This window comes from Bacillus sp. FSL W7-1034, assembly GCF_038593365.1.
GTDB lineage: Bacteria > Bacillota > Bacilli > Bacillales > Bacillaceae > Bacillus > Bacillus altitudinis.
Genome location: NZ_CP151989.1, coordinates 3,225,423 through 3,283,093 on the forward strand (window position 1 = coordinate 3,225,423; position 57,671 = coordinate 3,283,093).

48 protein-coding genes and 1 pseudogene (2 of these 49 cut by a window edge) are annotated in these 57,671 nt (G+C 40.4%); 10 read left to right on the forward strand and 39 right to left on the reverse strand.

Features of this window, described 5'->3' with window-relative positions; translation table 11 throughout:
- Positions 1-261: the 3' portion of an LCP family protein gene (locus tag NST73_RS16690; protein WP_024719244.1), read on the forward strand. The gene continues 837 nt to the left of window position 1, outside the view; only the last 261 of its 1,098 coding nucleotides appear in the window; its start codon lies off the left edge, out of view; the stop codon is at positions 259-261.
- Positions 262-299: 38 nt separating this feature from the next.
- On the opposite strand, the gene NST73_RS16695 is transcribed toward NST73_RS16690, so the two are convergent.
- The 15 genes from NST73_RS16695 to NST73_RS16765 form a co-directional block, all read right to left on the reverse strand.
- Entirely contained in the window at positions 300-1,367 is a 1,068-nt protein-coding gene (locus NST73_RS16695) for an MraY family glycosyltransferase (protein WP_024719245.1), read from the reverse strand.
- Positions 1,368-1,501: 134 nt separating this feature from the next.
- Entirely contained in the window at positions 1,502-2,698 is a 1,197-nt protein-coding gene (locus tag NST73_RS16700) for a glycosyltransferase (RefSeq protein ID WP_342499563.1), read from the reverse strand.
- 19 nt (positions 2,699-2,717) lie between these two features.
- Complete coding sequence (locus NST73_RS16705) at positions 2,718-3,473, reverse strand: glycosyltransferase family 2 protein (protein ID WP_008348281.1); 756 nt, start codon at positions 3,471-3,473, stop codon at positions 2,718-2,720.
- Positions 3,474-3,497: 24 nt separating this feature from the next.
- Positions 3,498-4,175, reverse strand: a complete 678-nt coding sequence (locus NST73_RS16710) for a hypothetical protein (protein WP_024719248.1) — start codon at positions 4,173-4,175, stop codon at positions 3,498-3,500.
- A gap of 61 nt (positions 4,176-4,236) precedes the next feature.
- Positions 4,237-5,703: an O-antigen ligase family protein gene (locus tag NST73_RS16715; protein ID WP_144679133.1), complete on the reverse strand. Its 1,467-nt coding sequence runs from the start codon at positions 5,701-5,703 to the stop codon at positions 4,237-4,239.
- Between the two features lie 39 nt (positions 5,704-5,742).
- Positions 5,743-6,672: an NAD-dependent epimerase/dehydratase family protein gene (locus NST73_RS16720; protein WP_144679132.1), complete on the reverse strand. Its 930-nt coding sequence runs from the start codon at positions 6,670-6,672 to the stop codon at positions 5,743-5,745.
- A gap of 14 nt (positions 6,673-6,686) precedes the next feature.
- A complete protein-coding gene (locus tag NST73_RS16725; RefSeq protein WP_342499231.1) occupies positions 6,687-8,024 on the reverse strand; it encodes a UDP-glucose/GDP-mannose dehydrogenase family protein in 1,338 nt (445 codons plus the stop codon).
- 75 nt (positions 8,025-8,099) lie between these two features.
- Positions 8,100-9,284, reverse strand: a complete 1,185-nt coding sequence (locus NST73_RS16730) for a glycosyltransferase (RefSeq protein ID WP_342499232.1) — start codon at positions 9,282-9,284, stop codon at positions 8,100-8,102.
- A complete protein-coding gene (locus NST73_RS16735; protein ID WP_342499233.1) occupies positions 9,281-10,732 on the reverse strand; it encodes an MOP flippase family protein in 1,452 nt (483 codons plus the stop codon). Before NST73_RS16735 ends, NST73_RS16730 begins: the two co-directional genes overlap by 4 nt.
- A gap of 18 nt (positions 10,733-10,750) precedes the next feature.
- Positions 10,751-11,410 (reverse strand): exopolysaccharide biosynthesis polyprenyl glycosylphosphotransferase, encoded by a 660-nt coding sequence (locus tag NST73_RS16740; RefSeq protein ID WP_008348294.1) that lies wholly within the window; start codon positions 11,408-11,410, stop codon positions 10,751-10,753.
- 199 nt (positions 11,411-11,609) lie between these two features.
- A complete protein-coding gene (locus NST73_RS16745; protein ID WP_223255607.1) occupies positions 11,610-12,188 on the reverse strand; it encodes a hypothetical protein in 579 nt (192 codons plus the stop codon).
- Positions 12,189-12,323: 135 nt separating this feature from the next.
- Positions 12,324-13,814 (reverse strand): N-acetylmuramoyl-L-alanine amidase, encoded by a 1,491-nt coding sequence (locus NST73_RS16750; RefSeq protein ID WP_342499234.1) that lies wholly within the window; start codon positions 13,812-13,814, stop codon positions 12,324-12,326.
- A 140-nt stretch (positions 13,815-13,954) separates the two neighbouring features.
- Positions 13,955-15,445 carry an N-acetylmuramoyl-L-alanine amidase gene (locus NST73_RS16755; RefSeq protein ID WP_041507847.1) on the reverse strand — a complete coding sequence of 497 codons (1,491 nt, stop codon included), beginning with the start codon at positions 15,443-15,445 and terminating at the stop codon, positions 13,955-13,957.
- A gap of 21 nt (positions 15,446-15,466) precedes the next feature.
- Positions 15,467-17,575, reverse strand: a complete 2,109-nt coding sequence (locus NST73_RS16760) for a SpoIID/LytB domain-containing protein (RefSeq protein ID WP_144679128.1) — start codon at positions 17,573-17,575, stop codon at positions 15,467-15,469.
- A gap of 25 nt (positions 17,576-17,600) precedes the next feature.
- Positions 17,601-17,924, reverse strand: coding sequence for a hypothetical protein (locus NST73_RS16765; protein ID WP_024719258.1), 324 nt, complete (start codon positions 17,922-17,924; stop codon positions 17,601-17,603).
- A gap of 182 nt (positions 17,925-18,106) precedes the next feature.
- Here NST73_RS16765 and NST73_RS16770 point away from each other — a divergent pair, with 182 nt between their 5' ends.
- Complete coding sequence (locus NST73_RS16770; RefSeq protein WP_073412884.1) at positions 18,107-19,027, forward strand: LytR family transcriptional regulator; 921 nt, start codon at positions 18,107-18,109, stop codon at positions 19,025-19,027.
- 232 nt (positions 19,028-19,259) lie between these two features.
- Here the strand turns inward: NST73_RS16770 and wecB are convergent, their stop codons facing one another.
- A complete protein-coding gene (gene wecB / locus NST73_RS16775; RefSeq protein ID WP_041507851.1) occupies positions 19,260-20,399 on the reverse strand; it encodes a UDP-N-acetylglucosamine 2-epimerase (non-hydrolyzing) in 1,140 nt (379 codons plus the stop codon).
- Positions 20,400-20,667: 268 nt separating this feature from the next.
- Between wecB and galU the strand changes: the two genes are divergently transcribed.
- Positions 20,668-21,549, forward strand: coding sequence for a UTP--glucose-1-phosphate uridylyltransferase GalU (gene galU / locus NST73_RS16780; RefSeq protein WP_008343198.1), 882 nt, complete (start codon positions 20,668-20,670; stop codon positions 21,547-21,549).
- 26 nt (positions 21,550-21,575) lie between these two features.
- On the opposite strand, the gene tagH is transcribed toward galU, so the two are convergent.
- From tagH to tagD, 10 genes and pseudogenes are all read right to left on the reverse strand, one after another.
- Entirely contained in the window at positions 21,576-23,174 is a 1,599-nt protein-coding gene (gene tagH, locus NST73_RS16785) for a teichoic acids export ABC transporter ATP-binding subunit TagH (RefSeq protein ID WP_144679127.1), read from the reverse strand.
- Positions 23,175-23,193: 19 nt separating this feature from the next.
- Positions 23,194-24,033: an ABC transporter permease gene (locus tag NST73_RS16790; protein WP_025208081.1), complete on the reverse strand. Its 840-nt coding sequence runs from the start codon at positions 24,031-24,033 to the stop codon at positions 23,194-23,196.
- A gap of 260 nt (positions 24,034-24,293) precedes the next feature.
- Positions 24,294-26,975, reverse strand: coding sequence for a glycosyltransferase (locus tag NST73_RS16795; RefSeq protein ID WP_235672189.1), 2,682 nt, complete (start codon positions 26,973-26,975; stop codon positions 24,294-24,296).
- 6 nt (positions 26,976-26,981) lie between these two features.
- Entirely contained in the window at positions 26,982-27,731 is a 750-nt protein-coding gene (locus NST73_RS16800; protein ID WP_144679126.1) for a hypothetical protein, read from the reverse strand.
- A 53-nt stretch (positions 27,732-27,784) separates the two neighbouring features.
- The gene (locus tag NST73_RS16805) at positions 27,785-29,062 is read right to left on the reverse strand and encodes a nucleotide sugar dehydrogenase (protein WP_144679125.1); all 1,278 of its coding nucleotides are present in this window, start codon (positions 29,060-29,062) and stop codon (positions 27,785-27,787) included.
- Between the two features lie 14 nt (positions 29,063-29,076).
- Positions 29,077-30,366 (reverse strand): glycosyltransferase, encoded by a 1,290-nt coding sequence (locus NST73_RS16810; RefSeq protein WP_326241903.1) that lies wholly within the window; start codon positions 30,364-30,366, stop codon positions 29,077-29,079.
- Complete coding sequence (locus NST73_RS16815; protein WP_144679123.1) at positions 30,363-31,577, reverse strand: glycosyltransferase family 4 protein; 1,215 nt, start codon at positions 31,575-31,577, stop codon at positions 30,363-30,365. Before NST73_RS16815 ends, NST73_RS16810 begins: the two co-directional genes overlap by 4 nt.
- A 286-nt stretch (positions 31,578-31,863) precedes the next feature.
- Positions 31,864-32,988: pseudogene (locus NST73_RS16820) on the reverse strand (CDP-glycerol glycerophosphotransferase family protein); the annotation flags it as partial.
- Between the two features lie 99 nt (positions 32,989-33,087).
- A complete protein-coding gene (locus NST73_RS16825; protein WP_342499235.1) occupies positions 33,088-34,557 on the reverse strand; it encodes an alpha-glucosyltransferase N-terminal domain-containing protein in 1,470 nt (489 codons plus the stop codon).
- Between the two features lie 95 nt (positions 34,558-34,652).
- On the reverse strand, positions 34,653-35,042 hold the full coding sequence (gene tagD, locus NST73_RS16830) for a glycerol-3-phosphate cytidylyltransferase (protein WP_008343212.1): 390 nt from the start codon (positions 35,040-35,042) through the stop codon (positions 34,653-34,655).
- A 370-nt stretch (positions 35,043-35,412) separates the two neighbouring features.
- Between tagD and NST73_RS16835 the strand changes: the two genes are divergently transcribed.
- Positions 35,413-36,183: a WecB/TagA/CpsF family glycosyltransferase gene (locus NST73_RS16835; protein WP_024719265.1), complete on the forward strand. Its 771-nt coding sequence runs from the start codon at positions 35,413-35,415 to the stop codon at positions 36,181-36,183.
- A gap of 11 nt (positions 36,184-36,194) precedes the next feature.
- Positions 36,195-37,382, forward strand: a complete 1,188-nt coding sequence (locus NST73_RS16840; protein WP_259253547.1) for a CDP-glycerol glycerophosphotransferase family protein — start codon at positions 36,195-36,197, stop codon at positions 37,380-37,382.
- Positions 37,383-37,399: 17 nt separating this feature from the next.
- Here the strand turns inward: NST73_RS16840 and NST73_RS16845 are convergent, their stop codons facing one another.
- The 12 genes from NST73_RS16845 to NST73_RS16900 form a co-directional block, all read right to left on the reverse strand.
- On the reverse strand, positions 37,400-40,030 hold the full coding sequence (locus tag NST73_RS16845; RefSeq protein WP_342499236.1) for a glucosaminidase domain-containing protein: 2,631 nt from the start codon (positions 40,028-40,030) through the stop codon (positions 37,400-37,402).
- A 124-nt stretch (positions 40,031-40,154) separates the two neighbouring features.
- Positions 40,155-41,105, reverse strand: coding sequence for a mannose-6-phosphate isomerase, class I (gene manA / locus NST73_RS16850; RefSeq protein WP_041507862.1), 951 nt, complete (start codon positions 41,103-41,105; stop codon positions 40,155-40,157).
- Between the two features lie 147 nt (positions 41,106-41,252).
- The gene (locus NST73_RS16855; RefSeq protein ID WP_039165373.1) at positions 41,253-42,074 is read right to left on the reverse strand and encodes a carbohydrate ABC transporter permease; all 822 of its coding nucleotides are present in this window, start codon (positions 42,072-42,074) and stop codon (positions 41,253-41,255) included.
- Positions 42,071-43,042 (reverse strand): sugar ABC transporter permease, encoded by a 972-nt coding sequence (locus tag NST73_RS16860; RefSeq protein WP_024719268.1) that lies wholly within the window; start codon positions 43,040-43,042, stop codon positions 42,071-42,073. Before NST73_RS16860 ends, NST73_RS16855 begins: the two co-directional genes overlap by 4 nt.
- Positions 43,043-43,099: 57 nt before the next feature.
- A complete protein-coding gene (locus NST73_RS16865) occupies positions 43,100-44,368 on the reverse strand; it encodes an ABC transporter substrate-binding protein (RefSeq protein WP_035389707.1) in 1,269 nt (422 codons plus the stop codon).
- A gap of 99 nt (positions 44,369-44,467) precedes the next feature.
- Positions 44,468-45,889, reverse strand: a complete 1,422-nt coding sequence (locus NST73_RS16870) for a response regulator (RefSeq protein WP_274660517.1) — start codon at positions 45,887-45,889, stop codon at positions 44,468-44,470.
- On the reverse strand, positions 45,883-47,325 hold the full coding sequence (locus tag NST73_RS16875; protein WP_073412905.1) for a sensor histidine kinase: 1,443 nt from the start codon (positions 47,323-47,325) through the stop codon (positions 45,883-45,885). The genes NST73_RS16870 and NST73_RS16875 overlap by 7 nt, the downstream gene beginning before the upstream one ends.
- The gene (locus tag NST73_RS16880; protein ID WP_342499237.1) at positions 47,322-48,323 is read right to left on the reverse strand and encodes a sugar-binding protein; all 1,002 of its coding nucleotides are present in this window, start codon (positions 48,321-48,323) and stop codon (positions 47,322-47,324) included. The genes NST73_RS16875 and NST73_RS16880 overlap by 4 nt, the downstream gene beginning before the upstream one ends.
- Positions 48,324-48,393: 70 nt before the next feature.
- On the reverse strand, positions 48,394-48,849 hold the full coding sequence (locus NST73_RS16885; RefSeq protein ID WP_342499238.1) for a GNAT family N-acetyltransferase: 456 nt from the start codon (positions 48,847-48,849) through the stop codon (positions 48,394-48,396).
- Between the two features lie 109 nt (positions 48,850-48,958).
- Complete coding sequence (locus NST73_RS16890; protein ID WP_096881944.1) at positions 48,959-49,567, reverse strand: bifunctional 4-hydroxy-2-oxoglutarate aldolase/2-dehydro-3-deoxy-phosphogluconate aldolase; 609 nt, start codon at positions 49,565-49,567, stop codon at positions 48,959-48,961.
- On the reverse strand, positions 49,539-50,555 hold the full coding sequence (locus NST73_RS16895; protein ID WP_335350810.1) for a sugar kinase: 1,017 nt from the start codon (positions 50,553-50,555) through the stop codon (positions 49,539-49,541). The genes NST73_RS16890 and NST73_RS16895 overlap by 29 nt, the downstream gene beginning before the upstream one ends.
- 86 nt (positions 50,556-50,641) lie before the next feature.
- Positions 50,642-51,652 carry a LacI family DNA-binding transcriptional regulator gene (locus tag NST73_RS16900; RefSeq protein ID WP_045033960.1) on the reverse strand — a complete coding sequence of 337 codons (1,011 nt, stop codon included), beginning with the start codon at positions 51,650-51,652 and terminating at the stop codon, positions 50,642-50,644.
- A 257-nt stretch (positions 51,653-51,909) separates the two neighbouring features.
- Here NST73_RS16900 and kduI point away from each other — a divergent pair, with 257 nt between their 5' ends.
- The 5 genes from kduI (at position 51,910) to NST73_RS16925 (ending at position 57,332) form a co-directional block, all read left to right on the forward strand.
- Positions 51,910-52,737, forward strand: a complete 828-nt coding sequence (kduI, locus tag NST73_RS16905) for a 5-dehydro-4-deoxy-D-glucuronate isomerase (protein ID WP_017368169.1) — start codon at positions 51,910-51,912, stop codon at positions 52,735-52,737.
- Positions 52,738-52,741: 4 nt separating this feature from the next.
- Positions 52,742-53,515 (forward strand): 2-dehydro-3-deoxy-D-gluconate 5-dehydrogenase KduD, encoded by a 774-nt coding sequence (gene kduD, locus NST73_RS16910; RefSeq protein WP_039165356.1) that lies wholly within the window; start codon positions 52,742-52,744, stop codon positions 53,513-53,515.
- 104 nt (positions 53,516-53,619) lie between these two features.
- Complete coding sequence (locus NST73_RS16915; RefSeq protein WP_035702242.1) at positions 53,620-55,086, forward strand: spore germination protein; 1,467 nt, start codon at positions 53,620-53,622, stop codon at positions 55,084-55,086.
- A gap of 3 nt (positions 55,087-55,089) precedes the next feature.
- Positions 55,090-56,190: a GerAB/ArcD/ProY family transporter gene (locus NST73_RS16920; RefSeq protein WP_024719278.1), complete on the forward strand. Its 1,101-nt coding sequence runs from the start codon at positions 55,090-55,092 to the stop codon at positions 56,188-56,190.
- Positions 56,187-57,332 carry a Ger(x)C family spore germination protein gene (locus tag NST73_RS16925; protein WP_116306345.1) on the forward strand — a complete coding sequence of 382 codons (1,146 nt, stop codon included), beginning with the start codon at positions 56,187-56,189 and terminating at the stop codon, positions 57,330-57,332. Before NST73_RS16920 ends, NST73_RS16925 begins: the two co-directional genes overlap by 4 nt.
- 204 nt (positions 57,333-57,536) lie before the next feature.
- Here the strand turns inward: NST73_RS16925 and NST73_RS16930 are convergent, their stop codons facing one another.
- On the reverse strand, positions 57,537-57,671 hold the 3' end of the coding sequence (locus NST73_RS16930) for a bifunctional glycosyltransferase family 2 protein/class I SAM-dependent methyltransferase (protein ID WP_096881948.1). The gene runs 1,263 nt beyond the window's last position; only the last 135 of its 1,398 coding nucleotides appear in the window; the start codon falls outside the window, past its right edge; it ends in the stop codon at positions 57,537-57,539.

Genomic DNA, 57,671 nt, shown 5'->3' on the forward strand with positions numbered 1-57,671 from the left:
ATTTACAGTGGTTTTAAAGGAGACGATACTGAAACACTATCTATTAAAGGATCAGACCTTTATTTAGGACCAAATCGAACATACTTCTTTGAGCCAGATCAAACCAACTTGGCTGAGGTGCAAAATGAGTTAAGGACACATTTAAAGCTTCCTGCTGAGTCATCGTCCTCAACTGAAACAAATACACAAACCGATTCATCTTCTGGTACAACAGGGTCAGCCGATACACAGGCCCCTTCGACCAGCACATCAGGACAATAATAGGAAAACAGCCCGTTCCTTGGAAGCGGGCTGTTTTTTTATTGTCTTTTGACCATTCGTTTGTAGAATTTCGTAAATGGTTTAAACTCTTCGTTCACCAAACCAGTGACTTCAGCGATAACTTGCATAAACATGACCAGTAAAAAGATGATGATCAATGACAGCCAAATGGTGGCACTTGTCAGCAAAATCGCGCTTAAGCTGAAGACTAAGCCAATCATGTAAATCACAATCACTGCCATTCGATGTGATAAGCCAAAGGCCATCAGTCGATGATGGATGTGTGATTTGTCAGGTGATGAGATAGGCTGTTTATTCAATATTCGTCTGATGATCGCAAAGGTCGTATCAAAAATAGGCACACCTAAAATAATTACAGGGACAACAACACTAAACAAAGTAACACTTTTGTACAATCCTAAAAGTGACAGGACCGAGATCATATAGCCTAAAAATAACGAACCTGTATCACCCATAAATATTTTTGCTGGATGGAAGTTATAAAAAAGAAAACCGATGGTACTGCCAATGACGACAAGAGATAACGAAAGAATCAGGATCTTGTCCGCAGAAAATGCCATGACGGCAATCGTGGTTAAACCGATAACCGAAATTCCGGCAGCCAGTCCATCTAATCCATCAATTAAATTGATCGCATTTGTAATCCCAACAATCCATAGTACAGTCAGGGGATACGCCATCCATCCTAACTCCAGTCGATCTGTTAAGAAAGGAACAGAGAAAAAGTCCATTTTTAAGCCCGTGCTCACGATTAAGCAAGCAACGAGAACTTGCACAAGAAATTTAAATTTTGCACTTAAATTATATTTATCATCAAATATACCTAAAATGACGATGAGTACAGCGCCAACTGATATAGCTGTAATTTTATTATGTAGAAACAGCCCGCCTGCTAGTGCTCCAGCCGCTACCCCAATAAAAATCGCCAAACCGCCCATTCGAGGCATTACTCTATCATGAACTTTTCGTTTATTCGGCTGGTCCACTGCACCAATCTTAATTGCAAACTTTTTGACGATTGGTGTCACAATTAAAACTGTAGCCAGAGAGACAAAAAACGCTAATAAGGCGCGTTCGTAATCCATAGGTCAGTCTCCTTCTAAATTGAAATCTGTATTTTGTATATTGGCCGCTCTTTCCATTATACAATTGAATATAGGATGATCACAAGCTCCCCCTAAGAAGAAGAAACAAATAAAAACGCACAATCCTGAATGAATTATGCGTTTTCTTTAATATTCGTTAATTCCACCATGTTTGTGAACAGTGCGTGCCAATCTTTTTTCTTTGCCCGGCTTTGTCTTAGATGTCTGCATGTCATGTCATCTTTTTTACTGATCACTTTCTGGCAGGCTTCTACGAAGAGAGCTGGATCTTCGCCCTCTACATATTCATACACATCATTCTCTTTTAGCCTTTCCGTTGATGGAAGATTTAAACCAACAACAGGGATTCCGGCAGCTAAAAATTCATACAGCTTGAGCGGAAAAACCGCTTGATTGTAAGGAGACTGTTTGTATGGCATCATCCCTACATCAATTAATTTCATATAAGCAGGCACTTCTTCTGGTGCGACTGCTCCAGTCCATAGGACATTGGGCAGTTTGAGTGCATGCTGAAAAGATGGATCTCCATTCGTTCCATCCGGACCGACAAATAAAAATGTCCAATCTGGCTGCATGCGAGCAGCTTGAGCGATCATGTCAAAATCGAGCTTCGGCTTGATCCCACCTATAAAGCCAAGAACCGTTCCCTCTCTTCCCTCTAGCACGTCTTCCCTGCTACGGAGGTTGCTTTTTGCAAACACATCATACTCGACGCCATTTTCCACTGTAAAGACATCTTTCGGTTCACCCATGAGCCTTTTTTTGATTTGATCATGTAAGTATTGTGAAGAGCATGTAATGCTGTGTGCATATTTAATAATGCGGTTTTCTGCTTTTACAATGACTCGCTGTCTCATATAAGAGAGAATGTTGTTTTTTCCGCTGATGGGCTCTCCCCACAGGTCACTGCAATCATACACAATATGTTTCCATTCAAATAAAGAAGATAAGAGCGGAAATCCCGGAAACGTATACCATAAACAGACGGCTATGCCCTGCTTTTCTTCTTGACGCAAATGCTCAAGAAGAGGAGATAATTTATGAAAATAAAACATATCTTGATAACGGCCAAAGCGAAAAAACTTGCTCTTGAGCACATCAGGAATGGTCATTTGCTTCATTCGATCCGTTATAGGCTGAAAGGGAGCTGAATGACGATTGGCAGATGGGCATACCCAGATGACCTCTTTCGTTTCTGGATCAGATGCAAGAAATTCCGCCAGTCGATGCCGTCTGTACCTTAGGCCATCGTGTCCCCATTCTCCCGTTGCGACAATCACATGTATGATCGACTCTGCTTTCACCTTCATCACCTTTTTTCCCTTCTGTTTATAAGCGCTTTTTGACAGCATTTGTGGCATAGTGCATAAAACACCAAGATGCTTTCACAAAATGAAGCTGCTCAATTTCTCTATAGACAAACCATGTTTTTTTCGCTGCTTTCCACTTGTTACTAGAAATCGAGTTTCCCACGATGCGATATTCACTGAGCGGCTCACTCATTCCATAGGCAGTAAATCCTTTTTTTAAAATTGAGAGCCATGTGGCTAAGTCCTGCCTTGTTCGAATGTTTGGCATTTCCACGTGTCCTACTTGTTGAAGATCGAGCATCACCGTCAAACAGCCGATAATCGTATTTTTTAAAGCTTCATTGTAGTTCAACTGAGCCGGCGCTGTGACGGTTTTTTGTAATGGCTCTCCATTCTCTGAAATGATGTCATATGCCGTGAAAGTAAAGGCATGATCATTTTCTAACATAAACTTGACCTGCTTTTCGAGCTTTGTCTGTTTCCACATATCATCGCTATCTAAAAAAGCGATAAAGCGGCCTTTCGCCTGTTTGATGGCGGTGTTTCTAGCAATAGCGGCTCCTCCGTTTTCCTCTAAATAAATGACGTTGATTCTGTCGTCCGTCTGACTTAATTCCCCTAACAACTTCCTTGTGCCATCTGTTGAGCAATCATCTGCAATGATCAGCTCCCAGTTGGAATAGGTTTGGGCAAGGACGGAATGAACTGTATCCGTTAAATAACGTTCCGCATTATACGCCGGTGTAATAATTGATACTAACGGTTGATTGTTCACCTAAGACTCATCTCCAGTTCATCATTAAGATTCTTTGAACACTTCAGGTAACACCACAAACATAAGCGAGATGCTAAGGCCAATGACAAGTCCAAGCAGTGCTCGTTTTTTCGCTGACATGCCTTTGCCTGCTTCATCAAGCACTTGGGCAGGATCGACAATCTTTGCCTGCTTCATCCCGAGCTTTGTCGATTCCAATTCATATAAAAATCGTTCTTTATCGACCTTGGAGTCATTGCTGACAGATTCATCTTCAAGAGCGGATAGTCTCCTTTCAATGACTTGCTGTCTTTTCGTAAATAAGGCTTTGTCCTGCTTTAAAAATGTATCTGACACTTGTTTCACTACCGCCAAAGCTCGAGCTTGATCAGCATCTGTAAACGACAACTGCAATTGTGTATCGGACTGGTTCGTGAGAATCAAACGATTTTTCACATCCTGCCTTTCTTCTTCCTTTACATCACGGAGTGCTTGATTCAGAAATGCATCACTTTTTAATAGAGATGTCACTTCTTCCATATTGTTATACACACCGTCGTCATATTTCCCAAGCGTCAAGGTCACAGCAGCTGTGTAACTAGACTGTTCTACTGTTCCCTTGGCAAAAAAGAAACCAAAAGCAGCCAATACAACGGGCAGCAGCACAAGCCAGACGATATATTTTTTCATTCGCTTCCCTATTCTTAACATAAAACCAGACATGCTCATTCTCCCAACATTGACGTATTTGCTTTTTCACTAGTGTAGCCATACAAACTCTGCATCACACGTTTGCCCACGGCTTGAAGCGCTGTTTATTTTTCATGATATTGACCGCTGCGATCACCAGCCCTAGAAACACCCAGTGGAAATATAAATTCGATACGGAACTAGGACTGATACTTGAGACGAGAAAGCTCAGCATGGCAGCAAATAGACCTTCAATGATCATCTTGGCTAATCTCGTGTCAGCCAATTGGTATTGTTTGTACAGTGAGAACATGAGATAGGCATACACTGAGATATAACCTAGCATGACGGCAAACCCAAAATTCGTCATCACCTCTAGCAGCCAATTGTGAACTTCTACGACCTGATCTGTATCAAAGATAGAAAAGTGAGCTAAGTAATAAGACACATTGCCCGCTCCGACTCCGAAACCGTATGAATTCGTAAAGAAATACCAAGCGTTTTTGATTAAATTCGCCCGGGCAATGTTGGACGGAAGTGGTTCGCTAAAAGAATGAGCGACCTGAGAAGCGAGAAACAAGTCATAAAAGACAGAATAGATTTTGGCTGAAAAAATGGCGATACAGATGATAACAAGCCCGCCTGCTGCCATGATGGACCACTTTTTTAAAAAGCGAGGCATCAACAGCCATACATAGATTGCCGCTCCGGCTAATATGCCAAGCAAGCTGGCGCGCGATTCTGTTAACAAAATGAGATACAGCGCTAAGATGGCTCCTAGTAATCCGAACGCTTTGATATAACCATTTTTCATTTGGCGCATGCACGCCACATATAAGAAAAAGCTAATAGATAAAAAAGTCGCAAAATCATTTTGGTTAAAGAAGACAGCTGTAGGATAGTGCTGTTTGTACGCTGGTCCAAGATACAATGAAGTATTCGGTAAATGGTTCAAGGTCAAGTGATTATAGAACCCGATTCCCATCACAAATACGGTCATGACTAGCCAAATACTATAAAAAGTCACGATCTGATCCATTCGCTGAATGTACATGACCACAAGAAAGACAAAACCCATTCCCATCGCAAGAAGAGACATATATTTCAGGCCGTCTGTGACCGAATGAGCCCAAAGCAGTGAGATGAGTCCGTAAAGAAACCATGCAGCGAAAAAACCAAGAATGCCTTTAACGCGAATTTGCTGCCACTGGGATATGTACGTTCCTTTGTCCCTCATCCGCCATATGAATAAAGCAAAGACAGCCAAGAGCATGATGCGGTAGAGAAAGAGACTAAAGAATCCGGCACTGATAGAGAAAAAAGCGTTATTGAGAAATGTTAATGCAATCAAAAGGTAAATGGCTGACATGAATATGTGCTCACCATTCATATAGAGCTTCATACATATAGCAGCCGCTATGAGCACCACAATCAAAACCGGAATGACCACCATCTTCTTTAACCCGATAGGCTGTGTAGATGCCATTTGTACAAGCCCGATACCTGCTGCTAATAAAATACATCCGATTATGATTTGCCATGCTGTTTGTTTCACACTCATACCCATGTTCCTCCTAAGCAACCCATCCGATTTGAGGGATTAAGCCTTTACTTCCTGTTCATAGTAGGAAATGGTACGAGCCAAACCTTCTTGTAAACTCACAACAGGCTCCCATGTTAAGACTTGTTTCGTTTCCTCATTTTCCAATGTACTATGCACAATATCTCCTGCACGCTGAGGCTTATAAATCGGTTCAAGATCTGATCTCGTGACTCGCTTCATCGTTTGAAACAGCTCATTCACCGTGATGGAATGACCACATGAGATATTTAAACAAACGTTTGATTGAGCTGTTAAAGCTGCAACATTCGCTGCGGCTAGATCGCCTACATAGATGAAATCTCTTGTTTGTTCCCCGTTTCCGAAGATGAAAGGTGCCTCATTTTTCGCAAACTTATCAGAGAAAATAGAGACAACACCACCTTCACCAAGTGCATCTTGGCGCGGACCATATACATTGCTGTACCGCATGATACAATAGTCCACATCATAGAGTGATTTCGCCATCTGTAAGTATCGTTCAACTGTGAGTTTCGACAAGCCATAAGGTGAACCAGGCTGCAGTGGATGAGCTGTGTCGACCGGCAGATAGACTGGGTCTCCATAGACTGCTGCCGATGAGGCAAACACCACTTTCTCCACCCCGGCTTCAGCCGCTGCTTTGATCACATGCAACGAACCTTTAATATTGACCTCTTCGTCGTAGACGAAATGTTGAACCGAAACGGCTACACTCACTTGCGCTGCAAGATGAATGATATAATCTGGTGCAATGTGTTTGATCAAATCGACCGTTTCTGATTTTGTGACATCTGCTTCAATGCATTGTACAGAAAGATGAGCGATATTTTCCTTCGATCCAGTTGAAAAGTTATCAAGAACGATGGGCTCATAACCTTTCTCTAATAAAGCCTCTACCGTATGAGATCCTATAAATCCACTTCCCCCAGTTACCAATACTTTCTTCATCCAAGTTCCCCCTATTATTGTGCCTTCGATACCAATTCTGTTTCCCATACGCCTGGGCGGCCGATGGACTGGTAAATAAATCCTCTCTCTTTCATTTCTGCTGGATCAAACAAATTCCTTCCATCAATTAAAATGGGAGAACGAAGCAGCTGCTTGATCTGATCCTTATCCATCTTCTGTACGTCATCCCATTCCGTTAAGATGAGACAAGCATCTGTATCTTTCACTGTTTCATAGAGATCATTGCTGAAGACCGCCTGCGGGCCAAGCTCTCTTTCTGCTTCTACATAAGCAATTGGATCATAGGCTTTGACAAAAGCTCCGAGCTCTCTCAGCATTGGGATAATATCTAGTGCTGGCGCTGAACGCATATCGTTTGTATTTGGTTTAAATGCGAGCCCTAAAACGGAAATCGTTTTTCCTTTAATATCACCGAACACACTCATCAGTTTGCTGACAAGATGGGCTCTTTGGTGGTTGTTAGTTTCAATGACAGATTCGATCAGCTTGAACCGGTAGCCAGCTGTTTCGGCAATTTTGAGAAGAGCCATCGTATCTTTCGGGAAACAAGAACCACCAAATCCAATGCCTGCTTTTAAAAATTTATGCCCGATACGGCTGTCTAATCCAACGCCTTCGCTGACTTTTTCCACATCAGCACCAACTCTCTCGCAAATGTTCGCAATGTCATTGATGAATGAGATTTTTGTGGCGAGCATGGCATTTGCCGCATACTTAATCATTTCTGCACTTTCTAGATTGGTCTCAACTACTTCTGTTTGAAACGGATCATGCAATTTTTTAATGATCGTGGATGCATGTGCGCTTGTAGAGCCAATGATCGCTCTCTCCATATTCATCGTATCTTGAATAGCTGAACCTTCCCGCAGAAACTCTGGATTGGAGACGACGTCAAATGGATATTTACTGCGTGAAGCCTTTTGAACAATGGCTTGAACAAGACGTCCTGTTCCAACTGGCACTGTGCTCTTATTCACGATGATTTTGTAGCCATTTAGGTGTTCCCCAACCGTTTGAGCCACAGCTTTCACGAATGTTAAATCCGCTTCCCCCTGAGGTGTCATTGGTGTTCCTACCGCAATATAAATAATCTCTGATTCTCGAATTGCAGCGGGAATATTGGTTGTAAAACACAATCTTCCTTCTTCTGTATTCTTCTCAATCAATTCCTTTAAGCCCGGTTCATAAATTGGAACGAGACCGCTTTTTAAGCTGTTGATTTTTGATTCGTCGATGTCACAACAAATGACGCGATTTCCGATATCAGCAAAACAAGTACCCGATACTAACCCGACATATCCTGTTCCAATCACAGCAATTTTCTTCAACATGTTTCATCCTCTCAGTAAAAGCATATTGGTCGTTCCAAACTGTTTATCTATCAGTCTTTGCACATTTCATCCTGTTTAAACGCTGGATGTTGATTGATTCAGCACCTTTTCATATTGCTGAATCAGGAGCTTAGAATTATGTGATGATGAATAATCTGTATGGACGATGTGGTGAAGATCGTTCTTCACTTGCTCGTTCCATCTGTTTTCATAAAGATAAGCGTGAATCGCTTCTTTTAACTGACTCGTTGAACGCGGTTCAATGAGCAGATGTTGATAGGTAGAAAATAGTGATGGGAGACCACCAACCCGTGTTGCGATGACAGGCATTTTTAAAGCGAGCGCCTCAAGAACGACAGTCGGCATTCCTTCACTGTAGGATGGAAGAGCAAACAGGTCAGCTGCCATTAAATAATGTTTGACTTGTTCATTCGGCACCTGCCCCGCGAGTATAATGGATTCTCCCGCCCGTTCGGTCAGCTCCTTTGCGAGGGGGCCTTTTCCGACAAAGACGACTTTTACATCCTCCATCCCGCTGACAGCTTCCGCTAATTCAAGCAAACCTTTCTCTTTGACTAAACGGCCGACAAAAACGACGAGCTTGTCGTGAAGCGGTAAACCAATCTGCTTTCTGATGGCTGTTTGATCCCCCAGTGTTCTAGAAAATGACTTGAGCGGAATTCCAAGCGGGAGACATTGTGCATTCACCCCTGTCATGTCATGTGTTTTCTTTGCCAGCTCTTCACTCACTGTGAGAACAGCAGACGCCTGTTTTACTGCTGCTTTAAAGGCGGCAAGCGCCCCTTGGCTATAGGTTGGATAGACGTTCACATCACTGCCGTGTAAGGTCAGAAGATAAGGGATGTTTGCTTCCTTTTTGATCACAGCTGCTGCGCCGCCAGACGGCATGGCAAAGTGCGCATGGATGAAATCCGGTGACAGTTCATAACGCTCCATTGTGCGCAGGACAGAAGCTGCGATTCGTTTACTCGGCTGAGCCCATTTTAGCTGTCCAGGCAGCGCTGTATAGGGCGGTCTGTAAACCGGCACGCCGCACCTCACTTCCTGCTGGGGAAGATCTTTTCTCTGACGATAGGAAGCTTTAAGCATCCGTAAGATGGGCGGATTGACAGGAGTAGGACAAATCACGCTCACTTCTACGCCCTGTTTGACCAGCTCCTGCACTTGCGTTTCATGGAAGACGCCTTCACTTGGATGTTTTTCACTAGGATATACACTTGTCAGCCATAGCACCTTCATGACGAACGACCTCTTCTCCATAATTTCCCTGCCATCTGCGGATACATTTTGACAAGCAGCAAGCTATATAAAACCGCACTTAAACCAATCGTCAGTAGTAATTGAAGCAGTATATCCGCTGATGTCAGCTTCATCCCTTGATGAACAGTCACTGCGCAGGCGGCCATTAACAGCGTCATGACAGCAGGCTTTACGAGTGATTTTACATACACCTTCATATCTAGCTGAATGACATAAGCCATCAGCCACCTGCCGACAATGAAGTTCAGCAGGCTGACCCCTGAGTAGACCCAAGCTACAGTCAATAGACTGCCAGTATGGACTCCTGCATATAAGGCGCATCCATATACGATGAGCATGCCTGTATCCCAATAAAATGCTAAGTCAGCTCTCCCTTTTGCAAGAAGGATGGAACCATTTGGATTCATCAGCACACGGAGTAGACCGACAATGCACAAAATATTCAAAACCGGGACCGCCACTAGCCATTTCTCTCCAAACACCACTTCTATAAAGCTATCTGATACGGCAGCAAGACCGATGAGTAGTGGAAAACTAATGAGTGCAAGCATATTCGTCATGCTGAGGAAGCCCTCACGCAGCCTAGAGTGATCACGCTGACTTTTTGCGAAAACTGGGAAAGCCACTCTCGTCACAATCGGGTTAATTTTCAGCACCGGGATTGTGACGATTTGATAAGCCAGGCTATAAATCCCTAATGCCTCTGCTCCAAGAAATCGTCCTATTAAAATCATGTCGATGTTTGAGCCTGCCCGATTGACGAGTCTTGACGCAAGCTGGAAAGCCCCGAAGGAGAAAAACTCTTTCACTTCCCCTAATGCGAAAACGGGTGCTGGGCGCCACTTCTTCCAATAAGCCGCTGCATACATGAGACCTTTTCCTGATTGAAGCAGCACTTGAGAGATCACATAGGCCACAATTGGATTGATAAAAAAGGCTAGGATAAGTAGAACAATCAGCGAAATGATCGTCGCTATCGTCTCAATCGTACTTAAGGTTTTAAAGGCTAAATCTTTCTGCATCATGTATTGGTATTGCTGACCAATTGGTGCAATGAGAAACATGATTGATAATAACTTGAGCAAGCCTTCCAGCTCAGGTCTGGCATAAAAGGCGGCAATCAAGGGACTTGCGAGGATCAATACACAAAACAAGAGAATTCCCGTCAGCAAGTTGATCCAATATAATGTAGATAATTGACGTTCCGTCGTTTGTTCCTTTTGAATGATCGCAGCACCGATGCCTAGATCAAGTAAAATCTGTGTAAATATTGTGACAGTTGTGATCATGCCAACGAGTCCAAATTCTTTCAGTGACATTACGTTTCCTAAAAAGGCGAACTGTGCAATTTGGATGATGGTAATGATCAATGCGGACAAGCTTGTCCATTTTGCTCCGCCCAGCAGGCGATTTTTCATACTTGCCATTTCTCTTCCCTACTTTACTTATCTGGCTCCGTCACCAGTCACGATGACTTTTAACGTTTTTACCATAATCTTCGTGTCGAGAGAAAATGTCAAGTTTTGAATATACTGTAAGTCGTGTGATAATTTTTCACTTGGACTCATTTCATATCCCCCATTTACTTGAGCAAGACCAGTCAGCCCCGGCTTCACTGTCAGTCTTTTTGTAAAGCCTGGAATCGTCCGATTAAATTCGGCAGTAAACATTGGTCTTTCAGGACGTGGACCTACAATACTCATTTCTCCTTTTAACACGTTGATAAATTGCGGCAGTTCATCAATTCTTGTTTTTCTGATGAATGCCCCCACTTTGGTGATACGAGGGTCATTTTTTTGCGCCCATTTCGCTCCTCCGCTTTCTGCGTTGGTTCTCATCGATCTGAGCTTCCATAATTTAAAGTAGACACCGTCTTTTCCGACCCTTTCCTGCATATAAAAGGCTGGCCCTGGTGTTTCTAGCTTAATTAAAAGGGCAAACAGTAAAATGATTGGCGTACTCAACATCAATCCGATGAACGAGAACACGACATCTATGAAACGTTTTGCAAATAAATATCGAACCATATGTTCTGTTAAAGCAAAAGAGTGGTTTCGTCTCACTTCATATTCTCTGTAAAGGTTCATCGCTTTCTCTGCGCTCACTGACCTGCACCTCACCATTCAAAGTAGTTGTTGTGTAAAGAGATGTTCTATGAAAGTCAGTTTAGCAGAGCAACATTAAGCAAATGTAAATGGGCTGTTAAGTCTTGTAAAAGTGTGTTAAGAATGTGCCCTTATATCAAGTTATGCCCTTTTAAACGTAAAAAAGACCCGCATTTCTGCGGGTCTACGTGTCTTTTTTTTATTTTGCCTTTACGGATTCGATCGTCTTCAGTCTAAGCGTTCCGTTTGCATCTTTTGTATAAGTTACTTTCACTTTTGACTCTTCTTTTAGGCTGTTCACTTGTTTAGAAAATGTATTTCCGAATTGAATGGCTACTTCTTTTCCATCAATGTTGACAGCAATTGTATGTCCATCAGCCAAACCGACATATGTGCCTTCTTTGGTGACTTCATTTTTCTTCGTTGTAGATTCTTTTTTTGTTTTAGATTCAGCTTTTGACTGATCGTTTGTCGTTTCTTCTTTTGTGATTTCCTTACTTGAGCTTTCTTTTGCATCTTCATCAGATTGACCTGCTTGGTCTTCTGTTTGAGCAGCTGTTTCTTTGCTTTCATCATCTGCTTTTTCACTTGCAGACTTGTCTTCCGTCTTTTCATCTGTTGCATTTTCTTTCTTTTGATCTGCTGCTTCAGTTGTTTCTTTTTTGCTGTTATCCGTATTGTTATCGTTTGACTGATTTGATGTGCCGCATGCTGTGAGCATTACACCTAGAAGTAAGACTAAAAACGGCATTGTGATTAATTTTTTCAAGATCGTCACCTCTTCATGATTTGTCGATTTGCTGTCATTGGAAGGCAAATACGTGAAAAATCCACCCTCTATGTTTCGATTATAACAAAAATAACCTGAAATGAAATGTATTTTTAACTTGACATATCATTCGTTCGATCTATTTTATTCAAAATATTGAGATACACCTGCAGCGATTCCTGAAGCCATCCGCTCCTTGGCAGTCGATGATTTTAATATACTGGCATCAATCGGACTGGTTACGAACCCCGTTTCAAGCAAGATGCTGGGCATTTTTGAATACTTGATCACGTAGAATCCTGCTGTCTTCACACCGCGATCTCTTGTGCCAAGGGCTTTCACCATCTGGGGCTGTACCTTTTGTGCCAGCTTTAAACTATTGGCCGAAGCATACGTCGCATCATAATACGTTTCTGTTCCATTTGCACCGCTATTATCATTTGCATTGGCATGGATGCTGATGAACACATCCGCACCAGCCTGTGATCCTTTGCTTACACGTGTTTGCAAGGAATCAAATGTATCAGATGTTCTAGACATGACCGTCAGCGCACCCGCTTGTTTGAGCCGTGCTTGCAGTTTTAACGCGACATCCAGATTAACATTTTTTTCAAACAGCCCATTTCCTACCGCTCCAGCATCCTGCGCACCATGGCCTGGATCAATAAAGATGGTTTCACCTAACACATGATTTTTCAGCTGTGTGATCACACTGGTTCGTATGGTTGATGTTCCGCCCACCACTGTAAATGTTGAAATCTTTTTAGTCCCAATGACACGACGAATCGCATCTGGCACTGATTGAGCGTCTGTAAGAAGAAGGGTTTGCCCTTGCTTGGCTGCCGTACTTGCCGCAGCTGCCGCATCGGCATATGCATAGCCGTTACTCATATACGTTTGGGTTGTCTTCATCGGGTATGTTTTCGCAATTCGGGCTGCCACTTCATACCGATTGGCTCCGCTGATTCTCACGGGTGATGGCAGCTTTTGATAGGCTGCTTGATTGACACTTGTTTCCCCGCCAATCACAATCGTCCGTTTCACCGCTTTGCTTTTTAATAGATTGGCTGTTTCCTGCCGCAGCCCTTTTGCATCGGTTAATAAAATAGGAAAGCCCTGTTTTGCAGCATATGGAGCAATCGCCACAGCATCTGCATAAGCAGAACCATTCACAATCACAGCTGTATCAACACTCTTCATTTGCTTAGCAACGTTTGCAGCCAATTCATATCGATTCTTTCCTTGTATTCGCGATACGAATAGATTCATTGCTTTTAGCTGCGCTACGACTTTTTGAGAAATGCTTGCGGTTCCACCAAGAATGATAACACGCTTCGTTTTCAACTGCTGAAGACCTGACTTAGTTGCACCTGAAAGACTGCTAGTATTCGTTAACAGCACTGGGGCTCCTTGCTGAAAGGCATACGGCACAGCACTTAGCGCATCAGCATAAGCTTCACCGCCTACTAAAACAACTGTAGGTGCTGTCGACCAGCCACGTTTTGCAGCGTTAACTGCCACCTCATATCGATTACTTCCCTCAATCTTTGATACATTGTGCTGCGCAAATGCTGATGGTGCATATAAACATAGTGAAACCACAATTAAAACAAAACATTTGATATAAGAACGCATGAAGTCAACCTCCTTGGTTTTGAACCCTTCATCATGGAACCCTGGAAACACTTCATGTACTTTTGAAAAAAGGCTGCCGAGAGTCGTTTCTCGAGCAGCCTAAGAGGTGTATCTTCGGCACCCCTCATTTGTATGTTTTCTTATCTAAAATAGCCTGAAACACCGCTTGAAATACCTGACGCCAATCGATCTTTATAAGTAGCGGATTTCAAAATATTTGAATCAACTGGACTGGAAACAAAACCAGTTTCTAAGAGAACGCTTGGCATCTTAGAATATTTAATGACGTAGAAGGCAGCTGTCTTCACACCACGGTCTCTTGTGCCTAATGCACTGACCATTTTAGGCTGAATATTTTGCGCGAGCTTCAAGCTGTTTGTTGCCGCATATGTTTTGTCATAATACGTTTCAGTTCCATTTGCACTGCTGTTATCATTTGAGTTCGCATGGACACTGATGAAGATATCTGCATTTGCTGACGCACCTTTGCTCACCCGTGTTTGAAGACTATCGAATGTGTCTGATGTTCTTGACATGGTAGTGAGTGCACCAGCACTTTTCAGTTTAGTGTTCACTCTCTTCGCTACGTCTAAGTTTAAATTTTTCTCATAAAGACCATATCCTACAGCACCAGAATCTTGAGCACCGTGGCCAGGGTCAAGGAATACTTTTTTACCTACAACCGGGTTCTTTAATTGAGATGCTACAGTATTCGTCACTGTCGTTGAATTTCCGACTACTGTGAATTTCGTTATGTTTTTACTGCCGATAATTGACCGAGTATGGACAGGCAAAGTTTTCTCATTTGTTAATAAAAGAGCTTTCTTTTCTTTCGCTGCAATGCCAGCAGCTGCTGGTGCAGAGGCATAACCAAATCCTCTCGCAACATACGTATTGCTCGTACTTAGTTTATACTTAGTCACAATCTTTGCTGCAATATCATAGCGGTTAGCACCCTTTATTCTCGTTGGCGACTTTAGCTTGTTGTATGCTGCTTTGGTAACATACGATTCGCCGCCAATCACAATTGTTTGCTTAATATTACTAGCTTTTGCGAAAGTTGAAATTTCAGAACGAAGTCCCTTTTTATCTGTATATAAAATTGGGAAACCTTTTTGTGCAGCATATGGCGCAATCGCAATCCCATGCGCATACGAATGACCTTCTACAACCACTACACCAGCTGGTTTTTTCATTTGCTTTGCAATATTCGTAGAGATTTCATATCTGTTCTTTCCCGTAATTCGTTTTGTTGAAATCCCTAGTTTTTTTACTTGATTGATGACATTATTTGAAACACTTGCCGTTGTTCCAATCGCAATCACATTTTTCGCTTTTAATGACGTTAATCCTTTCTTCGTTTCTGATGAAAGGTTTTTACTATTTGTAAAAAGAACTGGCGCATTATGTTGATACGCTAAAGGGACAGCTGCTGTTGCATCTGCGTAAGCTTTTTTCCCTACTAGCACAACGGTATTCGCTGTTCCCCAACCTTTTTTCGCCACATTGACAGATAAAGAGTAACGATTTCCCCCATCTATTCGTGATACAGAATTGTCCGCTGAAGCTGTTGGAACAATAATGAAAATGGCGATGAGGCTGAGGATGGCTGTTTTGATCATTGAGCGCATCTTCTGTGTCCTCCCTTAACTTTAATAATTTGTTAGTTTTGTACCTGGATAGTAGAACGAAAGTATAGAAGAATACGAGTTTCCAGATTCAGCTCTAGCTTTGGCGCCGTATTGACTCATCCCAATACCGTGACCATAACCTTTTCCTGAAATCGTGAAATCATTTGTATTATTCTTTACTGACGCAAACGTACTTTTCACCTTTGTTGCGCCCATGACTGTTCTAAACTCTGTCATTTTCATACTTGCCGTTGTACTTTTGTTCACTGTATACGTACCTGTTTTGTTTTTCAGATGGTAATTCAGCTTGATTGAAACGGTCTTCGCACGCTGACCTTTTGTTTTTCCTGAGAATGTCAGGCTTGAAATAGATGCAATTCTCATGTCAGATGCAGCTGTTTCTTTATTTTTCAACAGCCATGATTTTAGACCAGCAAGGTCGGCAGCATTGGCTTCTTTTGCCTTAGACCACTCAGAAGCTGCTTTACTAGCAGTCAACGTAGTGCCTAATTGCTTTTTAGACAACTTCAGTGTCCACGCATTGACAGGATCTTTTGTGTCCTGCTTAGCGACTAAGTATGGCAGTGCATTTCCCCATACTTCTTCACTCGCCTCAGTGTATCCACCATTACTAGAATAATAGGTGGCTGAAATAAGTTGATTGTTGTATTTTAGAACCTTGCCTTTTGTGGCATCAACAGCTTTTGTCGAATTTGTGTACCAGTTATATCCTCCATATACTTGGAAGGCTGTTGTATCAGGTACGACTTTTCCAATACTTTTCACTGAATACGTTCTAGCGGCAACTGCTTGTGCTTTTAATGCCTCAACATGCCAGCTTGCAGGCATTTCGTTTGGCACAACACCTTTTAGATAGTCTTCAAATGGAATATTTTCATTAGTCGGCCTGATATATCCTGATTCAATAGCAAAGTTGATGTTCCCTAAGTAAGGCTTCCCTGCGATTTGAAGGACATTTTTGGTTGAATATTTCTCAGGAACAACTCTTACTGTGTTATATGTCTTAATACCTTTTAATGAAATTTTTCCGTTAGAAATATTCAATTGGTAGTTTTGATTTTTTTTCAGATAGACTTGTTTGGCTAAAGCGTTTTTGAGCGTATCTGAAAGCACACTTGAACTGCCTGCTATATGATATGTATGTGTGCCGTTTTCTTTTAAAAGTTTCTTTAAAGAAGAAGAGAAAGAATCTTTTTTGACATAAATCATAGTACGATTGTTTTTCGCTGCTAAAAGTGACATAGGAATTGCATATTTTGAGCTAGAACCTTTAGCAAGATATACTTTATCTACATTTAACTTTAATTTCTTGATGATGTTAACAGAAAGTTCATAGCGATTTTCACCACTGATTCGTGTAACTTGTGATGTCTTTTTTAATTGTTTTTCTACTTTTTCGCTAATGCTTTTTGTACTTCCAACTACAATTACCTTACTAGGAATCTTATAAGTCGGAATTGAATTTTTCTTTGTTAATAAGATTGGATACCCATTTCTAGCTGCATAAGAGATCATGGATGTCCCATTCATAAAGGAAGCCCCGCCAGCAACAATTGCCTGCTTATAACTCCCCATCTCTTTGGCTACTTTTTGAGATATTTCAAATTTATCTTTTCCACTTATTCTTCTAATCTTCCCGTACTTTTTTAAGGTTTTCTCAGTTGTAGACGAAATACTTTTTGTATCCCCAATGATTAAGATGTTATCGGGTTTCATTTTTTTAATTTGGTTCTCAGTTGCTTTTGTTAGCTTCGCAGCACCAGAATAAAGAATTGGTGCATCTAATTTGTAAGCCAATGGAGAAACGGTCATTGCATGATCGAAAGCATCCTTATTTACGACAACGATAGTTGATGGATTCTTCCAGCCAGAATCAGCAATACTATTGGCTACTTCGTATCTATTATTTCCCTCATATCTTTTCGTCACAGCAACATTGGATCCTGACAGCTTGTATTCCCCAGTTGTTGAAATATCCATGCTTGTTTTGTTTCCTATATAATTAGACAATTTCACTGAAATTGTCGAGCTGGCCATGGCAGACTGAAAAGGTGCAATTAATAGTGTCATTGTCATGAGAACGATAAGTGTAATGCCTGTTTTCTTCAATTTTGTTCATCCCGCCCATCTTTTTTTACTTCTGTTTTTCAATCTTCTGAATTTCTTTTTGACCATTGTCATTGATAAAGTAAGAGATTTCTACTTTGTCACCTGGTTTAAATTCATTTAATACATCTTTAAAATTATCCGTAAATTCATAGCTTAAGGTCGTATTCACTTTTTTTACTTCGACTGTATGTGCATCAGCCATTCCAATAAATTCAGCTTTTTCTTCCAGCACCTGAGGAGTTGAACTGCTTGTCTTGTTTTCTCCTGAGGATTGCTCAGCCGTTCCACATGCTGTGAGCACGATACCTAGTAGTAGTATTAAGAACGGTAAAACGACGATTTTCTTCATTTTTTTCACCTCATGTCTTTGTATCGTCTTATAACTTAATATTTTAAGGTAAATTTAAGGTTTTTTGAAACCTTTTTTTTGTTACAACGTCTATATCTAGGTTCAGAATAAAAAAATAACTTGTTTATCAAGATTCGTAAACCTATAATCATGGGAGAATGAGAGAAAAGGTGAGGGACAGAATGAGAGCAGAAAGAAAAAGAAATAAGAAAAAAGCACTTTGGATTATTTTATCTATTATTGGCTTGTTTGTATTAGTAACGGGCGGCTATGCCTATCATCTTTGGAATACAGCAGCATCCACCGTCGCAGGCATTCAGGAGAACTTAAAGAAGTCAGATAAGCGTGACAAAGATGTCGATTTAAGTAAAAAAGACCCGATCTCCATTTTAGTCATGGGTGTTGATGAAAGAAAGAATGACCGCGGCCGTGCAGATACATTAATATACATGACAGTGAATCCGAAAACGAAAACAACTGAGATGGTGAGTATCCCCCGCGATACATATACAAAGATTGTCGGAAAAGGCACAATGGATAAAATCAACCACTCCTACGCTTTCGGCGGTACACAAATGGCGGCAGATACAGTAGAGGAACTGCTTGATGTACCTGTGGATTACTTTGTGAAAGTGAATATGGAAAGTTTTAAAGACATTGTCGATACACTTGGCGGGATTACGGTGAACAGCACGTTTGCTTTCAGCTATGATGGCCATTCATTTGGTACAGGAGAGATTAACCTGAACGGTGATCAAGCCCTTGCCTATACAAGAATGAGAAAGCAAGATCCTAAAGGTGACTTCGGTCGTCAGGAAAGACAGCGTCAAGTTATTGAAGGCATCATTGCAAAAGGGGCTAACATTTCATCTATTACGAAATTCGGTGATATGTTTAAAGTCGTTGAAAATAACATGAAAACGAATATGTCCTTTGACGACATGTGGACGATGATGAATGATTATCGTGATGCAAGGAAAAAAGTGAAACAGCACGAGCTAAAGGGAACAGGCACACGAATCAATAATATTTATTACTATCAGCTTGATGACAGTAGTTTAGCGAAAGTGAAGAAGGAATTGAAGGATAGTTTGGAGCAGTAAAAAAAGACTACAGGAATGTAGTCTTCTCCGATTGTTGACAAAGGGCTAAAATGAACTTGATTTTAGCCCTTTGTCTTCTTTTCAGCGTGATAGAAAGCCCTTGAAGTCTAGGAAGGACGAGAACTGGAGCGGAGCGAATTTGACATTCGTGAGCACCAGCACGCAGGACTGACAAAGAATGCGAGGGTTTGTCTACACGCTGAGAAGACTACAGGAATGTAGTCTTCTTTTTTTATGATTGAAATGGGGCTGGTTTTTCATCACTTAAACCAAAACGATGAAGGAGTTCTTGGACAATTCGTTTCGACGCTTGTCCATCACCATAAGGGTTAGAAGCCTTTGACATGTTATCGTACTCTTGCTTGTCTTCTAACAGCTCTTTTGCCATCTGATAAATGGTTTCCTCATCGGTTCCTGCAAGCTTAAGCGTACCAGCTTTCACGCCTTCAGGACGTTCTGTTGTATCACGCAACACTAATACTGGCTTTCCTAAAGAGGGAGCTTCCTCCTGCACACCGCCAGAATCCGTTAAAATAAAGTGCGACGCAGCAGCGAAGTTATGGAAATCAACCACTTCAAGCGGCTCAATTAAGTGCACACGATCAAGATCACTGAATTCTGTCTGAGCCGCATCACGAACAGCAGGATTTAAATGGACAGGGTATACGACTTGAACATCTTCAAATTCTTCGACAACACGGCGAATCGCTCTAAACATGTTCTTCATCGGCTGACCAAGATTTTCTCTGCGATGAGCCGTTAATAAGATCATTTTATCTGAACCGATCTTCTCTAGAATTGGATGTTGATAGTGTTCTGTGACTGTTGTTTGCAGGGCGTCAATGGCCGTATTCCCTGTCACACAGATGGTCTCTTCTTTTTTATTTTCTACTAAAAGATTCTGCTTCGCCTCAGCCGTAGGGGCAAAATGAATGTCAGCAATAGTGCCTGTCATTTGGCGGTTCAATTCCTCAGGGAACGGTGAGTATTTATTGTGAGTTCTTAAGCCAGCTTCGACGTGGCCGACAGAAATTTGGTGATAGAACGCAGCCAAGCTTCCTGCAAAGGTTGTCGTTGTGTCGCCATGAACAAGCACAATATCAGGTTTTTCTTCTTGGAATAATTGATCTAGTTTCAGCAATGCATTTGATGTAATTTCAGATAATGTTTGGCGTTGCTTCATGATGTTTAGATCATGGTCTGGCGTAATAGAAAATGCCTCAAGAACTTGATCTAGCATTTCTCTATGCTGAGCTGTGACAGTGACAATTGAATTTATTTGTGGATGTTTATTAAGTTCAAGGACAAGTGGAGCCATTTTGATTGCTTCAGGTCTAGTACCGAAAATAGTCATTACATTTAGTTTTTTCACTGGTCTATGCCTCTTTCCTAATATAATACTTTCAATTATACACAATTTGGAGGATAAATTTAATGATATAAAAAAGAAATTTACATTGAATTAACGTTATCATTCACCCTCCTTTACATTTAACATATAAAATGTAAACTATCTAAAAATCATTTTTAGTGAAATCATTTGTCTTTCCTATGATTTGTAAGTTACACTTTATAAAGACGACCAAGAACTAACATTGATTATTAAATCGGTTATCTATGTAAGGAAGGTGCAAAGTTCATTGAAAAAAGTACGTAAAGCCATTATACCAGCTGCAGGTCTCGGGACACGTTTCCTCCCTGCCACAAAGGCTATGCCTAAAGAAATGCTACCAATCGTTGATAAACCAACCATTCAATATATTATTGAAGAAGCTGTTGAGTCAGGAATTGAAGACATTATTATTGTCACTGGAAAAGGGAAAAGAGCCATTGAGGATCATTTTGATTTTGCGCCAGAGCTTGAGCGCAACCTTGAAGAAAAAGGAAAAAGTGAACTTTTAGAAAAAGTGAGAAAATCCTCTAATATTGCTGATATTCATTACATCCGCCAAAAGGAACCTAAAGGACTCGGACATGCCGTTTGGTGCGCACGTAACTTTATCGGTGATGAACCTTTTGCTGTTTTATTAGGTGATGATATTGTCCAAGCCGAAACACCTGGACTTCGCCAGCTGATGGATGAATATGAAAAAACCCTTTCATCTGTAATTGGTGTTCAGCAGGTAGCGGACAGCGATACGCATCGCTACGGGATTATTGATCCTCTTACCCAAGAAGGCCGCCGCTACCAAGTGAAAAACTTTGTTGAAAAGCCGCCGCAAGGAACCGCACCATCCAATTTAGCTATTTTAGGGCGCTACATTTTCACGCCAGAGATCTTTATGTACCTTGATCAACAAGAAATTGGTGCAGGCGGAGAAATTCAGCTGACAGATGCCATCCAAAAGCTCAATGACATCCAGCGTGTATTTGCCTATGATTTTGAAGGAAAACGATATGATGTCGGAGAGAAGCAAGGTTTCATTGAAACGACGCTAGAGTTTGCCCTTCAAGATGAAGAGCTAAAGAAAAAACTCATTCCATTTATGAAACAGCTACTTGAGAAAGAAGAAGTGAATTAAAAAAAGCTGCCGGCATCGGCAGCTTTTTATTTGCTCGCTGAAACAGTCAGCGTATGCTGTTCATTATCGATAACAAATAGATGATTTTCGCCTTTTACTGCGAATTTCGTTTGTTTTTCATTCATCCAGACATTTTGTTCTGTCAGCCCAAGCGTTGAAGGAGAGATGGGCATGATCTCGTGGAACACCATCGTATTTGCCTGGCCATTTTCAATCACATAATCGGTTTTCTCAGTGGTCAGCCGCTCAATGGTATCGCCTTGTTCACTTTTGACCGAGCTAAGTGTCTGCATTCTTTGCTTCAGCACAGACTCTTCTTTTCCAAGAAAAGAAAGTAAGTACTCATACGAACCTGCAGATGCAGGCGATACATAAGAATTAAACTGACCTGGTCCGATGGATAATGGCTTCAATTTATCCGTCGTCTTAAAGGCTTTCGACTCCACAAAATACGTTCCTGCTGCTGTTTTAATTTGAACGATTTTTTTATTTTCACCTACAGCCTTTACTTCTTGTCCAAACGACAACGAGACGTCTGCCTTTTCCTTCATGGCTTGGTCTTTATAGACTGTTAATGGATCTTCCACAACAATACCTTGTTGATCAACCTTTTTTAAAGACGTATCCTTCGGCTGAGAACTTGTGGACTGGGGCACTTCTGTTTTATTTAACGTAATGGCCCCAAAGGTGGCCAGCGTTCGAAGTGGGCGATCTGAAAACATCGAAAGAGCAAGTAAAATCGTCAAGATTGTAACAAAGGTCACTTGAAATGCAGGACCAAAAAATGAACGTTTCTCTCCTCTATCTTTATAACGAGTGACTTTTTCTGCCTTGTGTACTCCTTTTCGAGCTTCCTTCTGTTCCATGTGATATTCTTGTTTCTCTTTCTTAGAAAGCTTGTTAAACCAATTCACAAACCCTTTGTATTCTTCTACGACCTTATCCGTAGCATCAAACATACGAAGCTCGCCATAATGCATCCATGCAACTCGGTCGCAAATTTTTTGGATTTGGCCAATGGAGTGACTGACAAAAAAGATCGTCTTTCCTTGCTCTTTAAATTCTGTAATGCGATCCACACATTTTTGATAGAAGGTTTGATCTCCTACAGACAGTGCTTCATCAATAATGAGGATATCTGGATCAATATGTGCAGAAATAGCAAAACCAAGTCGAGATTTCATTCCACTTGAATAGCTTTTTACAGGCTGTTCAATAAAATCACCAATATCCGCAAACTCTACAATTTGTTCATAAAGATCGTCTATTTCTTTGTTCGTCAACCCCATCATTAAGCATTTCAAACGAATATTGTCTTTCCCGCTTAATTGGTTGTTCAACCCTGCTGCAATGGCAATTAACGAGGGTTGACCATCCATTTCAATTTCACCGCTTGTTGGGGGAATGATTTTTGCTAAAAGATTAGACATGGTCGATTTTCCAGACCCATTGATCCCAACAAAACCAATTGTCTCACCCTCATATACATCAAAGGAAACGTTACGAACAGCAAAGAAACCTTTATTGTTTTTATTCGGAAAAAACAGCCCTTTGATTTTATCTGACTGCTTTTTATATAGAAAATACTGCTTGGATACGTTTCGAAACGAAACCTTTAGTTTCATCGTATAATCTCCTTACTTTTTAAAGAAAATCGACAAATTTATCCCTAAATTTCAAATGAAGCAATGAACCAACTATTAAAAGAAGAAGTGTAATCAGCCAAAAATAAAGCGTATATTTGACATCTTGAAAAAACCAATCTCCTTTAATAAAACTTTTCCTAAATCCATCAATAATATAATATAAGGGATTTAATTTTAGGGTAGTCGCAATCCATTCATACTTACCCGTGAATTTATCTCCAATATCCCATAAGATAGGCAGCAAAAACATGAGTAATCTTGTCAAGGATTGCAACAGTTGTTGATAATCTCGAACAAGAACACTAATCGTTGAATTAAACAGACTGAAAGCGAACATAAACGCAATCATACAGATAAAATAATAAATATATTGAATCCAGTGGATATCAGGATAGATGCCATTTGCTATGAGCATAATCACATAAATAACCATCATTAAAAAGTAGCTGAATAAATTAGAAGTGATGACTACTGAAGGCAAAGCACTAATAGGGAAATTCATCTTAGATACTAAGTTTATGCGTTTAAAAACACTATTCGCACCCTCTGTAATCGTCGAACTAATAAAAAACCATGGAATTAAACCTGCTAACATCCAAATAAGAAAGGGTATACTTACGTGAGAACCGTCTGCCATTTCTGCGGTTCTTCCGGCCCCTCTAAGACCTAAACCGAACACAAACCAATAAGCCATAATTTGAATTAGTGGGTTCAATAATTGCCACAGAACGCCCAAATAATTCAATTGGTATTTTGATTTGGTTTCATATACAGCTAACCTTAAAATTAATGGCATTGAACCAAACTGCTCTTTTAGAATTTTATACAATGCATTCACTCTAATCTTCCTTATTTTTAATTGAATAGAATAGACTTTAAATTGATAAAAGCACCGCTCATAATTGTAACAGAAAAATTCCTTCTTTTCATCTTTGATGTATAAACAAAGTGTTCATGTCTGTATAAACAAACTTTTTCATCTCGTCTTCATTATACAGACAGCTATTAATCAGGCAGTAGAATTTATGTTTTTAGAAGATGTTCTTAACATACACTTCAAATACTAAACGCCTTATGTTAAACATAAGGCGTTTAGTATCAATCATTATCTTTCAGAAACTCTAATATCTTACGGCTTTTCCATTTCATACCTTCATACAAATTCAATATATCTCTTAATATTCTTTTTGCCGCTTCTTTATCATCAAGTTCAATATTACTCAACTTTTTCAAATACCAATTTTCTATATAATTTTCTAATTTATCTCGCTTGTAAGATGTTAATAAATTTTCCCTTTTTAACCAATCAATTCTTTCCTTTTCGAGTATGAAATACTTTTCAAAGAATTTCTTATTGATTCGATTAATCGAAGAATTTTCTACCATGGCATAATAAATATGGACGGGTGTATTGATCACCTTGAAAGATTTGGTCTTCAACAACATTTCATGAAAGAACAAAGTATCTTCACCTATTGCTCCTTCAACCATTTTGAGCTCGTGATTTAGCAATAAATCCCTTTTAACGATTAAGGCCTGAATACTCATGGCTTTAAATGAGGCTTTAATTAAAAAGTCTGAATGCGGTCCCCGTCTGTAATCAATTCCTTTATTAAGAGACATCATATTAGGATAATAAGAAGACAACCCTTTGACATCAGAAAGCCTAACCATGTCTCCAATAAACATGTCATGATCTTCTTCTAAGGAGCCATCTAACAGCTCTTTATATCCGTCTGTTATCGCTTCATTATCAGGATCTAAGTAAGTTACCCATTTTGCTGTAGCAAACTCCAAACCCTTATTTCTAGGTCTAGATGCGCTACCACTTCCACCTTCTGGATACATATACGTTTTCACATTGTCATAATGTTTATCAAGTGTATGCACTATGTGAGGTGTCATATTATCGGTTGATCCATCATCAATAATGATTATTTCCATTTTTTCAAAAACAGAGCTTCTTTGTAAGCTTCTGAAACATTTGTAAAGCAGATGTCGTCCATTATTATATACAGGGATAATGACCGACAAATCATATTCACGTACTTGCTGATTTTCCTCTATCCCATATGAAGTTGTTGATAGCTCTAATGGATCGATACTGTATCCATTAGGAATAGACGTATTTGAAATCTCCTTAATATCTTCCCATTGAAACGAGTCTCTCCAAAACACTGTTCTAAAACGATCTTCTATTTTCTCGATATAATTATGTTCTACACCATTTGTAAACTCACCGTTATGCTCATAAGCATCTTTTGTGACATAGTCACAATTCGTGTACTTGAATGCGTTGATCATATCTTCTAAATAAAATTGACCATATTCATATTTACTGCTAAAAAAAGCTACGATATCAAAACTTCTGTACAGATCATCTGTCATTTCATCTTGAGAGACAAGTTTTTTATCAGGGTAGGATTGTTTATTAAACATGTTGATTGTATGGTCGTCTAATTTTTCCGCAATTACAAGAACATCTCGTTTCTGAAGATTATTCTGACGATCACTAACTACTTGTATCAATTCTTGTACCCTATGAAAAGCAGTTTCTGACCTTAAAACTGTTCGCACACCTTCCATTTGCGTTTGATACCTTTCTTTATCTGACAATTTCTGCAGATAAACTTTTAGCTCTTTACTCGTATTAGCTAAAAACACATTAGGGAATTTACTATTGATACCAACACTGTAGTTCGAAATGACAATTGTCCCTGTTGCTTGAAGTTCATATACTCGATTGGCAAACATTGTATTGCTATCTTTTACAGAGTTAAGGTTTAAAGTAAAGTCATATAATTTGTGTATCTTTTGTAGAGTTTCGTGATCCGTTGACTCTACAATATAAGGCACATATTCCTTAGGATAAAAATGACGGTCTGATCCTAATTCGAAGTTTCTGTCTACAATAGTCAAATCTTTACCTGCATTTATGACGCCTTCAAATAATTCTCGTGTATCTTCTTGCCTCGTAGGATACTTTTGATACCAAGAACCTGCAAATAAAATATCTTCTCTTCTATTTATTCTAGTCCCGATTGGATTATGATAAAGCGGGTTTACTGCAAATTCTAGTACATTATATGTTTTAGCATTCGGACAATCTTTTTTGTAATCATTTAACACTTCACTACAAGTTGTAAAGATATGATCAGCTTGCTTCGCTAAGTCAACATAATATTCATAGTTAACGGGGTCTTCTTTAGAATAGAATGCAACAGGAATATTTTTACTTTTGAAAAATTGAATAATTGCTTTAATTTCGTTCCTTACCTTTTTAATTTTTGGATTGCCGAGTCCTTTCCATTTCCCATCCAATCCTTTCCAAGCAGTGGACAATAAAAACAAATCAATTTTATCAGCTTCTTTTTTATAATTATCCTGATTAATATAAATGAAATTCGCTGCATCTTTTAAACTTTTATATAAAAATTCATCTGCGATAATCCCAATTGAAGCATTATTTTTTTGAAAGTATTTTGTACCATTACTTGAAGGTAAGTTGGCAATTTGGGCTTTGACGGAATCATAAAAGCCCTTTTTGTAATTTTTTTTCAGATATTGTACATATTCTTTTCTCTTGTCTTCTAAAATCTTCACATCATTTGAGAGTTGTGAAGATTTGAAATCAGGCGTTTTTTCCAATAAACTTTCTAACTCTTTAAAGTCTTTATTTTGATTAAAAACTTTTAACATTTCTTTATAATATGCGAGCTCCTGATTTGCACTTGATTTTTTCTTTTTATTTAGCATTAAATGGTTCTGGTAATTCCCCACACAAATTCACCTATTCTTTCTTTTTTGAGATTTATATCTCCAGTAAGCTAGTGTCAATCTACCTAATTTGGATGAGGATAGAGCTTTGTAACGTTTTTTTATTAGGTTTAGTTCTTTTTCCATCTTATTAGCTTGTTCTAATATTTTTCTCTCGTTATTCACCAAATTTAACTTCTCTTCCTTTGACTCTACTAATCTTTTTAGAAGTTTTGATGTTAATTCAGTGTTTTGATTTTGACTTTCATTTTGACTATTATCTTCTACCTGCTTTATTCGAGATAGTATACTCAATAGATTTTCCGCAAAGTCTATCTCACTAGAACTTATAGGAATCGCAATAAATCCTGTCCATGAAGACCTGATGACTTGTTCAATACGAAAATTCTTTTTATGCATGTAAAGTATTAAAGAAACTATTGACTTTACTTGCAATGAATTTTGATTATGGTTAATCCAAAATAACAGCACACCATCATCTTTTAAAAATGGTAATGCATCATCAACTAATCGATCAACATCTGACATAAATTCAGTTGCATTTCCTAACACAAACGTATCTATTTTCTCTGACTGATTGGACAAAGAGCCTTGTTCAATCACTTCTTTGCCAATATAGGATAGATAATTTCTTTCTGCTTCTTCTAAATCAAATTGAAAAAAAACTCTTTTTCCCCTAGTGTTTGTTAATAACCATTTTTCTGGTTGGTCAGCATTTTCTTTAAATGTCTTAATAATTTCTGTTGAAGGTATATCCATTGCTACTCCTTTCTACTAAAACCGAGCTTTACATTCACCAAGGAAAAGCAGATTTAAACCAAGGCTTCTTCTTTTTTTATTTCAGAAGAGAGATTTCCAAAATTAATATAAGTGAAATGTTCATGTCGGTTTTGCAGAACATTTTTTGTGTCAAAAATCATTTTATTTTTCATGCCATCAAGTCTATCAAAATCAAATTCTTTAAACTCTTGATGATCGGTTAGAATCAAAATTAAATCAGATTGTTGAACAGCTTCTTCTAAGTTTTTAATGACAAACTCCTCATCCACATGCGGATCATATGCATCGATTTCATATTTATTCTGATTTTTTAATAAATGATAGATTTCCATTGCTGGGCTTTCTCGAATATCATCGACGTTTCCTTTGTACGTAAGTCCAAAAATAGTCACCTTATTTCCTTCTACTTTTTGCATAAGTTTCTCAACATTTTCGACGACATAGTATGGCATAGATGTATTAATAGAGCGTGATAAGTTAATCATTTTCGCTGTTTCAGGAGCCTTCGCTACAATAAAATACGGGTCTACTGCTAAACAATGTCCGCCGACACCAGGTCCAGGTGTATGCAGGTTAACACGTGGATGCTTATTCGCCATTTCAATGACATCTAGCGCATTAATGTCTAGATCATTACATACTTTGGTAAGTTCATTTGCCAGTGCTATGTTAACATCTCTAAATGTATTTTCCATTAGTTTAGACATTTCAGCGGTTTTGGCATTTGTTCTAATAATTTCACCTTGAACAAACGTTTCGTATACTTTTGCTCCCGCCTCTGTACAAGCTTCTGTAATCCCGCCAACGATCCGGTTATTAAAGATTAGTTCATGAAGAATCTGACCCGGCAGAACTCTTTCCGGACAATGTACTAGATATAGATCTTCACCAATAACGTAACCCTTTTCTTCGAATAATGGTTTAATCACGTCATCCATGCTTCTTGGACCAATAGTAGATTCGATAATTACAACATTCCCTTTTTTCAGGAATGGAATTACTTTCTCAACAGCGCTCTCTACGTACGTTAAATCACATGATTTATACATGTCATCACGGTTCGGTGTAGGAACAGCGATGATAAAGACATCTGCTTCCTCTGGTGTTAAAGAAGCTTTAAATTTTTCAAGTTTAATAACTTCAGTCAAAGCGTCTTGGAGACCTGGCTCCTCTATGTGAATCGTTCCACTATTTAAAGAGTCTATCACACTCGGTTTCACATCTACTCCTACGACCTTAACACCATGTTTCGCAAACATAATTGAAGTTGGCAGACCAATATACCCCAAACCTACTGTACAAAGTTTCATTATTTTTACTCTCCTTATGATTGAATTTGTCCATAAACATTTAAAAGTGATTTTTTTTCTTGTTCCCAATTGTATTTAAGCCTTGCCTGCTGACAATTCTGACTGTACTGACGACGCAATTCAGGATTTAAAACTAACTTGTTTACACCCGCTGCAATTGAAATCGGATCGTGAGAGTCAACGACTACTCCAATATTTTCACTGGAAACAACTTTCTTAATTTCTGGAAAGTCACATGAAATGACAGGCACACCCGCCATAATATATTCAAATAGTTTATTTGAAGAGGCTGAATAATGGTTGAAGCACACATTATTCAATACCTGAAAACCTAAATAAGCATTTTTTGTATACCTAGGGAGATCTTCCAAAGGCACCTTTGGTAAAAATTTCACTCGATCAGTGAGCTTCATGTCTTCCGTTAATTGCATGAGGCTTTCTTTAATTCGGCCATCTCCAATAAAGACGAGGATGCCTTCTTCAAAATTAGGTGCTGCCTTAACTAAATTTTCTAAACCTCTACCAGTTTGAATTCCACCTTGATACAACAGGATCTTTTCATCCTTGGAAATGTTTAAAATCTCATGCAAATCTATTTTCTCTATCTCTTTTTTTTGATCGAACGGATAGTTATGGACAACTTTTGGGTAAAAACCATAGAGGTCTTCGTTGTATTTGGCTCTCGTGTGATTTTCGACTATCATTTGATCAACAAACTTTAAAAGGAAAGATTCCATCTTCCCATATAGTTTGCTATCATACCCAGTCCTGCTTGTTTGAACTTCATGTGAATCATAGATGAGTTTTTTTCTGTTAAAAAGTTTAAACTTTGCACAAATAACACCCTGTGGTAAAGTATTTAAATCATTAGAATGATAGATATCATAATTTTTATTCCATCCTTTTACAATCATTCTTAAAAAGATACTAGATCTAATGATTAATGTTCTTACCTTTTTAAGAAGTAAGGATGAAAATAGGATTGTGAAGGCGATCGTTATAATTGGTAAATAAAAAACACCCGCAGCCCACACTAATAATAGAAGAAGTAGAAGATACTTTTTCTTCTTTAGCAAAGGCAGCATAGACTGAAATAAAACTAACCATCGAGGGTACCTTTTAACTCGGTGGACACGAAATCTTTCATTGATTTCCTCATATGTCTTTAATCCAGGCATTGATGGATCGTGTATACAAATTAGGTCGACATCAGATCCGTCTTCTGACAATGCTGTACATTCTCTCAAAACTCTGGCATCGTTGGTAAAGTGGTTCCATACAAACATACATATATTTTTTTTCATGCTTCATTAACCTTTTTTATAGTATTTTTTATTACATTATCTAAAATCATAATATTATTATCCCATAAAAAATTCTTTTCAATAAAGTTCTCGCAATTTGTTTTCATTTCTTGAACCAACTCCGGATGATGATACAAGCGTAAAATAAGAGAAACCATTTCGTCACTCGTTTTTGTTTTAGCTACTAAACCTACATTTTCTTGCTCAATTAAATTTTTTGAATATCCAGAAAGTGAAGCCACTACAGGTAACTGGCAGCTCAAGTAATCTATAATACGTCCTGGCAAAACCGTTTCAAAGATGACTGAACGATTAAGCGTTGCTATACCAATATCACAATTTGCCATCATTTTGAGACACTCTTTTCTTGATAATGGATCAATAAATTCAACGTGTTTCAATTCTTTTTCAATGATATATCTCTCTAATTCTTTCTTATTGACTCCATAACCTAGGATCATAAATCTGATATGATAATCCTTTAAACTCGTAACAATATCACGAAAGACATGCACATCTTGAGCAAGACCTAAATTTCCTGCGAACACTACTTTAAACTCTTTCCTCGTGTTTTTTACTGAAATTTCTGGCAGTTCTTCACGCCTTGCAGAGTTTGGTATGAACGTTAATTTAGCTTCTTGCTCCTGTAAATGCTTTTGAAAACCTTGGCTGTTAATGATAATATGATCTGATTTTGAATAGACAAATTTTTCTGCAAGTTTAAAAAAACCGATGATCATGGGATTTTTGAATATCCCCACTCCTTTTAAAGAGTCTGGCCACAAGTCTCTTATGTCTAAAATCATTTTTGTCTTATATCTAAATTTAGCAATAATTCCAGCAAAGGCAACAAAAATCGGGGGAGTTGTAACATAAATTAGATCATATTTATTTTTATCCTTAAAAATAAATATGATCATCCTAAGCATTATTTCTAGATAATAGAAAAGTCTATTCAAAAAGTTAAAAGCATATTTTTTGTTTTTTACTTTCACTCTTATAAATCTTTCATTCTGACTATTTAATTCTTCTTCGTCCCAAAGGTCATGAGAATCATAGAAATTTTTTTCTGGATAAGTTGGATCCGTTGTTAAAACTTTCACATCGTATCCTTTTCTGTGCAGCATCAAAAATATATTCTTGAGTCTATTACCAGCGCTACCTATTTCAGGGTAGAAATTTTGAGAAATTAATAAAATCCTTTTTGACAATCAAATCCCCTGCACTTTCAATTGACAATCGATATTGGTAAACACAACATATTTAAACAATTTTTTAACTATAACAACAATTATAGGTTTATGCTTCCTTAAAAACAACATCTTTTTGATTCTAAAGACTTTAAATCTTTTAATTTTCAACAAATTTCGCTAAAAAAGTTTTATTTTTTTAGAGAGATTTTGTCATTTACAGGCTTAAAGATCTAAAACTAAAGTTATAAAAAGGGCATAAATCCGGTAAACATACATTGAAAGTATGTTACCTGATTTATGCCCTTCATCTTTTTTCCTTATTCAGAATGGTCTCTACGACTCGCTTAGATGACTCCCCGTTCTCTAAGTAACAGAATTTCTCATAAAACGGTTCAAATGACGGTGGTAATGTAAAGGTCGATTTCTCTGTCTCTCTTATCCAGTCAATTACACTTACTGTTTCTTTCACAAGCGGACCAGGTGCTTCTTGTTCAAAGTCAAAATAGAACCCTCTTAGTTTGTCGCGATACGTTTCGATGTCTGGAACATAGAACAGCATTGGACGCCTAAGGTTTGCATAATCAAAGAACACGGAAGAGTAATCTGTCAAGAGTAGGTCAGAAATCATATAAAGGTCTCGAATGTCTTCGTAATGGGAGAAGTCATAAGCAAAGCCTTCATATGGTCCGAGATCAAAGTTTTCCGCTACTAAATAGTGCATACGAAGGATGATGATATATTCTTCTCCGATAGATGACCTCAACTCATGCAGATCAAGATCCAATTCAAATTTGTACTTTCCAATTGTATAATATTGATCGTCTCTCCAAGTCGGTGCATAGAGGATGATTTTTTTATCAAGAGGCAGGTTCATCTTTTGCTTCAGCGCTCTTATCGTTCCTTCATTATTCTGATTGTACAGAAAATCATTTCTTGGATACCCTGATTCAATCATGGTCTGTTGAAATTGGAACGCACGTGTAAAGATCTCAGTCGAGTATGCATTAGGAGATATAAGACAATCCCATTTCGATGCTTCTTTCGTGAAATTCTTTTTATATTTCTTCGTGTTTGCTCCAGGAATATGAACTTCGTCCATATCCACAGCCAGTCGTTTTAAAGGCGTCCCGTGCCATGTTTGCAAGTAAGTTGTGTGGCCTGGTTTTGGAATCCATAGCGGCAAACGGCTGTTTACAACCCAATACTCGGCTCTTGCCATTGCAAGAATCCATTTAAACGACAGACGATGAATATAATAGATGCCCTTTTCTTTAAACGGTGCTTCATACCCTTTTTTTACGCTCCAAATCAACGTATAGTCAGGGTGATTTTCTTTCATATACTCAAAAATAGCACGCGGGTTACAGCTGAATTGTTTTCCATTAAAGCTTTCAAAAATAACCGTTTTCTTTTTTGGCTGCAGTTTACTGACACCCAAAAACAAGAGTTTAAAAACGATGATATATAAAATTGTAACGATTTTTTTCATTTTCATTCACATGCTTTCACAAAGAATACAGTTCGTTCTTTAATTGATCTTCCAAGAATAGTAACCATTTTTCGTTTGGTAAGACCACCCATCTATTGACGAAGGTTTGTTGGTGAGCAGTTCTTCTTCCACTTCTAAACGCTGTAGTACCTCTTGACGATGTGTTTTTGACTTGCTTCGGATGTAAAAATCGACATGTTTCGTTTGATTGAGTTCGATCTGTTTCTTTGTTTGAAAATGACCAATCGGGAAAATCACTTGTTGATTTTCGTTGATGGTTTGAGAAATAATTTCAGCACCATTGACTCGATCAAATCCTGCAAAATCTATTTCTACCTGATCCGCGATGTTCATTTCGCCTTCCATCTCAAGCTGCAGATGAAGGACATGATGCTCAGAGCTTACATCACGCAACATCCATCTTGTATGTTCCACAACACTTCTTAGTTCTTCTTTAAGTACTCGATTATCAAGCATATTCTGAAGAGCTGCTCCCCAAGAAGTACCATCATCCTGTGGCAATAGATAAAAGGAAGGTTGTTCCCCTAAAATGTTTTCGACATCTTCCTTATGTTTCGGATGACAAAAGAAAATAGCATCTACTTGCTGCTTCCTGATTTGTTTAAATAGCTCTTCATAATGAGTGTGCAATTGACGGGGATTTTCCTCGTAGTGTGCGTCATGCACAAAAGCAGCATAAAATACTGAATCGGATTTTTCCATTTTAAACAGATCGTGATCTATCTCTCGATCTTCTGCAATCATCAATTTCATGCGTTCATTTTTTGTTTGAATATCAGATAGCCATTGCTGTACGATATCGGATTTTTTCACAAATGTGGTGATGCCTGTCTTCTTGTACCAATTAATATGCCTTACTGTATTCTTCTTGGCACTCCCAGAATATATGGTTTCCATGTAGATACTTCTATCATCTCTAATGAATTCTTCCAGAAAAGGGACACCCTTATGCGGAACATAGTGAAGTACTCTTCGTAAAGCGCCATGTATATCGTATTCTTCCCGTTTCATCAATTGCTGTTCTTCATTAAATTGATCTATATACAGAATGGGGGAAGAAGGTAGTTCGTATCTTGTCACTTGAACGGTTGAGTTGTCCTCAGATATAACGACTTCATTAATCGATTCCGATACGGAACCTGTAATAAACTCCGAATAAACCCTTTTACTCCCGCTCTCCGGTAAAATATAGTGTTCAAAAACATTCAAGATGGAAATTTGAGGGTGGACATTCTCCTCCAGGCTTCGAATATGCCCCTTTACATTTACATCAAAATTCAAAGTTAAGATGGTAGCTCGTTTATTCTTCTCAGCCAATGATTTTAATCTTAAGTTTAATGAATCCGTTAAGGTGTTGTCCTGTTTTGGCACATCCCCCATAATAAAGTAGTAGTCCATGTCAGGAATTTCAACCGATTTCATTGTTTCATTTCGTTTAGGTTGATCCAATGTGTGTTCACCTTTTTTCTTCATCCAATTTTGAAACACAGGAAGCTCTCCTTATAAAAATGATCACTTGCTATTGTATTTTACATGAAAAAGCACTTCTCACCAAAAGATAAGAAGTACTTTTTTTCAATCTATTATAGTCCAGCAATTTCTTCCTTAATTTGTGTTGTCGAAATACCTTCTGTTCTCTTCAAGTAAACGACTTCGCAATGCTCTTTCAAGAAATCAAATTTACCTTCCCAGTCATCCCCCATAACAAACACATCAATGTCATGTTCTTGTACGTCTCGGACTTTTTGATCCCAGCTGTTCTCTGGAATGACTTCATCTACATAACGAATGGTTTCTAAAATCAGCTTGCGATGCTCGTAGCTATGATAAGCCTTTTTTGATTTTTGTAAATTAAACTCATCTGTAGAGATGGCCACTACTAAGTAATCTCCAAGCTGTTTTGCACGCTCTAGCAGCTTGATATGCCCCCAGTGTAATAAATCAAATGTACCGTAAGTAATAACTTTCTTCATTGCAAACATAAACTCCTTTCTTCATCCTTATTCGACTGCTTCAAGCAGTAATGTTTATCCGTAATCCTATTCTCATCGGTCATGTTTTTTCGCTCTTCGGAACCTCATTATATCATAATGCCTAAAAAACGTTAAGAAAATGTAAAGACAAACTATTTCCAATTTAATGGATGAAATAGTGAAACTGCGTCAATACAGCATTTCAACGTTTTTAGAGACTAGTTGTTTATTAAAATGTCATGAAATTAAAAGGATTGTAAAGTTATTGTTAATATTTCATGGAGCAACTGTGATAAAATGATGAGTAGGCGAAGAATGAATTTACAATGAACGTTTCATAGATAACAAAATGAAAAAGGAGGTCTGAACAATGCAAACAGAAGTGGTCTCTAACCTTTCTTATGTAAATGGTGACTTAGATGAATTTATTAGCTATATCAACCAGCATCATATTTCCCAGAGAAGAGGCGCCATGATTGCGACAGTGAACCCAGAGATCGGCTATGCTGTCATGAAGGATGATGCATATCATCAAGTGGTTTCTTCTGCGGATTATGTACTGCCGGATGGTGTAGGCGTTGTGTTGATGTCACGCATGACGCAAAGTCCATTGAAATCAAGAATTGCAGGTTTTGATGTGTTCATGTCTATGCTTGATCTCGCAAACAAGCAATCTAAAAGTATTTTTTTATATGGTGCGAAAAAAGAAGTGCTTGAGGCTGTCAAACAGCGAATTGATACGGAATATCCGAATGTGGTGATTGCAGGCAGCTGTGATGGTTATCAAGCGGATAAACGGTTTGTGGCAAAACAAATTGCTCGTTCAAAGGCAGATATGGTGTTTGTTGCTTTAGGTTATCCGAACCAAGAGAACTTTATTTATGAATACCGTCATTTGTTCCCGCAAGCTGTTTGCATCGGTTTAGGCGGAAGCTTTGATGTATTTAGTGGAACGGTAAAGCGTGCACCACGCTGGATGATTAAAACAAATACGGAATGGCTGTACAGACTCATTGTCAATCCGTGGAGATGGAAACGAATGCTGAATATCCCAAAGTACGCTTTTGCCGTATTAAAAGAAAACAAAGGGAAAAAGCGCTACTATCCTGAGCAAGTAAAAGATCAGACGAAGCAGCTGTGAGAGACTGATACATGATGAATATACGCTCAATGATCATCTCATGCTATGCAGCCTTTGTTTCTTTTGCTGGATGGCTCATGAGCGGCGTGAAACCTCGTGACAATCAGGTGACGCTGCTTGTTTCATTCCAAGAGAATGCAGCTGCTCTCATCGATACTTATCAAAAACAGGCGAATATGACAATGAAGCTCACTGTCCTCTATACGAAGCATGCTTCTGTGATAGAAAAGGACGTGCCTCATGTGTCATTTCGCTATTTTCATGAAAAAAATCCCATCCATCTCATTCAATGTATCTATACGATGCTAAAAAGCAAAGTCGTCGTCACAGATAATTATTTTCTGATGACAAGTGTGCTAAGAAATAGACCTTCTACTACTTGTATTCAAGTGTGGCACGCCAATGGTGCTTTGAAAAAGTTCGGTCTTGAAGATGCTTCAAATCATCACCGTAGTTCTCGTGATCTGCAGCGTTTCAAGCGGGTCTATGCGTCTTTCGATTATATCGTTACTGGCTCAGATCACATGCGCGAGATTTTCAAAACTTCATTTGGCGTCAACGACGATCGTTTTTTGCCAACAGGTGTACCCTTCACAGATGCGTACTATGATGAGCGCCCTATTTCCTTTCAAACGGATATTTTTCCAAAAGGCAAAAAAGTGCTGCTGTATGCGCCGACCTACCGGGACTTTGCAATGAACGGTCTTGTCTTACCTTTTTCTAAAGAACAATTGCAGAGTGAGCTGAATGGCGACTATATTCTGCTCGTCAAACTTCATCCTGCGGTGAAACATTTAGCCAAAGCAGAAACAGATGGCGAGTGGATCTTTGATGTGTCCGATCAGCCGCTCTTTCCATTGCTCTCTGTATGCGATGTCCTGATTACAGATTATTCATCCATTGTGTTTGAATATGCGCTGCTCCGAAAGCCTGTTTTGTTCTTCACTTACGATCTAGAGACTTATCGCACAAAACGCGGCTTAGTCGAACGTTATGAAGACATCATTCCAGGAAAGGCTTGCGTCACTCAAGATATGCTCTTAACGGAGCTTAAGCAGCTAAACGAATCAGCCAATCAAGACTTATTGAAAACCTTTGCTGAGGAATGGAATCAATATTCAAAAGGGAAATCAAGTCAGCAGCTTCTTTCCTTTATTGAACATCAGCTCCTACACAAAAAACGTCCGGCTTCTCATTAAGAAGCACGGACGTTTTTTTATTTGTTATACACGGGGATATCATAATACAGCGTATAGTTATCAAGTAAGTTATACAAACTATACATACGAGTGACCTGTTTAGAAGCCCAGCCAATATCTGTTGCATATTGGTGAGTGGCTGTCGCAGACCAGCGCATTTTGTAAATGGTATCTTGTTTGTATGTGGCATTATTGATGTAGCTGTTGCCAATGAATTTTGCCCCGCCAATAATGGCTGCCTCTGGTGTGAACCATTGCTGTTCATACGCATATTTTGCTCCGAGGTAATTCGGGTTGCTGTCATATGCGCCAATGCCATACATGTTGTACACGATTCTATCATTAAACTTCGTACCGTTCGCTAAAATGGAACTGCCGTTGCCTGTTTCAAGCAATGCATGTGAAATCAGATAGATTTCGTTAATATGATACGTTTTTGCTGCTGTGATAAAGGCTTGTCCTTTTCCGGCAAGAATCCCTTTCCCTGCTAAAATCTTCGTATTCACTTCAGTTGGATTGAGATTTGCAGCTTCAGAGAGTTTGAGAAATTGAAAATAAGATTGAGTGCCCTCCGCGATATTCGCTGGATCTACATATTTTAATACTTCTGCTGAACTCGCATTTCTCCAGCCGAGGCTGATCTTGATCCAGTTGCCTTCTTTTCCAAGCTGCTTCACTTTTGTCCCTTTGTTCAGCTGTGCGACGATGTTGCTAGCCGAACTTGAATCAGGTGTAGAACGTACATTTAGCCCGTCTGTATTCACTGTGGACGTCGCTGGGTCTACATATGTCGCATAGACGTAGGCTGCACCATCTGTCTGCGGCGACACCTTCATTTGTTTGTTTACCATCTCATTGACTGTGAGGTTATAATTCGTCTGCATCACCATTGGACCATTTTTGATTTTGGTCGCAGTGGCTGTCCAGCCGTATTGGCTTTTCACAAAAGCAATGGCCGCATTCGCATTTGGTAACCCTGTAAACTGCTGTGTGATGTTGATTTTATATGCCGGTTTTGTCGTTGTTGTATAAGCAGCTGGTTCATTTCGTTTTTTGAAGAATGTCATGCCTTGGTCTCTTAAGGCAGCAGTCGAAATAACCCCTGTTTTGATCTGATATTGACCATAATCAGTTGCTCCCGTTTTTTGAGCGGCTGCTTTCATTTTTTGTTTGGTTAAATAACTTAAGGCTTGATTCAGCTTTGTCTGATTCACAGTTGCCTCTGTCGTAATACGGTATTGCTTAACAGCTTCTGTTAATGTTTTTGTACTGCTGGCAACTCCATTTTTTTTCATGATCTCTTGTGCCTGCTTCACTTTGCTTTGATCATATACAGGAGCTGTCATTAGGCTGTATGCTTTACTGACGGCTTGTCCCTTGCCTGTTGTGATGCTGCTTGTCACCTTTTGTGCTTTTAAGTATGCAGCACCTTTATTTACTTTTTTCTGATCTGTTGCTTGATTCACAACAAGTCGATACGTGCTGTCAGATGCTTTGCCTGTTTTTTTCGTTGTGGCGGATACTTTTTTCTTTTGGAAAAATGCCGTTGCTTTTTTCGCTTGATCATCGCCCAAAAGATTCCCAGTCACTACTTGATATGGCTGTGTAGAGGAGATTTTTTTAGACGTATAGCGCCATTTCTTTTTCTTGAAAAAGGCAACTGTTTTTGCGTAAGTTGTGTCATTTAATTGATTGAGCTTTACGATATAATTTTTCGTTTTTCCTACTCGCTGCACAGTACCTGACACACCAGCTTGTTTTTTGATCTGAGCCGCCGCTGAGGCTGCTTCTTTATTGTCTTTGAAATAGCCTGATTCCATGCTATATACATTTTTAACAGCTCCAGCCTTCTGAATCTTTCCGCTAATTTTCGCTTCTTTTTGCAGCTGGGTCAGAAGGGTTTGCGCTTTAGACTGATTCGTTTGTGCAGCAGATGTGACGATGTAATACGGTTTGCCTGCTGCTACCGTTTGGAGTACTGCTTTTAAACCAGATTCCTTTTGAAAACCTTGCAGGATGGTATTTGCCTTACTCTGTCCGACAATATTGCCTGAGATCAGCTGATACACGGTGCCAGCTTTGTTTTCGGTTTGATATGTACTAGTGACTCCGGCCTGTTTTTGTAGTTCGGTTTGAATATTTTTGACTTTCGTTTCAGAATCAATGGCTCCTGAAATGACCTGATATGATGGTCTGCTTTGATTGATAGCTTCATACGCGCTATTGAGTCCTGATGTTTTCGTCAGCTCGAGCGTCAGTTTTTTCGCCTGACTTTCATCGTTGATTGGATCAGATACGATTTTCTGTAAAGGAAGGCGGTCACCTACTGGAGACACCGTACCGCTCATGCCTAACTCTTTTTTTAATGCAGCGGCACTTGCACTCGCTGCTGCTTGTGAGTCATATCCTGAGGCAGTTAGCTGATAAGTCGATGTATTTCCTGAGGTTTGATACGTGGCTGTCCACTTCTTATCCTTTTTCAACGTGTCAACCGCTTTTTTGACTTCTGCTTCTGTTGTAAATACTTTTGAGGTGCTAATCGTATAAATGGATTGATCGACATAGGAGGCTGCTTGCACTTCTTTGCCCGTGTGTAATGTCATACCAAAGGCAGCTGCGAGTAACATAATCTTGATGGTTTTTTTCACGGTCCCTGTCCCTCTCTTAACTTTGCATAATAGTCTACTAATCTCTTTATCGACAAAAACAAGTCTCTTTCAAGTCCTTTATGCAATAGAAAAATAGAGGACTCCCTCGAAGTCCTCTTTATCTTTATATATGTGACACAATCAGTTCACAAGATCCTTCAATGGTGAAGTTCCCTGTTTCAGCAGGCAGGATAAAATGGGCTCCTTTTGGCAGCGGATATGTATGTCCATTATGCTCTAAGGACCCTTCCCCATTAATAACGCTGCACAGCAAAAACGGATAATCTTGCGATAGCTCTACTTTTTGATCAATTTCCCATTTATACACAGAAAAATATTCTGCTTCTACAAATGTTCTAATGGTCACCCCTGGACGAGTTTCTACTGATTCATCTGCATAACCGTCTACATGAGGAACCGTTGTGACATCAATGGCCTGCGTGAAGTGAAGTTCACGTTCATGGCCATTTTGGTCTTTTCGTTCATAATCATACACCCGATAGGTCGTATCTGAACTTTGCTGCGTTTCAAGAACCAGTGTGCCTTCACATAGCGCATGAATGGTACCGCTTGGCACATAATAAAAATCGCCCGGCTTAATTTTCACTCGCCGCAAAAGGCCTTCCCAATCTCCGCTGTTCATCATGGTCACAAGCTCAGTTCTCGTCCGTGCATTATGACCATAGATCATTTCTGCGCCTTCTTTGCAGTCAATGATATACCAGCACTCTGTTTTCCCAAGCTCACCATTTTCATGTCTTTCCGCATAATCATCATCTGGATGAACTTGAACGGATAAGTCTTGGTTTGCATCTAAAATTTTGGTTAAGAGCGGGAAGCGATCGCCTTCTATTCCCCCAAACAATTCTCTGTGATTGTTCCATAGTTCGATCAGCGTTTTCCCTTTATATGGACCGTCTTGCACGACACTTGGTCCGTTTGGATGAGCAGAAATTGCCCAGCATTCTCCCGTTTGATCAGAAGGAATATCATAGCCAAATTGATCCCTTAAGGCTGTACCTCCCCATATTCTCTCCTTCAATTCAGGCAGTAAAAAAATTGGTGACTGCTTCATTCAGGATGACTCCTCCCTTTGCTACCCTTTGATAATCCTTGCCTAGCATGATGAAAACTAGCAAGTCTCAACTTTTATTATGACGCTATCTAAAGAGAAGTCAATCCTTTCAGTACACCGAATGAAAACGATAACAAGAAAATCAATTTACCCTTTGACAGAGCCTGCAAGAAGCCCTTTCACAAAGTATTTTCCAAGTAGAATATAGACCAAAAGTGTCGGCAGCGCAGCCAAGATGGCACCTGCCATTTGAACATTCCATTGCACAATTTGACTGCCTGATAAATTTTGCAACGCAACCATGACCGGCTGATTCTCTGCTGTGGTCATAGTGACCGCAAATAGAAACTCATTCCACACATTTGTGAACTGCCAAATGGCAACCACGACAAACCCTGTGATGGAAAGCGGCAAAATCATATGTCTGAAGATCCCGATAAACCCAGCTCCATCCATCTTCGCTGATTCAATCATTTCATCAGGAATGCTCACATAAAAATTGCGGAACATGAGTGTTGTGATTGGCAGGCCATATACGACATGGACAAGCACAAGTCCCGGAATGGAGTTATACAAGCCGATTTCACGTAAAAATTGAATAAGTGGAATGAGGATACTTTGGTATGGAATAAACATACCGAACAACATGAAGGTAAACACCACTTCTGATCCTTTAAAGCGCCATTTAGACAGCACATAGCCATTCATTGCACCTAATACAGCTGACAATAAGGTAGCAGGAATGACTAGATAAAGAGAATTCATTAAATTGGGTGATAACTTTTCAAAAGCGATTTTGTAGCTTGAGAAATCAAGTGTAGATGGAAGCGACCACATTCGCTCAAGGGTAACTTCACCTAATGGCTTTAAGCTTGTGACGATCATGACATAAACAGGCATGAGAAAAAACAAACTGCACAGTATTAATAAAGCATAAAGAACTGGGCGGACAAATCCTCTTGCGGTCATGATGAAGCCCCCTTCCGGCTAGACAGGAGATACGGCACGATAAAGACCGCAACAGAAATCAACATGACGATCGCAATGGCGGCACCACCTGCATAATGGTTTCCTCTAAAGGTCATTTCAAACATATAAACACCTGGCACATCGGTGACAAAGTTTGCACCTGGTCCTGTCATCGAGTAAATCAAATCGAAGATCTTTAAAGAAATATGTGCCATGATAATGACGACGCTCGCTGTGATTGGTTTTAACAGCGGGAAAATGATTTTCCAGTAGATTTGCCACTCGGTTGCGCCATCCATTCTAGCAGCCTCTCTCACTTCCTCTGGAATGCCTCTAAGACCAGCCAAATACATCGCAAGTGAGAACCCTGTCATCTGCCACACAGCAGCGATGACAACTGCAATCATTGCTGCCGGTACACCAAACTCAATTTTTCCCCAGACAAATCCAGCTAAAATGTTCGTATCCGTGTACCACTTGGGCTGGATGCCGAGTGTTTTTAAAAACAGATTCACCCCAGTAGATGGATTTAGGATCCATTGCCACACAACACCTGTGACAACAAAGGAAAGGGCCATCGGAAAGAAGAAGAGATTCCGAAAAAGTGATTCTCCCTTGATCTTCTGGTCTAGTAAAATGGCCAGTACAAGTCCAGAAGCAATGACTGCTCCAATAAAGAATAATGTAAAAAAGACCGTGTTTCGAAGATCTGACTGAAAGCGAAAATCTTGAAACAGCATGACATAATTTTTCATACCTGCGAAAGAAAAATCAGGAACAAGCGAGGTCCAGTTCGATAATGAAACATATCCTGTCCACCCAATAAAGCCGTAAACAAAAATGAATAATAAAACAGCTGACGGTGCTAAAAATAGCAGGGCAAGCAGCTGGTCTCCATTCCATTTTTTCCGAACACGTTTCACTTTTGCTGCTGGTGTTTTTGTGATCGGCGATGTGTCCATGCGCATGAAGCTACACTCCTTTTTTAAAAAAGAGGCGGTGCCTAACGGCCGCCTCTTTCATCTTTATTTCATTGAATCTTTTAAAGAAGAAACGAACTGACTGCTGTCTTTTTGTGTCACGAAGATATTGACGGCTTGGTTCGCCTTCGTGACAAAACCTTCTTCAGCAGCTGAGCCATGCGCAAGAGACGGTGCCAGCTTTGACTCTTTAAACGCCTTCATTGCCGATTTTCCGTATTCATCATATTTTGATACGTCTGCATCCACACGTGCCGGTATTGACCCTTTCAACGGATTAAACGCATCCTGTCCTTCCACAGATCCTAAGACAGATAAGAATTTTTTCACGTTTTCTGGCTGTTTGACACCCTTTGGCAGTCCGAATGTATCCGTGATGACCATAAAGCTGCCCTCCGTACCAGGAGTAGCCACGTATCCAAAGTCTTTATTCACCTTCAAATCTAGATCATTTACAAAGTATCCTTTTGCCCAATCGCCCATGACATTCATTGCAGCTTCCCCTTTTGCCACGAGCTGTGAGGCATCCTGCCAGTTACGCGAGCTATGATCGTCGTTGACGTATTCGAGCATACGTCCAAAGATGTCTGCCGCTTCCTTCACTTTTGCATCATCCATTTTTAAGTCGCCCGCCCAAAGTTTTTGATAGTCATCTGCACCTAGTACACCTAGAAGAACGCTTTCAAACAAATGAGTCGCTGCCCAAGGTTCTTTATCCCCAAGCGCAAGAGGAGTAATCCCTTTTTTCTTTAAGGCATCGGCTGTTTTGAAAAATTCATCAAACGTCGTTGGCGGTTCTAAGCCCTGATCTTCAAATACTTTTTTGTTATACCAAAGCACATTGCCTCTGTGAATATTCACTGGAACGGAATAGATTTTCCCGTCTTTGCTCACAAGGTCAATCAGTGATTCTGGAAATTTATCCTTCCAGCCTTCTTTCTCATAAAGGTCATCCAGCGGCTCCATTTTACCTGCGGCTACCCAGCTCTCATTCAGCTCTGCTCCCCCGTGTACTTGGAAAGTAGCTGGCGGATCATCTCCTTGCATCCGGCTTGTTAGAACAGCCTTTGCATTCGTACCAGCGCCACCAGCGACAGCTGCATTTTCAATTGGAATGTCTTTATTTTTCTCTTCAAACAATTGAATGAGTGCCTTCAGTCCGTCTTCCTCACCTGCACCAGTCCACCAAGAGAAAATTTCTAGTTTCTCCGCTCCGCCCTCTTTTTTTGCATCTGAGTTCGTCGATGAACTGCAAGCAGAGACGACCAGCATACAGAGTGCCAATAAAGTAAAGCCTAATTTAAACTTCATCATGGATCCCCCATCCCTATTTTGTAAGCGTTATCAAAATAATTATACTGGCAGATCCTTGCCTTTTTTCAGGCAAACTTCTTCACTTTTTTATGAAATTCTTCATTTTTTTACGACCTGTTTTCGATATTCCTTCGGTGAACAGCCAACCATTTTTTTAAACACACGACTGACGTAATTCGGATCAGTATATCCTGCTTGATAGGTGATTTCTTTTAAACTAAGCGAACTCTCTTTCAGTAGCTTCTTCATTTTATCCATCCTACAGGTCGTCACATATTCTTTAAACGTCAGACCTGTCTCATCCTTAAAGCGTTTGGTGAAATACGTCGGGCTTAAATCAACATAGGCGGCCGTTTGCTCCAGCGTGATATGTTCGCAAAAATGTGTTTGAATGTATCGTTTCGCCCGTTCTATATCATTCACCGTCTGGGTTCTTGCTTCATACAGATCAAATAAATGTTCACAGCATTGGCGGCATTCTGTTTCTGTAGTGATAGCCAGAATCGGCACATCTGCACGAAGTCGTGATTTGAGTAAAATGAGCAGCTCTTTCACATGAGAAATGGTTGCACCTTCTAATTGGAAGGCATCATAGTAAGCAAGAGCATCATCTCTTCTCCCTTCTTCTAGTGCCAGCATCATGTCATCGGCAAGCTCAGGCAAGTTGATCAATACGTAAGATTGTCTATCTGTATAGTAAAAGCCATAACGAACCGCACCGTCATCTTTTTTTCGCTGATAATAGGAAAGCTTCGCTTCTGCCGCACTTTTCTGAAGTTGAAGTGGATTTGAGACAGGATGACCCATGCCAACAATGACAGGTGAATGCTGCTCGCTTGTCATGGCAGCGCGAATCGCTTGCAGTACATTCGCCTTTAGATGACCAGGTGATTGACGGCTGTAAATCAAGCATGTAAACAGCTCACCGCTCACTTTGATAGGCACTGCTTGAAAAAGAGCAGACTCCTGCAAATGATTCAGGAGTTGATCCCCGCCTGTCCGCTGAACAGCGATCACTAGACCTGCTTGAAAATCCTGAAACAGCCGCTCAAACACTGTGGAGGAATAAGATTGACCGTTCAACACATGAGCTTCCAGCCATTTTGACTGCTGATTGACTTTCTCCGCCTGCCGCAGGGAGACCTCCTGCTGTATTTCTGCCGCAACAGAACGGATCGCTGTAATGGTTTCGTCTTTATCAGCTGGTTTGACAAGGTATTGTTTGACCCCTTCCTGCATGGCTTGCTTGGCATAATCAAATGTATCGTAGGCTGTCAGCATAATAAATTTAGTATGAGGACAGCTTGCTTTGATCTGTTTGATCGCTGTGAGTCCATCCATGCCTGGCATCTGAATATCCATGAGCACAAGGTCAATTGGCTTAGACCGCGCCAATTCCACCGCCTTTTTTCCATTCGCAGCTTCCCCTGCAATATGACAGTCTGGCAGCCATTCGGTCATGAACTTACGCATCGCCATTCGTTCAATTTTTTCATCATCCACAATCAGCACGTTCAGCATGCTCGTTCCTCCTTGATTGGTATTGTCAATTGAATGGTGGTCCCTTCGTTTGGCTTTGAATCAATTTGAAGGGCATCCTGCACTCCGTAAAACAAACGCAGCCTCGACATCACATTTCGAAGACCAATTCCTGTCGAGTGACCTTTACTACGTGTGTCTGAATGATCTTCTTCCTCTTGCGATAGCAATCTCTTTTTCTCTTGATCACTGATGCCAAGTCCATTATCCCGAATCCGAATCATGACAAAGCCATCATCTCGATCAATAGAGAGCTCTACAAGCCCCCCTTCCTCTTTTGGTTCTACCCCATGAATAAAGGCATTTTCGACAAGCGGCTGCAATGTAAGGCTCGGAATGTGAACAGATAGACACGACTCATCTATGGTCGTTTTGCATGTAATACGATCGGAAAATCTTGTTTCTTGTATATGAAAATATTCTTTTACCACTTTCACTTCTTGTTCTAACGTAACAGATGCGCTGAGAGGAGATAGCGAATACCGCATCAGCGTAGAAACGGATTGTATCAATCTCGATGTCGCATCAGCTGATTCTAAGTACGCCATACGTGAAACGATGTTTAATGTATTAAATAAAAAATGTGGATTCATTTGGTTTTGTAGTGTTTTCAGCTTCATGTCTTTAATTTTCTGATCTAAAGCGGCCTTTTGTTTCATCTCTTCAATCATGACCTTCATCTCTCGCCGCATTCGCTCAAAGGCATGATTTAACACAGAGATTTCGTCCTTTGACGACACATGCAAATTTGGACCGTCAAAATTTCCTTCTGATACTTCTTTGGCACTTCGAGACAGATGAACGATCGGTCTTGAAATTCCACCCGCAATGATATAGGCCATCCATAAAGCGATGCCTATCGATAATGTAAACAGACATAGAGTAAAAAGCGCATACGTTTGATGTCTTTTTTGAAGGGATTGGTAGAGTACTTGATACTCAGATAATTCATCATCCAAAAGAGTCATTGTCTGCTCTTGGATATAAGAGGACACGGTTCTTACTTCTTTCACACTTGCAGCATATTCTTTGATTTTCCCTTCTTTGACATGATTCATTGTCGCATCACTTTCGTTTATGAGCGTCCGCATCATATATTGATATTTTTCAATGGAGGGGATGGCGGCATGAAGCCCTGCATCTTTGAGCAATGCTTGATCATATGATGTCATTTTCTGTTTTGATTCAGCATACCCCTTGGCAAACGCCTGATCCTTTTCGATGGCAAAGGCGTTGACCTTTTCATACATCGTTTTTGCCTCTGTCGAAATATCATTCAGCAGGAGAAAGGAACGAAAGCTCTTGCTATATTCTGATGTGATTTTTGAACTGCTCCAATACACAAAAAAAGCGGCCACATTACCAAGGAGCACAAGAATTAAAAATGCCAATAATAATTTACTTCGTATTTTTCTCATGGCTGAACCCCCTGTGGTCTTTCCGTTTGATGAAGGGGCAGGTCTCCTCGCCGAATCACACTCGTCCCTGTGTACTGAAGCGGTTCTTGTTTATCCCCTTGCTGCAAACGAACAAGAGATTCAACCGCTTGATAGCCCATTTCATAAGGGTGCTGTACAACCACTGCATCAATTTTCCCATCATCCAGCGCTTGAATCGTATCAGGCAGAGTATCAAATGCGAGCACATAAACATCTTTAGACGAATGATATTGCTCTGTTGCTTGAATAATGCCGACACCGTCTAATGCGCTTGTTCCATAAAATGCGGTGAGCTGCGTATGATCATTTAACAATTTATACGCAGCACCGGAAGCACCTGATTTCGTAATCGCCGACTCTTCTATTCCAGCAATATGAATGCGTTTCTCACCAGAAACGGCATCTCGAAACCCCTTCACGCGAAGCTTCTGGTGAATCGCATCAAGCCGTCCCGTCACAATGCCCACATACTGTTCGCCTTTTGTATCGGCGATGAGTGCCTGTCCGGCGATAAAGCCAGAATAATAGTTATCTGTTCCGACATACACTTGACGCTTGCTCCCCTCTGCATCGGTATCGACTGTGACAACATCTATACCTTTCTCTCTTGCTTTTTGAAAGAGCGGTTTGTATCTCTTTGCATCAAGCCCTTGCGTCATAATGCCATCCACATGACCAGCAATCGCCATATCAATGGTTTTCAGGTGATCATCCAAATCAGCCTGCTTTGGACCTAGGTATTCAAGATACACCCGATGAACTTCCGCCGCATCAGCAGCTCCCTTTTGCACCAATTGCCAATATTCATTATCAAGTTCCTCTGGTACAAGAACAAAGTGATATTGATAAGTTGATACCGCCTCTTCGGAAGCGCTTTCAATTTTAACTAAATCTTGACCTAATATAGATAAAAAAAGAACAGATACGACACAAAATGTGAGAAATGCGCCCATTCCGAACAACTTCGACCATTTCATTCACATTCTCCTCCTTCCATTGTTTCCGCATAAAAAAAGAGCTGCTTATAAAAGCATACTCTCTCGACCTCTATAATTCCTTTGTCATAAATAAACTGTTCGGATCTTCTTGGTATGAACCAAAAGGCGGACAATATTGAAATCCAAAGCTTTCATATAATTTTCTTGCCGGTTCAAAGAAAGCAATCGCACCTGTTTCAAGGCTCACTCTTTTATACCCCCGCCGCTTCGCCTCTTGGAGAAGGTGGGTCAACAGATGCTTCGCCACGCCTTTTCGCATATGGGCTGCTGCCGTTCTCATCGATTTGAGTTCACCATGTTCACTTGATAGCTCCTTGATGGCTCCGCAGCCAAGAAGCACCTCTCCATCCCTTGCACTCCATACTGTGACATCATGTTTTTTCAGATTGTCTAACGGAAGGGCATGAATGCTTTCTGGCGGTGAATGTTTTTTCATCTCTTCTAAATGAGCTTTAATCAATTGTTCAATTTGACCATCTTTTAGTTCATCTTCTTGAATGTACATATCGACCTCTCCTTTATGCTCATTTTATGTGAAAAGAAGCGCCTTCCCATCTTTTATGTTAGATAAACGAACAAACAACCGGCAGTCATCAGCCGGTTGTTTATGTGAACTACATGATGGTGGAAGAAAGAACAGCCTGTAATTCTTCTGCTGTACTGCTTTCAAGCTGGCTGCCGACACCTACTGCCACGGCTCCTGCTTCAAGCCACTTTGGCACATCGACTGGATGAATGCCTCCTGTTGGGATGAACTCAATCTCTGGAAACGGACCTTGCAAATTTTTCATATAGGACAAACCGAAGGAGCCGCTCGGAAAAAGCTTTAACACGCTGTATCCATTTGCTTTTGCCTGCATAATTTCACTCGGGGTCAAAACACCTGGTACGTAGAGTGTATCGTGAAAAGATAGGTGCTCTCCGATAGTAGGAAGATATCCAGGGCTAACGATGAATTGAGAGCCGGCTTCAATGGCTGATTGTGCCTGCTCAAGCGTTGTAATCGTTCCGGCTCCGACAATCAAGTCGTGGTCATGCTGGTAAGATGCAATGATTCGCTCTGCATTGGGCGTGGTATATGTCACTTCGATGGCCCGCACCCCTTTTTTCTTTAAACGACCAATCATCTCTATCCCGTCTGCTTCACTACCTGCTCTGACCACCGCAATGAGTTTACAAGCTGCGAGCTTCTCTTTAACGCTCATACTTGCTGACTTTCCCATACCTCTCATCTCCCTTCATATCGTGTCGCCTTTGATATCGTTTGGCTTCTTTTATAAATGCCTGAAGCTCTTTCCGAGTCGGCAGGCCCTCGTGATCTCCTGGGGACATGACTGCAAGTGCTCCAATGGCATTGCCTCTTGCAACCGATTTTTCATATGATAATCCGTCCAGCAGACCGCTCATCACTCCCACTGCAAATCCATCACCAGCTCCGACTGTATCCACGACATGAGACACATGGAAACCATCCACTACACCTTGGCCGGATGCACTTTTGAAATAGGCTCCTTCCGCTCCCAGTTTAATGACCACAAGCTTGACACCTTTTTGTAAATAAACATCCGCAATCGCTTCCGGCTCATGACATCCTGTGAGTCTTTGACCTTCTGCAAGCCCTGGAAAAAACCAATCTACTTGAGCAGCCATCTGGTTCACCGTATGAATCATGTCTTCTTCCTCTTCCCATAGTTGAAGTCTAAGGTTCGGGTCAAAGGAAATGGTTTTTCCTGCTTCTTTCATTTCTTTAAGGGCATGAAAAGAAAACGCTCTCATTTCACTAGACACAGCAGGCGGGATTCCGGTCATATGAAGATGTCCTGCCTGCTGAAAATAAGTGGACGGGAAATCGCTTGGGTTCAATGTGCTCGCAGCAGAGCCTTTTCTGTAATACGTCACATCAGGGTCTCCATCGATGACTTTTGATTTAAGCAATATCCCTGTTTTGGCCCCATCATTTGAACGGAGCACTGCCTTCGTATCGACCCCTTCTTTTTGAAGCTCTTCTAAAATAAATGTACCAAGTGAGTCCGCCCCGACCTTGCTCATCCAGCCTACGCTAAAGCCTAATCTTGCCAAGCCGACCGCAACATTACTCTCTGCACCAGCAAGTGCTTTTTGAAACGTATGCACTTGGTGAAGCTCGCCAATTTCTTTTGCATAAAACATCGCCATTGATTCCCCAAATGTGATCACATCCAATGCTTTCACTCATTTCTCCCCTTTCTTGGTACCGGTTTCAAAACAGTTGAAAAAGAGAGAGCATGCACGTATGTATACTCTTCTCTGTCTGACGTTTATAAAGATTTTCTCACAATGATTTCTCCATCAAGTTGAATGGTCTGGGGTGCACTCTTATCCCCTTCAAGACGCGTCTTGATTTTTTGCATCGCCGCTTTCCCCATCTCATGAGATGGCTGCGCCACCGTAGTGATGCCTGGCCCGATCAGCTTATACCATTCTGTATCATCAAATCCGGCAATGCCTATCTCCTCAGGAATCTTCACCCCAAGATCGACGAGTTCACTGATGAGCTTCAGCATGAGTAATCCATTGCCTGCTAAAATCGCTTTTTTCTGATGGTTTGATTGTAAAAAACGACAAATCTCATCTCGCATTTGTTCCTTTTGCTTCAAATTGATTTCTGCAATCATAGGTTTCTTATGTTGACTCATCGCCGTCTGTTCATAGGCTTCTTTTCGTTCTTCACGAGGACTAATCCCATCGACCGGCTCAGTAAAGAAAGCGATGTGTTCGTAGCCTTTTTCATACATTTGATGAAGTAGACGAGCCGTGATGTCACGGTTATTCGTTGTGACGGTATCGACCTTGAGTTCAGGTAACTTACGGTCAACAAGAACAATCGGTACACCGTTTTGCTTAAAGTCTTGCAAAATGTCATTGTTTTGACCGGTCGTATTAATGATCAGTCCTTCAATATAATGCGCATTCAGCTTCAGAAGCATTTCTCGTTCTTTTTCTGGACGATTATCTGTGTTGCACACCATGATGCTGTATCCATATTCATCACAAATCTCTTCCACACCACGAAGTGTCGCAACAGAGAATGGATTCGTAATATCAGCCACAATAAAACCAATGACCTTGCTCTTTCTTACTTTCAATCCTTGGGCAAGCTGACTCGGACGGTAATGGAGCTCCTCAATGGCTTTTTTAATCTTTTTTACCTTTTCAGGAGAAATTTCATTTGTTCTGCCATTGATGTATCTGGATACCGTTGATTTTGAGACACCTGCATATGCTGCAACTTCGTTAATGGTGACTTTCGTTTGCTTTTTCTCTTTCATACAAAAAACTCCCAAGATTGATCTTCTCATTTGTTTCGAAACCGATTTCAAATAAACTTAAAAAAAGCATACCACAAGTTGAACTGTATCAGAAGATTTTTTTCATGAACATGAAGAAAAAAAGCTTTTATACAATTAAAGAAAGCGATTTCAAATTAACGGTTGACGCCGCTCTCTTTTTCCTCTAGAATTTTCCTTGAAACCGATACCAAATAAAACAATCATATGTTTCAGATGGAAAGGGAGGCTTATCTCAAATGGAAAATCGTTATGCTGTACATCCTGAGCAGGTCAAGCGTTTTACAACAGAGGAACTTCGTCGTCATTTTCATATTCCGACACTCTTTGTCAGTGGTGAATTGAAGCTATATTATTCGCATGAGGACCGTGTGGTGATTGGCGGTGTTATGCCGACATCAGAACCGATCAAGCTAGATGCCGGCGACTTTTTACGTACAGAATATTTCCTTGAAAGACGAGAAATTGGCATTGTGAATGTCGGCGGCCAAGGTACGGTTACAGTCGATGGTGAGTCATTTGTGCTGGAGCATAAAGATTTCTTATATATTGGACTTGGACACGAACATGTACAGTTTGCTAGTTCATCAGGTGAGCAGGCCAAATTTTATCTTGTGTCAGCCACAGCTCATAGAGCGTATCCGACACAAAAGGCTGCGATTGCTGAATTAACACCGAATCATTTAGGGGAAGCATCCGCCTCGAACGTACGGAATCTGTATCAGGTCATTCATGCAGACGGCATCCAAAGCTGCCAGCTTATGATGGGCATCACTCAGCTTGAAACCAATAACACATGGAACACGATGCCTGCTCATATACATGACCGGCGGATGGAAGTGTACTTATATCTTGATATAGAGGAAGACGCACGTGTCTTTCATTTTATGGGGGAGCCATCTGAAACGAGACATCTCGTTGTAGCAAATGAAGAAGCCGTCATCTCACCTGCCTGGTCCATTCATTCAGGCTCAGGTACCGCAAATTATTCATTTATTTGGGCAATGGCGGGAGAAAACTATACGTTTAAAGATATGGACTTTGTCCCGATGGACCAGCTGAGGTAATGAGATGACGACGACATCATATGTAGCGTCCCTCTTTTCCCTCGAAGGCAAAACAGCTCTTGTCACAGGTCCTGGAACTGGTATTGGGCAAGGTATTGCCGTAGCGCTTGCCCGTTCAGGTGCAGATATCATCGGCACCTACCACCATACGCCGCTTGATGAAACAAAAGAACTTGTCGAACAGACCGGCAGATCATTTCATGCGATTCAAGTAGACTTTGCAGATCCTAAGTCCGCAAAGCGGGATGTTGATGCTCTTTTAAAACAGCATTCAATTGATATTTTGATCAATAATGCTGGGACCATTAAAAGAGAAGAGGCCGCTCAATATTCAGAGGAAAACTGGCATACTGTCATGGATGTGAATATCAACAGTCTCTTTTTCCTCACGCAAAAGGTCGGACAGCAGATGCTGAATAAAGGGCAAGGGAAAATTGTCAATATCGCTTCCCTTCTATCATTTCAAGGCGGTGTCTTTGTTCCCGCTTATACAGCAAGTAAGCATGCTGTCGCAGGTTTGACGAAAGCTTTTGCAAATGAATGGGCAAGTCAGCATATTCAGGTCAATGCGATCGCGCCTGGTTATATTGCAACCAATAACACGCAAGCCATTCGTGACGATGCGAACCGGAATGAAGAGATTCTGAAACGAATCCCCGCTGGACGCTGGGGACGGCCTGAAGATCTAGCAGGTGCCGCCGTCTTTCTCAGCTCCCCTGCCTCCGATTATATGAACGGTCATATTTTAGCCGTAGATGGCGGCTGGCTGGCGAGATAAACATGTGAAGGGAATTCCTATTTTAGGGGATTCTCTTTTTTCTATTTGCATAATTCTTCTCCTTCCGAGTCACTCTATAAAAAAAGACATGAGGGTGAGGTATTATGAAAAGTCGTATTGAACAAGATATAGAGTCCGTCATTCAGCGTGTCAAAAGCTTTGCCGGCAAAAGTGATGATATCGTGTTCCACTCTTTTTCATTTGGTCCTTCCGCTGTCTCTGCATGTCTCGTGTACGTTGAAGGACTCACAGAATTTGAGATGCTTTCCAAACAAATCATTTCACCTATGCAAAAGGAACTGACCATCACTGAGGTCGACCACACCACACTTTCTTCCCTTTCTAAAACGTTCTTTGGTATTCAAAATGATGTGCTGGAAGATATGAACCTTGCCATCGAGCAGTTATACAGCGGCAGGGCTATTTTATTTGTGGATAGGGCCACTCAAGCGCTTGCGCTCCATACGAATCTTTTTCAATTTAGAGAAGTAGAGGAGCCGCAATCAGAAGTCCTTGTAAGAGGACCAAGGATTGGATTTATTGAAAATCTTGAAAAAAACACGGCATTGCTTCGTGAACGGGCAAACGATCCGAACCTTGTCATTCAAAAGGTGAACATAGGTACTCGTAACAAGAAATCTGCTGCTCTTGTGTATGTTCGTGATATCGCAGACCCCAAACTAGTAGATGATGTATTCTCTCGTATGAAGCAAATCAAAATGGATGATATTCCTGAGAGCGGCTACATAGAACAGCTGATTGAAGACAGTCATATCTCTATTTTCCCGCAGATTCAAAATACAGAACGTCCTGATCGGGTGATTGCCTCTGTGCTAGAAGGAAAGGTATCTATTCTGCTCGACGGGACGCCATTTGCCCTCATTATGCCGATGACACTCACTGCCTTAATGCAATCACCGGAGGATTATTATCAAAGATGGACAAGTGCGACTCTTTTGCGTTTACTCCGTTATATTGCCGTGCTTTTGACGATCTTTTTACCGGGACTCTATATCGCCCTTGTTTCCTATCATCCTGGTTTATTACCAACACGAATGGCACTTACCATCGCAGGCAGCCGGCAAAATGTGCCCTTTCCCCCTGTAGTGGAAGCCATTTTGATGTCGTTTACGATTGAACTGCTGCGGGAAGCTGGACTTCGTCTTCCTAGGGCGATTGGGCAGACGATTGGACTGATTGGCGGCGTCATTATTGGACAGGCGGCTGTCCAAGCCAATATCGTCAGTGCCTTAATGGTCATTATTGTGTCTCTGACGGCACTAGCAGATTTCACTGCTCCATCATATGATTTCAGCTTCCCCCTACGCATTCTGCGGTTTATGGCCATCTTCAGTTCAGCCATGTTTGGATTATACGGCCTCATCATGTGTTATTTATTTGTACTTTGTCACTTGATGCAGCTAAAGACCTTTGGTTTTGACTATTTCACACCTGTTTTGTCTTCACCGTTTTCAGATTTAAAAGATACGTACGTTCGTTTACCAATAGGGCTATTTAAATCAAGACCGAAAACAGCCAAGACAAAAAATCTCAAAAGACAAGGAGAGTAAACGATGTACAGAGCTGAGAAGCTATCATTGTTACAAGTCACCATTCTGTGCAGTTCTACAATGATAGGCGCTGGAATTTTAACCATTCCTCGCAGTTCTGCCAATTCAGGATTCCCTGATGGCTGGATCATTGTATTAATACAGGGAGTCATCTTTGCTTTCGTTGCTTTTTTGCTAGGTTGGATTGCGGAGAAGAATGCACCGGATACCATTTTTGAATCGAATACAAAAGGAGCCGGTGCCTTCTTTGGCACGATCTTCAACCTAATGCTGATCGGTTATTTACTAGCCATTGTTGGCTTTGAGGCGCGTGTACTGGGGGAAGTGGTTCAATTTTTCCTGCTGCAATCGACCCCGATGACCGTGATTGTGATGATTTTTTTACTGGTGGCCACCTATCATTTAAAAAGCGGAATTTTTCCGGTAGTGAAAATGGTGACATATATTTATCCGATGACCATGATCATTTACATTGGGCTCATGCTGTTTAGTTTGAAAATATTTGATTTTGATTATTTACGCCCGGTAATGGCTCACGGGTTTAAAGATTTTAGTAATTTGTTCTCTCAAACATTTATTCAATTTACAGGCTTTGAAGTCATTTTGTTTGTCGTACCGCTTATCTATAAAGACAAATGGTCAAAAGCGAAATGGGCCGCAGCGATCGGTGTAGGGATCACCACACTTATTTACTCCCTCACGCTCTTTATTGTGATTGGTTCCATGACGGTTGGAGAAACGAAATCACTCACCTGGCCCACTGTCTCACTCATTCAAGCGCTAGAACTAGAAGGGGTCTTCATTGAACGCTTTGATATTTTCTTACTGACGATCTGGACGTGCCAGCAGTTTATTTGTATGCTTGGCTTTTTCCAATTTGCTATTAAAGGCTGTCAAACGGTTTTTAAGACAACCAATTTAACGAGACTGCTATGGTTGCTGTTTTTGCTGACCTCAGCTCTCTCTCTTTTTCCGAGAAATATCAATGAAGTCTTTTACTACTCGACTTTACTCGGCTATGCATTATTCGCTGTGTTAGCGATTCCTTTTTTAACAGCTGTTCTGCTCATGATACGTAAAAAATGGGGAGGTCGATCTGCATGAAAGGACGGCGTTTATGGCTCACCTTTCTGTCTTGCTGTCTTTTGATTTTATCGACAGGCTGCTGGGACTTAAAGGATATTGAGAAATTATCGTTTGTACGCGGTGTTGGCATTGACGAGGAAGATGATAACGGAGTCAAACTCACCTATCAAAACCTTGTCCCTAAAATGGGCGGTACACAAGAAGCAGATTCCCCTGGCTATGTGAATGTCGTCTCAAAGGGGAAAAATGTACTGGAAGCAGTCAGCAATGTCGCTTTGAAGGACCCGCCGATTTACAGTGATCACCTCAAAATCTTTTTGTTTGGCAAAAATCAAGCCGAGCATCATGATATTCAAGGAACACTCAACCACTTTATACGAGATGATGAGGTTCGAAGAAGCAGCTACCTCTTAGTGTCACGCCATGAGGCATCAAAAGTCATCAATCAAAAATTAAAATCACAACAAAGAGTTCCAGTCGAGCATATTTTTGAAACATCAAAAAACCGGAGCTTTAACGGGAAGATTTTACTGCCAACACGTATTGGCCGAGCGTCGGATTACTTTCAGATGGGTACAAGCTTTCTTGTCCAGAGTGTGGATGTCGTAAACGGAGAACTCACCTATGATGGTGCAGGCATTATCCATGGAAAAACACGAAAGCTGATAGGGTTCATTCCAGCAAAAGATGTCCAATCTTTAAACTGGGTCATGAATCGCATCTCAGGCGGAGTCGTACCCGCCACCTACAAAGGCTTTCCGATTACGTATGAAATCAAGAAAGCAAAGTCAAAGATTGAACCCTATCTGAAGAACGGAAAGATTTCCTTTAAAATTAGTGTACAAACAAACGGGAAACTATCAGAAGATCAATATCCCCCTGAAAACTCATACGATGAGCAATACATCAAACGATTTGAGCGCATTTTTGAACGCAAAATCAAAGAGCGCATTCAAAAAGCTGTCCACCACATGCAAAAAGAAGTTGGCGTTGACCCGATCCTTTTAAATCGGCAGGTGCGCATCAAGTATCCAGACTTTTGGGATCAGCACCGCAATGAATGGGATACACTATTTCAAGAAGTAGACATTGCATATGACGTCAAAGTGAGCATTTTGAACTTTGGTGCAGAAGGCGCAACGAAAAGCTTTAAATGGTAGCACAAAAGGCGGTCATCCGCCTTAGATGGTTGACAAAGGGCTAAAATGAACTTTGTTTTAGCCCTTTGTCTTCTTTTCAGCGTGATAGAAAACCTTTGCAGTCTAGGAAGGACGAGTACCGGAGCGGAGCGAATGAAGGATTCGCGAGCACCGGCGCGCAGGACTGACAAAGAATGCGAGGGTTTGCCTACACGCTGAGGCGGATTACCCGGAGGGGGAACCGCCTTTTTTACGTGCAACGATCAAAAGCTGATAGAGCGTCACTTGATCAGATAATGCTTTTGTTTGAAAGCCAAGTGACTCTCCTACTCTCGCCACTTCGTCAAAAAACAATTGAAC

Coding starts and splice junctions, on each gene's coding strand:
- NST73_RS16920 (WP_024719278.1), top strand. CDS start 55,090: ATGTACAGAGCTGAGAAGCTATCATTGTTACAAGTCACCATTCTGTGC.
- NST73_RS16710 (WP_024719248.1), bottom strand. CDS start 4,175: ATGTCTGGTTTTATGTTAAGAATAGGGAAGCGAATGAAAAAATATATC.
- NST73_RS16855 (WP_039165373.1), bottom strand. CDS start 42,074: ATGACCGCAAGAGGATTTGTCCGCCCAGTTCTTTATGCTTTATTAATA.
- NST73_RS16840 (WP_259253547.1), top strand. CDS start 36,195: ATGATGAATATACGCTCAATGATCATCTCATGCTATGCAGCCTTTGTT.
- NST73_RS16870 (WP_274660517.1), bottom strand. CDS start 45,889: ATGCTGAACGTGCTGATTGTGGATGATGAAAAAATTGAACGAATGGCG.
- NST73_RS16720 (WP_144679132.1), bottom strand. CDS start 6,672: ATGAAGAAAGTATTGGTAACTGGGGGAAGTGGATTTATAGGATCTCAT.
- NST73_RS16765 (WP_024719258.1), bottom strand. CDS start 17,924: ATGAAGAAAATCGTCGTTTTACCGTTCTTAATACTACTACTAGGTATC.
- NST73_RS16880 (WP_342499237.1), bottom strand. CDS start 48,323: ATGAAATGGTCGAAGTTGTTCGGAATGGGCGCATTTCTCACATTTTGT.
- NST73_RS16715 (WP_144679133.1), bottom strand. CDS start 5,703: ATGAGTGTGAAACAAACAGCATGGCAAATCATAATCGGATGTATTTTA.
- manA (WP_041507862.1), bottom strand. CDS start 41,105: ATGAAGCAGTCACCAATTTTTTTACTGCCTGAATTGAAGGAGAGAATA.
- NST73_RS16730 (WP_342499232.1), bottom strand. CDS start 9,284: ATGAAGGTGCTATGGCTGACAAGTGTATATCCTAGTGAAAAACATCCA.
- NST73_RS16890 (WP_096881944.1), bottom strand. CDS start 49,567: ATGGGAAAGTCAGCAAGTATGAGCGTTAAAGAGAAGCTCGCAGCTTGT.
- NST73_RS16835 (WP_024719265.1), top strand. CDS start 35,413: ATGCAAACAGAAGTGGTCTCTAACCTTTCTTATGTAAATGGTGACTTA.
- NST73_RS16925 (WP_116306345.1), top strand. CDS start 56,187: ATGAAAGGACGGCGTTTATGGCTCACCTTTCTGTCTTGCTGTCTTTTG.
- NST73_RS16900 (WP_045033960.1), bottom strand. CDS start 51,652: ATGAAAGAGAAAAAGCAAACGAAAGTCACCATTAACGAAGTTGCAGCA.
- NST73_RS16800 (WP_144679126.1), bottom strand. CDS start 27,731: ATGGATATACCTTCAACAGAAATTATTAAGACATTTAAAGAAAATGCT.
- NST73_RS16695 (WP_024719245.1), bottom strand. CDS start 1,367: ATGGATTACGAACGCGCCTTATTAGCGTTTTTTGTCTCTCTGGCTACA.
- NST73_RS16750 (WP_342499234.1), bottom strand. CDS start 13,814: ATGCGTTCTTATATCAAATGTTTTGTTTTAATTGTGGTTTCACTATGT.
- NST73_RS16860 (WP_024719268.1), bottom strand. CDS start 43,042: ATGCGCATGGACACATCGCCGATCACAAAAACACCAGCAGCAAAAGTG.
- NST73_RS16915 (WP_035702242.1), top strand. CDS start 53,620: ATGAAAAGTCGTATTGAACAAGATATAGAGTCCGTCATTCAGCGTGTC.
- NST73_RS16810 (WP_326241903.1), bottom strand. CDS start 30,366: ATGAAAAAAAATATATGTATGTTTGTATGGAACCACTTTACCAACGAT.
- kduI (WP_017368169.1), top strand. CDS start 51,910: ATGGAAAATCGTTATGCTGTACATCCTGAGCAGGTCAAGCGTTTTACA.
- NST73_RS16885 (WP_342499238.1), bottom strand. CDS start 48,849: ATGTACATTCAAGAAGATGAACTAAAAGATGGTCAAATTGAACAATTG.
- NST73_RS16725 (WP_342499231.1), bottom strand. CDS start 8,024: ATGTTGAAGAAAATTGCTGTGATTGGAACAGGATATGTCGGGTTAGTA.
- NST73_RS16770 (WP_073412884.1), top strand. CDS start 18,107: ATGAGAGCAGAAAGAAAAAGAAATAAGAAAAAAGCACTTTGGATTATT.
- NST73_RS16875 (WP_073412905.1), bottom strand. CDS start 47,325: ATGAGAAAAATACGAAGTAAATTATTATTGGCATTTTTAATTCTTGTG.
- tagD (WP_008343212.1), bottom strand. CDS start 35,042: ATGAAGAAAGTTATTACTTACGGTACATTTGATTTATTACACTGGGGG.
- NST73_RS16865 (WP_035389707.1), bottom strand. CDS start 44,368: ATGATGAAGTTTAAATTAGGCTTTACTTTATTGGCACTCTGTATGCTG.
- NST73_RS16735 (WP_342499233.1), bottom strand. CDS start 10,732: ATGGCAAGTATGAAAAATCGCCTGCTGGGCGGAGCAAAATGGACAAGC.
- NST73_RS16805 (WP_144679125.1), bottom strand. CDS start 29,062: ATGAAACTTTGTACAGTAGGTTTGGGGTATATTGGTCTGCCAACTTCA.
- tagH (WP_144679127.1), bottom strand. CDS start 23,174: ATGAAACTAAAGGTTTCGTTTCGAAACGTATCCAAGCAGTATTTTCTA.
- NST73_RS16700 (WP_342499563.1), bottom strand. CDS start 2,698: ATGAAGGTGAAAGCAGAGTCGATCATACATGTGATTGTCGCAACGGGA.
- kduD (WP_039165356.1), top strand. CDS start 52,742: ATGACGACGACATCATATGTAGCGTCCCTCTTTTCCCTCGAAGGCAAA.
- NST73_RS16755 (WP_041507847.1), bottom strand. CDS start 15,445: ATGCGCTCAATGATCAAAACAGCCATCCTCAGCCTCATCGCCATTTTC.